Annotated in this window: 55 protein-coding genes and 1 pseudogene; 17 read left to right on the plus strand and 39 right to left on the minus strand. The window is 61.4% G+C overall.

The window, feature by feature from the left end:
• Window positions 1-951: 951 nt before the first annotated feature.
• Window positions 952-1,623 (minus strand): SOS response-associated peptidase, encoded by a 672-nt coding sequence (locus tag M2281_RS21430; protein ID WP_342394292.1) that lies wholly within the window; start codon window positions 1,621-1,623, stop codon window positions 952-954.
• Window positions 1,624-1,838: 215 nt separating this feature from the next.
• Here M2281_RS21430 and dsbD point away from each other — a divergent pair, with 215 nt between their 5' ends.
• Both dsbD and M2281_RS21440 read left to right on the plus strand, forming a co-directional pair.
• Window positions 1,839-3,644, plus strand: a complete 1,806-nt coding sequence (gene dsbD / locus M2281_RS21435) for a protein-disulfide reductase DsbD (protein ID WP_280823230.1) — start codon at window positions 1,839-1,841, stop codon at window positions 3,642-3,644.
• 9 nt (window positions 3,645-3,653) lie between these two features.
• On the plus strand, window positions 3,654-4,454 hold the full coding sequence (locus tag M2281_RS21440; protein WP_280823231.1) for a TlpA disulfide reductase family protein: 801 nt from the start codon (window positions 3,654-3,656) through the stop codon (window positions 4,452-4,454).
• Between the two features lie 11 nt (window positions 4,455-4,465).
• Here M2281_RS21440 and M2281_RS21445 read toward each other — a convergent pair whose 3' ends face one another.
• Window positions 4,466-5,827, minus strand: coding sequence for an ATP-binding protein (locus M2281_RS21445; RefSeq protein WP_342394274.1), 1,362 nt, complete (start codon window positions 5,825-5,827; stop codon window positions 4,466-4,468).
• A 275-nt stretch (window positions 5,828-6,102) separates the two neighbouring features.
• Here M2281_RS21445 and M2281_RS21450 point away from each other — a divergent pair, with 275 nt between their 5' ends.
• Both M2281_RS21450 and M2281_RS21455 read left to right on the plus strand, forming a co-directional pair.
• Window positions 6,103-6,768: a DsbA family protein gene (locus M2281_RS21450; protein WP_342394275.1), complete on the plus strand. Its 666-nt coding sequence runs from the start codon at window positions 6,103-6,105 to the stop codon at window positions 6,766-6,768.
• A gap of 16 nt (window positions 6,769-6,784) precedes the next feature.
• Window positions 6,785-7,498: a L,D-transpeptidase gene (locus M2281_RS21455; protein WP_280823233.1), complete on the plus strand. Its 714-nt coding sequence runs from the start codon at window positions 6,785-6,787 to the stop codon at window positions 7,496-7,498.
• Window positions 7,499-7,622: 124 nt separating this feature from the next.
• Here the strand turns inward: M2281_RS21455 and M2281_RS21460 are convergent, their stop codons facing one another.
• From M2281_RS21460 to M2281_RS21500, 9 genes are all read right to left on the minus strand, one after another.
• Window positions 7,623-9,791, minus strand: coding sequence for a hypothetical protein (locus M2281_RS21460; protein ID WP_342394276.1), 2,169 nt, complete (start codon window positions 9,789-9,791; stop codon window positions 7,623-7,625).
• Between the two features lie 195 nt (window positions 9,792-9,986).
• Entirely contained in the window at window positions 9,987-11,063 is a 1,077-nt protein-coding gene (locus M2281_RS21465) for a tartrate dehydrogenase (RefSeq protein WP_280823235.1), read from the minus strand.
• A 12-nt stretch (window positions 11,064-11,075) separates the two neighbouring features.
• Window positions 11,076-11,825 carry an amino acid ABC transporter ATP-binding protein gene (locus M2281_RS21470; RefSeq protein WP_425537696.1) on the minus strand — a complete coding sequence of 250 codons (750 nt, stop codon included), beginning with the start codon at window positions 11,823-11,825 and terminating at the stop codon, window positions 11,076-11,078.
• 137 nt (window positions 11,826-11,962) lie between these two features.
• Complete coding sequence (locus M2281_RS21475; RefSeq protein WP_280823237.1) at window positions 11,963-13,345, minus strand: aspartate aminotransferase family protein; 1,383 nt, start codon at window positions 13,343-13,345, stop codon at window positions 11,963-11,965.
• A 140-nt stretch (window positions 13,346-13,485) separates the two neighbouring features.
• Window positions 13,486-14,160, minus strand: coding sequence for a GntR family transcriptional regulator (locus M2281_RS21480; RefSeq protein WP_280823238.1), 675 nt, complete (start codon window positions 14,158-14,160; stop codon window positions 13,486-13,488).
• Between the two features lie 29 nt (window positions 14,161-14,189).
• Window positions 14,190-15,269, minus strand: coding sequence for an amino acid ABC transporter permease (locus M2281_RS21485; protein ID WP_280823239.1), 1,080 nt, complete (start codon window positions 15,267-15,269; stop codon window positions 14,190-14,192).
• Complete coding sequence (locus M2281_RS21490) at window positions 15,266-16,354, minus strand: amino acid ABC transporter permease (RefSeq protein ID WP_280823240.1); 1,089 nt, start codon at window positions 16,352-16,354, stop codon at window positions 15,266-15,268. Before M2281_RS21490 ends, M2281_RS21485 begins: the two co-directional genes overlap by 4 nt.
• Before the next feature lie 32 nt (window positions 16,355-16,386).
• Window positions 16,387-17,436, minus strand: a complete 1,050-nt coding sequence (locus tag M2281_RS21495) for a transporter substrate-binding domain-containing protein (RefSeq protein WP_280823241.1) — start codon at window positions 17,434-17,436, stop codon at window positions 16,387-16,389.
• An 83-nt stretch (window positions 17,437-17,519) separates the two neighbouring features.
• Window positions 17,520-19,013, minus strand: a complete 1,494-nt coding sequence (locus tag M2281_RS21500; RefSeq protein WP_280823242.1) for an NAD-dependent succinate-semialdehyde dehydrogenase — start codon at window positions 19,011-19,013, stop codon at window positions 17,520-17,522.
• Window positions 19,014-19,471: 458 nt separating this feature from the next.
• Between M2281_RS21500 and M2281_RS21505 the strand changes: the two genes are divergently transcribed.
• Window positions 19,472-19,669, plus strand: a complete 198-nt coding sequence (locus tag M2281_RS21505) for a hypothetical protein (RefSeq protein WP_280823243.1) — start codon at window positions 19,472-19,474, stop codon at window positions 19,667-19,669.
• Between the two features lie 84 nt (window positions 19,670-19,753).
• On the opposite strand, the gene M2281_RS21510 is transcribed toward M2281_RS21505, so the two are convergent.
• Window positions 19,754-19,945, minus strand: a complete 192-nt coding sequence (locus tag M2281_RS21510) for a hypothetical protein (RefSeq protein WP_280823244.1) — start codon at window positions 19,943-19,945, stop codon at window positions 19,754-19,756.
• Between the two features lie 287 nt (window positions 19,946-20,232).
• Here M2281_RS21510 and M2281_RS21515 point away from each other — a divergent pair, with 287 nt between their 5' ends.
• Both M2281_RS21515 and M2281_RS21520 read left to right on the plus strand, forming a co-directional pair.
• Window positions 20,233-20,793, plus strand: coding sequence for a threonine transporter (locus tag M2281_RS21515; protein ID WP_280823245.1), 561 nt, complete (start codon window positions 20,233-20,235; stop codon window positions 20,791-20,793).
• Window positions 20,794-21,011: 218 nt separating this feature from the next.
• A complete protein-coding gene (locus M2281_RS21520; protein ID WP_280823246.1) occupies window positions 21,012-21,395 on the plus strand; it encodes a hypothetical protein in 384 nt (127 codons plus the stop codon).
• A 2-nt stretch (window positions 21,396-21,397) separates the two neighbouring features.
• Here the strand turns inward: M2281_RS21520 and M2281_RS21525 are convergent, their stop codons facing one another.
• Entirely contained in the window at window positions 21,398-21,970 is a 573-nt protein-coding gene (locus M2281_RS21525) for a UbiX family flavin prenyltransferase (protein ID WP_280823247.1), read from the minus strand.
• A complete protein-coding gene (locus M2281_RS21530; protein ID WP_280823248.1) occupies window positions 21,967-23,472 on the minus strand; it encodes a UbiD family decarboxylase in 1,506 nt (501 codons plus the stop codon). Before M2281_RS21530 ends, M2281_RS21525 begins: the two co-directional genes overlap by 4 nt.
• A gap of 155 nt (window positions 23,473-23,627) precedes the next feature.
• Between M2281_RS21530 and M2281_RS21535 the strand changes: the two genes are divergently transcribed.
• The 4 genes from M2281_RS21535 (at window position 23,628) to ubiV (ending at window position 26,419) form a co-directional block, all read left to right on the plus strand.
• Window positions 23,628-23,867, plus strand: a complete 240-nt coding sequence (locus tag M2281_RS21535; protein ID WP_280823249.1) for a hypothetical protein — start codon at window positions 23,628-23,630, stop codon at window positions 23,865-23,867.
• Between the two features lie 113 nt (window positions 23,868-23,980).
• Entirely contained in the window at window positions 23,981-24,520 is a 540-nt protein-coding gene (gene ubiT / locus M2281_RS21540) for a ubiquinone anaerobic biosynthesis accessory factor UbiT (RefSeq protein WP_280823250.1), read from the plus strand.
• 14 nt (window positions 24,521-24,534) lie between these two features.
• The gene (gene ubiU / locus M2281_RS21545) at window positions 24,535-25,515 is read left to right on the plus strand and encodes a ubiquinone anaerobic biosynthesis protein UbiU (RefSeq protein ID WP_425537786.1); all 981 of its coding nucleotides are present in this window, start codon (window positions 24,535-24,537) and stop codon (window positions 25,513-25,515) included.
• 4 nt (window positions 25,516-25,519) lie between these two features.
• The gene (ubiV, locus tag M2281_RS21550; RefSeq protein ID WP_280823252.1) at window positions 25,520-26,419 is read left to right on the plus strand and encodes a ubiquinone anaerobic biosynthesis protein UbiV; all 900 of its coding nucleotides are present in this window, start codon (window positions 25,520-25,522) and stop codon (window positions 26,417-26,419) included.
• A gap of 20 nt (window positions 26,420-26,439) precedes the next feature.
• Here the strand turns inward: ubiV and M2281_RS21555 are convergent, their stop codons facing one another.
• Window positions 26,440-26,724: a DUF2249 domain-containing protein gene (locus tag M2281_RS21555; RefSeq protein ID WP_280823253.1), complete on the minus strand. Its 285-nt coding sequence runs from the start codon at window positions 26,722-26,724 to the stop codon at window positions 26,440-26,442.
• A 211-nt stretch (window positions 26,725-26,935) separates the two neighbouring features.
• Between M2281_RS21555 and hemN the strand changes: the two genes are divergently transcribed.
• A complete protein-coding gene (gene hemN, locus M2281_RS21560) occupies window positions 26,936-28,285 on the plus strand; it encodes an oxygen-independent coproporphyrinogen III oxidase (RefSeq protein ID WP_280823254.1) in 1,350 nt (449 codons plus the stop codon).
• 73 nt (window positions 28,286-28,358) lie between these two features.
• Here hemN and M2281_RS21565 read toward each other — a convergent pair whose 3' ends face one another.
• The 6 genes from M2281_RS21565 to M2281_RS21590 form a co-directional block, all read right to left on the minus strand.
• Window positions 28,359-30,257: a nitric oxide reductase activation protein NorD gene (locus tag M2281_RS21565; RefSeq protein ID WP_280823255.1), complete on the minus strand. Its 1,899-nt coding sequence runs from the start codon at window positions 30,255-30,257 to the stop codon at window positions 28,359-28,361.
• Between the two features lie 9 nt (window positions 30,258-30,266).
• The gene (locus M2281_RS21570) at window positions 30,267-31,079 is read right to left on the minus strand and encodes a CbbQ/NirQ/NorQ/GpvN family protein (protein WP_280823256.1); all 813 of its coding nucleotides are present in this window, start codon (window positions 31,077-31,079) and stop codon (window positions 30,267-30,269) included.
• A 69-nt stretch (window positions 31,080-31,148) separates the two neighbouring features.
• Window positions 31,149-32,495 carry a nitric-oxide reductase large subunit gene (locus tag M2281_RS21575; RefSeq protein ID WP_280823257.1) on the minus strand — a complete coding sequence of 449 codons (1,347 nt, stop codon included), beginning with the start codon at window positions 32,493-32,495 and terminating at the stop codon, window positions 31,149-31,151.
• Window positions 32,496-32,513: 18 nt separating this feature from the next.
• A complete protein-coding gene (locus M2281_RS21580) occupies window positions 32,514-32,966 on the minus strand; it encodes a c-type cytochrome (protein ID WP_280823258.1) in 453 nt (150 codons plus the stop codon).
• Window positions 32,967-33,121: 155 nt separating this feature from the next.
• On the minus strand, window positions 33,122-33,394 hold the full coding sequence (locus M2281_RS21585) for a cytochrome C oxidase subunit IV family protein (RefSeq protein WP_280823259.1): 273 nt from the start codon (window positions 33,392-33,394) through the stop codon (window positions 33,122-33,124).
• 4 nt (window positions 33,395-33,398) lie between these two features.
• Entirely contained in the window at window positions 33,399-33,956 is a 558-nt protein-coding gene (locus M2281_RS21590) for a cytochrome c oxidase subunit 3 (RefSeq protein WP_425537778.1), read from the minus strand.
• A gap of 110 nt (window positions 33,957-34,066) precedes the next feature.
• Between M2281_RS21590 and M2281_RS21595 the strand changes: the two genes are divergently transcribed.
• On the plus strand, window positions 34,067-34,222 hold the full coding sequence (locus M2281_RS21595; RefSeq protein WP_280823260.1) for a hypothetical protein: 156 nt from the start codon (window positions 34,067-34,069) through the stop codon (window positions 34,220-34,222).
• A gap of 140 nt (window positions 34,223-34,362) precedes the next feature.
• A complete protein-coding gene (locus M2281_RS29150) occupies window positions 34,363-34,605 on the plus strand; it encodes a WGR domain-containing protein (protein ID WP_425537779.1) in 243 nt (80 codons plus the stop codon).
• Window positions 34,606-35,053: 448 nt separating this feature from the next.
• Here the strand turns inward: M2281_RS29150 and cofH are convergent, their stop codons facing one another.
• The 11 genes from cofH to M2281_RS21660 all read right to left on the minus strand — a co-directional run bounded on the left by cofH (window position 35,054) and on the right by M2281_RS21660 (window position 46,449).
• Window positions 35,054-37,456 (minus strand): 5-amino-6-(D-ribitylamino)uracil--L-tyrosine 4-hydroxyphenyl transferase CofH, encoded by a 2,403-nt coding sequence (gene cofH, locus M2281_RS21610; RefSeq protein WP_280823261.1) that lies wholly within the window; start codon window positions 37,454-37,456, stop codon window positions 35,054-35,056.
• Window positions 37,453-38,157 carry a 2-phospho-L-lactate guanylyltransferase gene (gene cofC / locus M2281_RS21615; protein ID WP_280823262.1) on the minus strand — a complete coding sequence of 235 codons (705 nt, stop codon included), beginning with the start codon at window positions 38,155-38,157 and terminating at the stop codon, window positions 37,453-37,455. Before cofC ends, cofH begins: the two co-directional genes overlap by 4 nt.
• Window positions 38,154-39,146 (minus strand): 2-phospho-L-lactate transferase, encoded by a 993-nt coding sequence (gene cofD / locus M2281_RS21620; protein WP_280823263.1) that lies wholly within the window; start codon window positions 39,144-39,146, stop codon window positions 38,154-38,156. The genes cofC and cofD overlap by 4 nt, the downstream gene beginning before the upstream one ends.
• Complete coding sequence (gene cofE, locus M2281_RS21625) at window positions 39,143-39,910, minus strand: coenzyme F420-0:L-glutamate ligase (protein ID WP_280823264.1); 768 nt, start codon at window positions 39,908-39,910, stop codon at window positions 39,143-39,145. Before cofE ends, cofD begins: the two co-directional genes overlap by 4 nt.
• A gap of 6 nt (window positions 39,911-39,916) precedes the next feature.
• Complete coding sequence (npdG, locus tag M2281_RS21630) at window positions 39,917-40,582, minus strand: NADPH-dependent F420 reductase (RefSeq protein ID WP_280823265.1); 666 nt, start codon at window positions 40,580-40,582, stop codon at window positions 39,917-39,919.
• A gap of 146 nt (window positions 40,583-40,728) precedes the next feature.
• Window positions 40,729-41,868, minus strand: a complete 1,140-nt coding sequence (gene argE, locus M2281_RS21635; RefSeq protein ID WP_280823266.1) for an acetylornithine deacetylase — start codon at window positions 41,866-41,868, stop codon at window positions 40,729-40,731.
• Between the two features lie 13 nt (window positions 41,869-41,881).
• A complete protein-coding gene (locus M2281_RS21640) occupies window positions 41,882-42,616 on the minus strand; it encodes a DUF1028 domain-containing protein (protein WP_280823267.1) in 735 nt (244 codons plus the stop codon).
• A 30-nt stretch (window positions 42,617-42,646) separates the two neighbouring features.
• Window positions 42,647-43,648: an LLM class flavin-dependent oxidoreductase gene (locus M2281_RS21645; protein WP_280823268.1), complete on the minus strand. Its 1,002-nt coding sequence runs from the start codon at window positions 43,646-43,648 to the stop codon at window positions 42,647-42,649.
• A 1-nt stretch (window position 43,649) separates the two neighbouring features.
• Window positions 43,650-44,210, minus strand: coding sequence for a nuclear transport factor 2 family protein (locus M2281_RS21650; RefSeq protein WP_280823269.1), 561 nt, complete (start codon window positions 44,208-44,210; stop codon window positions 43,650-43,652).
• Window positions 44,207-45,004, minus strand: a complete 798-nt coding sequence (locus tag M2281_RS21655; RefSeq protein ID WP_280823270.1) for an alpha/beta fold hydrolase — start codon at window positions 45,002-45,004, stop codon at window positions 44,207-44,209. The genes M2281_RS21650 and M2281_RS21655 overlap by 4 nt, the downstream gene beginning before the upstream one ends.
• On the minus strand, window positions 45,001-46,449 hold the full coding sequence (locus tag M2281_RS21660; RefSeq protein ID WP_280823271.1) for a purine-cytosine permease family protein: 1,449 nt from the start codon (window positions 46,447-46,449) through the stop codon (window positions 45,001-45,003). Before M2281_RS21660 ends, M2281_RS21655 begins: the two co-directional genes overlap by 4 nt.
• 158 nt (window positions 46,450-46,607) lie before the next feature.
• On the opposite strand from M2281_RS21660, the gene M2281_RS21665 reads away from it, so the two are divergent.
• The gene (locus M2281_RS21665; protein WP_280823272.1) at window positions 46,608-47,432 is read left to right on the plus strand and encodes a MerR family transcriptional regulator; all 825 of its coding nucleotides are present in this window, start codon (window positions 46,608-46,610) and stop codon (window positions 47,430-47,432) included.
• Window positions 47,433-47,540: 108 nt separating this feature from the next.
• Window positions 47,541-47,633: pseudogene (locus M2281_RS21670) on the plus strand (IS6 family transposase); the annotation flags it as partial.
• 897 nt (window positions 47,634-48,530) lie between these two features.
• On the opposite strand, the gene M2281_RS21675 reads toward M2281_RS21670, so the two are convergent.
• The 7 genes from M2281_RS21675 to M2281_RS21705 form a co-directional block, all read right to left on the minus strand.
• Complete coding sequence (locus M2281_RS21675; protein ID WP_280823273.1) at window positions 48,531-49,439, minus strand: NAD-dependent epimerase/dehydratase family protein; 909 nt, start codon at window positions 49,437-49,439, stop codon at window positions 48,531-48,533.
• Window positions 49,440-49,602: 163 nt separating this feature from the next.
• Window positions 49,603-50,730 carry an ABC transporter ATP-binding protein gene (locus tag M2281_RS21680; RefSeq protein WP_280823274.1) on the minus strand — a complete coding sequence of 376 codons (1,128 nt, stop codon included), beginning with the start codon at window positions 50,728-50,730 and terminating at the stop codon, window positions 49,603-49,605.
• A 23-nt stretch (window positions 50,731-50,753) separates the two neighbouring features.
• Window positions 50,754-51,536: a creatininase gene (locus M2281_RS21685; RefSeq protein WP_280823275.1), complete on the minus strand. Its 783-nt coding sequence runs from the start codon at window positions 51,534-51,536 to the stop codon at window positions 50,754-50,756.
• Window positions 51,537-51,552: 16 nt separating this feature from the next.
• Window positions 51,553-52,347, minus strand: coding sequence for an SDR family NAD(P)-dependent oxidoreductase (locus M2281_RS21690; RefSeq protein WP_342394293.1), 795 nt, complete (start codon window positions 52,345-52,347; stop codon window positions 51,553-51,555).
• A 2-nt stretch (window positions 52,348-52,349) separates the two neighbouring features.
• Complete coding sequence (locus tag M2281_RS21695) at window positions 52,350-53,117, minus strand: ABC transporter permease (RefSeq protein WP_280823276.1); 768 nt, start codon at window positions 53,115-53,117, stop codon at window positions 52,350-52,352.
• Window positions 53,114-53,971, minus strand: a complete 858-nt coding sequence (locus tag M2281_RS21700; RefSeq protein ID WP_280823277.1) for an ABC transporter permease — start codon at window positions 53,969-53,971, stop codon at window positions 53,114-53,116. Before M2281_RS21700 ends, M2281_RS21695 begins: the two co-directional genes overlap by 4 nt.
• Window positions 53,972-54,023: 52 nt before the next feature.
• A complete protein-coding gene (locus M2281_RS21705) occupies window positions 54,024-55,208 on the minus strand; it encodes an ABC transporter substrate-binding protein (protein WP_280823278.1) in 1,185 nt (394 codons plus the stop codon).
• A 185-nt stretch (window positions 55,209-55,393) separates the two neighbouring features.
• Here M2281_RS21705 and M2281_RS21710 point away from each other — a divergent pair, with 185 nt between their 5' ends.
• On the plus strand, window positions 55,394-56,014 hold the full coding sequence (locus tag M2281_RS21710; protein ID WP_280823279.1) for a TetR/AcrR family transcriptional regulator: 621 nt from the start codon (window positions 55,394-55,396) through the stop codon (window positions 56,012-56,014).
• Window positions 56,015-56,425 lie beyond the last annotated feature (411 nt).

The raw sequence follows: 56,425 nt of genomic DNA on the forward strand, positions 1-56,425 counted from the left end.
GAATAGATCCATGGGCAGGGCTCCTTGACCAATTAAGCTTGAGGAGCCTGCCCGCAGATTGAAATCCTGTCACCCCCGCAGCGGGAGCGCCACGGCAGCCCCAATCATCCGATCTTCTTTTCGCTTCAGGTCTGCGAGGAGGATGGCCGGCGCTACAAGTGCCCCATGCGCGCCGGCCAGGGCGGCAAACTGCCAGCCCAGAATAGCGTGTACATACGTGTCTATATTCGCGCCTGCAAGTTTATCTCGACGATTAGGTCTTCGGCTTTTTCCCCTTTGGCGGCGCGATGCTTTCCGCCTCCAACTTCGCAACTTGCTCTCACGTCCCTGAGTGATCTTCCTCCCCGTGTCCCGCGTGAGGGGCCGACATGATGAACAATTGATGGCTGGCCGCAGTTTGTCCCCTAGCTGCCAGCGCGTTCAAGTAGCGGTATCTGCTATGTCCTTCGATGAGGAGAAAGCGCTTCTCGGGCAGGGCCGCGCGATGTGCTCGAATGCCCTGGGGGGTCTCCAAGATAAGGATGGGGTAGCCCCATGTCCCCGTCTGGTTCATGACGGATACCGGAGGAGACTTTGCGGCAAACTTATTCAACACCTTGAAGTCGTGGTGGGGGTCTAGGTGCGAGTAGTCTCGCATAAAAACCTGAGACAGGATGCGATTGGTATCCCACCGCTCTTGCCTCCAACTAAGCGAGTCTAGTGACAGCCAGGCGTAAGGCGAATGCGTCCAGTGACGGTACACCCATTGCTCTGCGATTTGGGGATGGAGGTGTGCCAGCCGAGTTTGATTCCGGGCCCACCATTGCGGAAATCTCTCCCGATCACATGTGCCAAACCCCAGCGGAGCAAGGTCTTCGGGCCATACCGTGAAGTCCTGCGCAATGTCGAGCAACGTTGTTCCTTCCAACCAATCGACGAACTCCTATCAGGAGTTGTTGGCGCCGTTGGGCCCTAGAACAGCGCCGCCTGCACGAGTTGTTGTTTGGCTGTGTCGCCGACGATGATCAGCGTGTCGTCCGGCAGCGGCCGTTGCAACGCCTTGGCCTCATCCCACGGCGCCCGCATCCAGACATCGCGCTCCTCATCCGTCGTCAGGATGACCGGCATTGCCTTGTCATGAATTGGCGTCACGATGTTGTTCGGCTCGGTTGTCAGGAAGGCGTAGAGTTCGTGCACGCCGGGCCGCGGGTTTTTTCCAGAACCGCGCTCGCCCTCCCATACGGTCCAGACCCCAGCAAAGAAGGTCAACGGCGCGTCTTCGTTGAGCGCAAACCACCGCTTTGTCTTCCGCGGCTTGGTGTCCTCCCACTCGCAGAACGTCGTCCACGGCACGAGGCAGCGGTTTTCCGGCTTCAGCCAGCGCCGCCAGTGCGGCGAACCCGCCTTGCGGACGTTCTGCACGCCGGTGTCCGGTTTGCCATTGGTGACGAACGTCGGCGACGGCATACCCCATGTGAGCATGGCCAGCTCGCGTTCGCCATCAGGGGCATTGCGAACCACTGGCCCCGGCCGGTCCGGAAAGATATCGATCGACGGTTCCAGGTTGCCGATCAGGTCGCGCTGGGCGCGTGTCGCCTCAATAATTGCGCGCTGATTGGTGTCGAGATTCCACCCAAGGCGTATCGCTACGTTACCATCGACCCGGCGATAGTGATTCCAGAATATTCCGATCCTTCTTCACAGCTTGTCGCCCGCCCAGATCTAGCCTGGGCGGGTCTAACTGCTCTCGGTAACGCTCCTCAATCACTTATCGTTAAGCCTGACTTAAGCTTGGGAAACGAGGTCGGCAGGGCCGCGCCCGGCCACGGTCGGCGCCGTTCTTCCAACAGGCTCGACAGATGACCAGATTCCTTACCGCGTTTTTCATTCTCCTCGGAGGCATCGTCTCGGCCACTGCCCAGCAGCCCAGCCTGCTGCAACCGGACGAAGCATTCAAGCTGACAGCCGTTCGTGCGCCCGATGGCGGTGTGACCTTTGAGTGGGCGATTGCCGATGGCTACTACCTCTATCGCGATCACATCGAGGCGAAGGATGCAGTCGGCAAGTCGGCGCTGGATCTGGAGACCGGCGAGGGAACCAAGGAAGACGATCCGAACTTCGGCGTCTCGGAAGTCTATTACCGGTCAACGTCAGCGCATCTGCCGAAAGGCACCCCCGCCGAAATCCTGCTGACCTATCAGGGTTGCAAGAAAGACTCGATCTGCTATCCGCCCGAGACGCGCTCGGTGAAGATTGCGACCATGGAGATCAAGCCGTTTGCCGCCGGTTTCGGCGCTGCGGCGCCGGAAACGGCCGCCAGTGAAGATGCGAACGCATCCGGTTTCCGCCTGTCCCAGGACGCGGCGTCCGGCGGAATGGTGGCCTCGCTGCTGGCCGATGGCGGATCGCTTTGGGTGGTGGCAAGCTTCCTGGTCTTCGGGCTTTTGCTTGCCTTAACGCCTTGCGTTCTGCCCATGTTTCCGATCCTCGGCGCCACACTGGCAAGCTCGGGCGAGACGCTGACCCCGCGCCGGGGATTTGTCCTGTCGCTCGCCTATGTCCTGGCCATGGCCACCGCCTTCGGGTTGCTGGGCATTGCCGCCGCATGGTCCGGCCAGAACCTGCAGATCGCCCTGCAGTCTCCTTACGCAGTCGGCGCTGTGGCAGTGATCTTCTTTATCCTCGCCCTCTCCATGTTTAGTCTCTTCGAAATCCAGCTTCCATCCTCCTGGGTCAACCGCATCGCCGGCGGTCAGGGCGGACGGCGCGGAACGGTGGCCGGCGCGGCCGCCATCGGCTTCACCTCGGCGCTGATCGTGGGTCCGTGCGTAACCGCTCCGCTGGCAGCTGCCTTGCTCTACATCGCCCAGACCGGCGACGCCTGGCTGGGCGCAGCGGCCTTGTTCGCTCTCGGGTTCGGCCAGGGCATACCGCTCATCGCGTTCGGCGCGCTCGGTAGCCGTGCTCTGCCGAAAACCGGCGGCTGGATGGAATACGTCAAATACGTCTTCGGTTTCGTCCTGCTCGGCATGGCGGTGTGGATGGCGGCGCGCCTGCTGCTGCCGCCGGCGACGCTTGCGCTCTGGGCAGCATTGGCCATGACCGCCTCCGTGTTCGTCGGCGCCTTTGATACCCTGGGCAGCGACGCCACCACCGGGCGCAGGCTGCGCAAGGGAGCCGGCATGGCGTTGGCTCTCTATGCGCTGATCCTCGGTATCGGCGCGGCCTCCGGCGGCGGCGATCCGTTGCGTCCGCTGACCCAACTCACCCTGTTCCAGGCGCCCGCGGCCGGCAGCCCCGCGCTCGACTTTGCCGGCGTTTCGTCCTCCGCCGAATTGCACGGCGCAATTGCCGCCGCCTCTGCCGAGGGCAGGCCGGCGCTGGTCTATTTCACCGCCGACTGGTGCGTGACCTGCGCCGCCATCGAGCGCGACGTGTTGCCCGCGCCGCAGGTGGCCGACAGCCTTTCCGGCTTCCGGCGTTTCAAAGTCAACCTGTCGCGGCTCGACGACGCGAACCGGAGCCTCATGCAGGAACTTGCCGTGGTCGGGCCGCCAACAATGATCTTCTTTGCCCCCAACGCAACCGAGGTCGAGCATACCCGCCTTGTAGGCGAGGTGAGCATCGATTCCATCGTCGCTTCCGCAGCACAGGCAAACCGCTAGGCGAGGATCATGAATGCCCTTTCCATCGGCCCTTTGATGTTCGCTCCCGACCGTTTCGCGGCCGTGCTTGCCATCGGCATCTTCCTTGCCGGCGCCGAACTTCTGGCCCGCAACGTCGATGCTCGTTTTTCCGGCTGGTCGTGGCGGGCTGGGCTGGCCTTCCTGATCGGCGCCAGGCTCGGCCATGTCCTGAGGCATCTCGACAGTTTCACTGCCGAACCTCTGCGCACGCTGGCGGTGTGGCAGGGCGGCTTCCTGATCTCCGTCGGCCTCGTCGCCGCTGTGGCGATCACGCTGATTTACCTGCGCCGGCAGCCGCGCCTGTTGATCTGGACCTCGGTGCCCGTGGCAGCTTCTGCCTTCGCCGCAATGTTCGTCGTTCAGCTTACGGCGGGCGTGCCGCCCACACCGCTGCCTTCCGGAACCTACAATGCCCTTGACGGAAGCGCCGTCGCGCCGGCATCGCTGACCGGCAAGCCGATGGTGATCAATCTCTGGGCATCCTGGTGTCCGCCCTGCCGGCGCGAAATGCCGATGGTGGCCGAGGTCTCTGCGGCCAATGACCGGGTCGCCTTCCTGTTCGTAAATCAGGGCGAGGATGAAGCGGCGGTCAAGTCCTACCTCGAAACCGAAAGCCTTGCCCTCGGCACCGTTCTGCTCGATGGGCTGGGCCGCTTCTCACGCCACTACATGACGCCCGGTCTGCCGGCCACGCTGTTCGTCGGGGCGGATGGCAGGCTTCGCTCGGTCCATATGGGCGAGATTTCCCGCGAGGCCCTGTTGGCCGGCATCGCAGAGCTACAAGAGTAACCGGCCACGCGTCAGGCGGCCGCAGCCTGCCGTCTCACTTTGTCCTGGGCGATGACAATGCCAGCAGCGAACCCGCCTTGCGGCCGGTTGCGCATCTCGAGACTCGCACCACCATGGTCGACCGCCATCTCGACAATGCTTAGCCCAAGGCCGCTCCCGACTGCCGACCTGAAGCGTCCCCGGAAGAACCGCTCTGTCACCCGCGCCAGTTCCTCGTCGGGGATGCCGGGGCCTTCATCCTCGATCCAGATCGTCACCCCGACACCGTTTTCGACGAGCCGGCAGGATACGCGCCCGCCCTGGGGTGAATGGTGTAATGCATTCTCGATCAGGTTGCGCGCGGCGAGGCTGAACAATTCCGGCGACATACACAATTCGAGCGCCAAGAGCTGGGTATCGACGGCAATTTCAGCCACCTCGCCCGCATGCGGAGTGAGTTCGCCGACGATGGTCTCCAGCAGCCTGCCGGCATTGAACTGCTCGTCGGCTGCGGGCTCGACGCCGGAATCGAGCGACGCGATATCCAGCAATTGCCGCACCAGGCGTCCAGTCCGGTCAACGCCGACCACGATCTGGGCAAGCGCCTTTTCCCGCGTCGCGGGATCGTTGCTGGCCAGCGCGATCTGCGCCTGGGTTTTCAGGCCGGACATCGGCGTTCGGAGTTCGTGCGCGGCAAAAGCGGTGAAATCGCGCTCGCGGTCGCGCGCCTGCGAGACACGCTGAAACAGCACGTTGATCGCCTTCAGTACCGGCCGCAACTCGCTTGCCGTGCCTGCTTCCTCGATGGGACTCAGATCGGAAGCCTGCCGCATCGGCAGTTCCTTTGCGATGCGGCTGAGCGGTATCAGCCCGCGCCCGACGCTCAGCCAGATCAACCCCGCCAGTACCGGCAGGATGAGAAGTGCGGGAAGCAGAACACCGGCGATGACATTGTTCACAAGATGGTCGCGGAAATAGACGCGGTCGCCGACCATCACCAGCACCCCTGCTTCCGGGTTGTCGACCGTATAGACGCGCCATGTCTCGCCATTGATAACCGTGTTGGAAAAACCTTGCTGCCGTTCCGAAAGTCTCGTCTTCGGCGCGTCCGCCGACTGGCTAAGCAGTGACCCTTCCAGCGACCAGATCTGGCATGAAAGCTGGCGGTTATAGGCTGGATGCGGTTCGGTCTGGATTGTCGGCACGGTGGCGCCCTCACCGTTGCCCAGCGCCCGCCGCGTCACCATCGAATTGACCATGCGGGCTGCTTCCATCAGCCTGGCATCCAGCACGCGCTCCAGCTGCGACCCAGTGCTGAAGAATATCCACACGACGGCGGACAGCCACACCAGCCCCGTGGTGAGGATTAAAATCACGAACAGTCTGGTTCGCATGGAATGCATCGGCTCACCTTCGCTCGCGGCGCCCTCCGGTCGGCGCGATGGCACCGGTTCCCTCCTCATGCCGGCACCTTAAGGCAAACTTAAGAAAGCCGACGGAAGGCGTCCGTAACGGCATCTGTGCGGCTTGTGCAACACATTGTTTCTTTTGGCACATGCGGCTTTCCTTTCGCCCTTAAGCCTGCCTTAAGGTGCGCCAAACCTTGTCGGCCCAGATTCCAGAAATCGAGGCCGCTCTTATGTCCACCACCACTCCCCGGATCACGCCCGTGCCTACAAAAACCGGTCCTGTCGAAGCCCATGGCGCCGTGCGGATTCACCGCCGCTCCGCACTTGCCATGTTGGCCTCGCTTGTCGCGGCGGGCTTCGTTTCGCAAGCGCACGCCAAGGACGACGGCCTTTCGACGGAGATGATCCTCAACGATCCTGCGGACCCCAAGGCTGGCAATGCCAAGGGCGACGTCACCATCGTCTATTTCTTCGACTACAATTGCCCCTACTGCAAACGGACGATGGCGCCGCTCGAAAAAGTCGTGCGCGCCGACGGCAAGGTCCGCGTCGTCTACAAGGACTGGCCGATCCTCAGCACAGCCTCGATCTACGGCGCGCGGTTGGCGCTGGCCGCCAACTACCAGGGCAAATACCAGGAAGCTCACCACGCGCTGATGTCCATTCCGGGCGGCAAGGTGTCCGAGGACAGGATGCGCAAGGCGGTCGCCAGCTCCGGCGTGGACATGGCGCGGCTGGAGCGCGACCTGAAGGCCAAGGAAGGTGACATCACCGAGCTGATGCGTCGCCATGGCGCGCAGGCCGACGCGCTCGGCCTTGCCGGCACGCCCGTCTTCCTCATCGGCCCCTTCCTCGTCGCCTCGGCGCTGGACGAAGCCGGCTTCAAACAAGTGATTTCCGACGCGCGGGCGCGCGGCAATAAGTAACTCGAAGGGCATACAAATGATCGACGAAACGGACAGCCAGACACGAAGTGTGTTCACGGCTCTGGCGCTGCTGGCATGCATGGGGCTTGGCGCCTGCACAACGAACGCTTCCAATGTGGCGCTCCTGTCGCCTCAGGCGGCCGCAGCACCCGAGCCGGCAGCCGCGGTGGTCGAGGAGCAGTCCGCTTCGGCGACGCCGCCACGCTACGGGCCGCGCAAGAACGAGCGCTTCCAGGTGCCCGTGGATGACTTGGCCGGCATCCCGCAGAAATTCCAGCGCCAACTCGTCGACTATCCCACCGAGCATGTCCCGGGCACCATCGTGGTCGATCCGAAGAACCGCTTCCTCTATCTGGTCCAGGCCGACGGCAAGGCGCTGCGCTACGGCGTCAGCGTGGGTGCTGCGGGTCGCGGCTTCAGCGGCACGGCCGATGTCGCCTACAAGCAGGAGTGGCCGCGCTGGCGGCCGACCGACAGCATGATCGCTCGCGCGCCCGAGCGCTACAAGCAGCATGAGAACGGAGTCGAGGGCGGTCCCGGCAACCCGCTCGGCGCCCGGGCCATCTACCTCTTCAAGGACGGCCAGGATACTTATTACCGCATCCACGGCACCAACCAGCCGAACAGCATCGGCAAGGCCGTCTCCGCCGGCTGCATCCGCATGCTGAACAACGACGTCATCGATCTCTACGAGCGGGTTCGCAAAGGCGCGAAGGTCGTCGTCCTGTAGCTACATCGCCGGCCTCCCGGCCGGCGTACATCCGCCAAACAGAGAAGCGTGTCTCAGCGGCGGACAATCTTGGCCGGCGCCAGCGTTTCGAAGCTGGCGCCACGCCTGGAACGATCCGAGGATCTTATTCGGCCTTCGCTTCGATATCGACCTTTTCAAGCAGGCTTAGCGGGTCCTGCGACGCCGTCGCAAATTCGAACACTCCGATGCCCGCTTCCGATTTCGCCTTCACCGACATCGTGAAAATGTTCGGCTTTGCCAGGAAGCTCGACAGCGCCGTCACCGCCTGCTGCAGCTTGGGCTGGTTGGCAGCCGCCTCCTGCAATACGGCTCCTGCGATCAGCGCCACAGAGGTGCGAACCTCATCGACTGTCGTGCCGTTTTCTGCGGCATAGAGCGCAAGGCCCTTCGCAATCAGGCCCTTTTCCTCGACCCTGAGATTGACCTCGCGCGCCTTGAGCCCCAGCGTCGCCACCTGCGTTCTCGTGGCATCCCCGGAGAAGAAGTCTTTCGTGACGCCTCCAATGACGCCCGAAATCGATATCGTCCCCATGTCCGGGCCGCCGATCGACACATCCTTGACGACGAAATTCTGGCTCGGCTCATCCCAGGCCCCCTCTATTCTCGAAGACAGGGTCAGCTTGTCATACCCAAGCTTGCGCAGCTGCTTATAGGCTTCGTCATTGGTTTCTTCGGGCACCGGCAAGCTGAGATCGTCGTAGACGATGCGAATGTCCGTCGGAATGCCGTTGTAGAGCTTGTTGAGCGCCATCTCGTAGTTTTTTAGAGAAAGCCTGATACGCTCCTGAACCGGCGCTGCGGCCTGCGCCTCATCTGATGAACTTGCCTCGCTTTCGGCATTTTCCTCAATGCCGGGCGAATCCGGCGAAGCCTGGTAGGATTGGTCGGTTGCCTCGTTCTCGACCTCCAATTCGGAGGAACTGTCGGCTTCGGTGGTCTGCTCCGACCCTAGCGGGTTCAAAGAATCGACAGCGGCCGTGTCCGAGTGCGGAAGATCGACATCGAGATTGGCGACGCGGATCGTACCGAATTCGGGCAGCAGGGTCGCATAGGGGAATCCGGCCATCTGGTCTTCACTCAGGGCCACGAATTTCTTCAGCCCCTCCAGGGTCGGGCTCCAGGAAAAGCCGGAAACGCTTGCCTCGCCGAGCTTGACGTAATCGTCGCCCTCTCCCATCGAAACGCCATTGATGCTGGCGTCGAGCTTGCTCTTGTCGAACTGAAGCGCCATGCGGTCGACGTCGAAATGGATCGTCTGGGATTTGTCCTTCGACGGCCCGCTGACCTTGAGGCCGATCATTTCGAGATCGCCCTTGTCGATCATCTCGACCAGCGAGATAAGTCTGGCGAACAGGGCACCGCGCTCGGCGGGCGTCAGGGTGTCCGGATCGGGAGAGGCCTTCAGCTTTTCGAGGGTTTCCAGGAGCGGCTCGGCCGGCATGCGCATACTGAAACCGCCGCTGCGGATTTCATCATATTTGAAGGTGCCTTCATCAATGGTCCAGACAAGGTCCTTGATCGAGAATGGGCCATAGACGCTTCTTGCCTGGTTGTCCGCTTCGCCGGCTTTCTCCGTGTAGAGCCGCGCGACATAGGCGGCATCGATGTCCTTGCCCGAAATCGCACCGATTGTACCGCTGACATTCTGCTTCTTGGACTGTCCGTCTGGCTCGGGACTGTTTACCTCAAGTTCCAGCGCCGCCCGGTCGGAGGAATAATGCGAGACGCGCCCCTGAACGATGTCGTCGAACGCCACATTCGTGTAGGCGATGTTCTGCTTGTTTCCGGCGATCGTCTGGGAAACGGTGATCTCCGGCGCAGAGATGCGCTTTGCCGAGAAGCGTTCGATGCGCTGCGCAAGAGTAAGTTCGCTACGGCCAAACATTTCGGCCAAGCTCTGCCGATCTAAGTTGGCTTCTTCAATTGCCGCACGCGGTATCGAGACCTTGCCCGTAGCGATCTCGGCGTTAAGGCCGCTTATGTCGAGATTTCCGTTCAGAAACAGGATCTTTGGGCGCCCGTCGATCGCTGCGATCTGGACGCTCGACCCGTTCCTGACTGGAAGGGTCACGTCGCGCAGATGGATGCGTCCCAGAAAATCAACCTGGACCGATCCAGCGCTTCCGCCGTGGTTGGCAATGTGTTGGCTGATGCTCCGCTCAAGACTGAACTTATTGATTGTAACGCCTGCCGCAGCGATCGCGATGACTGCCGCCGTAGCCCAAAGCGCTGCACGTCGACCTTTACCGGCCGCTTTCGTTGCTTGATCCAAAATTTCCGTCCTTTCGCTGCAAAGCATTGACCGGATGCGGTCATTGCGAGCGACTAATAGGCCGGCTCTGTCTGTGCAATCGCTGTAGTTAAATAAATCACTGGTTGTTACTGGGCCACCGTCGAGTACTCGTCATGGATGTCGGGGCGCTGGCGATCGGTGGCACGATCGCACAGCAACCCCTCCCTTTGATTGTCAGCCGGCCACGGCGTCGGCAATCGCCTTGCCGCAGGTCACGGTATCGGCCTTGCCGCCCAGGTCGCGCGTGCGCAGCGCCTCGTTCGCAAGAACTTCCTCGATGGCTCTGACGATAGCATCGGCGGCTTCGCGATGGCCGAGATGCTCAAGCATCATGGCGCCGGTCCAGATCTGGCCGACCGGATTGGCGATGCCCTTGCCGGAGATGTCGGGGGCCGAGCCATGCACTGGCTCGAACAGCGACGGGAATTTGCCCTCGGGATTGATGTTTGCGGAAGGGGCGATGCCGATCGTGCCCGTGCAGGCCGGACCGAGGTCGGAAAGGATGTCGCCGAAGAGATTTGAGGCAACGACTACGTCAAAGCGGTTCGGGTTGAGCACGAACTGTGCGGCGAGGATGTCGATGTGGTACTTGTCCCAGCGCACTTCGGGGTAGTCCTTGGCCATTTCTTCCACACGCTCGTCCCAATAGGGCATGGTGATGGAGATGCCGTTCGACTTGGTCGCCGAGGTCAGGTGCCTGGCGTCCCGGCGTTTGGCCAGTTCGAAGGCATAACGCAGGATGCGGTCGACGCCGACGCGGCTCATCACGGTTTCCTGGATCACCACTTCGCGCTCAGTGCCGGGGAACATACGGCCTCCGATGGAGGAGTATTCACCCTCGGTGTTCTCGCGCACGATGTAGAAGTCGATATCGCCGGGCTTGCGGCCCGCCAACGGCGCCGGCACGCCTGGCATCAGCCGCACCGGCCTCAGGTTCACATACTGGTCGAACTCGCGGCGGAACTGCAAAAGCGAGCCCCAGAGCGAGATATGGTCCGGCACCATATCCGGCCAGCCGACCGCCCCGAAGAAGATCGCATCGTGCCCACCAATCTGCGCCTTCCAGTCCTCCGGCAGCATCGCGCCGTTCTTCAGATAGTAGTCGCAGGAGGCGAAATCGAAGTTGTCGAAGCGCATGTCGATCTTGAACTTCGAGGCCGCCGCCTCGAGCACGCGCAGACCCTCGGGCACGACTTCCTTACCGATGCCGTCGCCTGGGATGACAGCTATTCTCTGGGTTTTGTTGCTCATTTTTCGTCTCGCCTAGTGCAGGATCTGGCTGAGGAACAGTTTGGTCCGCTCGTGCTGCGGATGGTCGAAGAACTCGGCCGGCGTGTTCTGCTCGACGATCTGGCCCTGGTCCATGAAGATCACCCGGTTGGCGACCTTGCGGGCAAAGCCCATCTCGTGGGTGACGCACAGCATGGTCATGCCCTCTTCGGCGAGCCCCACCATGGTCTCCAGCACCTCCTTGATCATCTCCGGATCAAGTGCGGAGGTCGGCTCGTCGAACAGCATGATGCGCGGGTTCATGCACAGCGAGCGGGCGATCGCCACGCGCTGCTGCTGGCCGCCCGACAGCTGGCCGGGATATTTGTTGGCCTGCTCGGGGATCTTGACCCGCTTGAGGAAATGCATCGCGATCTCCTCGGCCTGCTTCTTGGGCATCTTGCGCACCCAGATCGGCGCCAGCGTGCAGTTCTCCAGGATCGTCAGATGCGGGAACAGGTTGAAGTGCTGGAACACCATGCCGACCTCGCGGCGCACCTCGTCGATCTTCTTGAGATCATTGCTGAGCTCCTTGCCGTCGACGACGATCTTGCCCTTCTGGTGCTCCTCCAGCCGGTTGATGCAGCGGATCATGGTCGACTTGCCTGAGCCGGACGGACCGCAGATGACGATGCGCTCGCCGCGCATCACCCTGAGGTTGATATCCTTCAGCACATGGAACTCGCCATACCATTTGTGCATGCCGACGATGTCGACCGCCACGTCGGTGTCCGAGATGTGCATCTTTCCTGCGTCGACCGCCAGGTCATCCGCGCGAACCGTGTTTTCCGCCGCCATTCCAACCTCCTTGGAAACTCTCGCTGGCCTTGCGGCCCTGTGATCCGGCGCGGCGGCGGGCGCCGCGCCGGGTTCGTCTATCGTCAGTAGGCCGGCTGGCCTGCCGCGATCCATTCTGCGGCATCGTCCAGCGTACGCTCGAAGGCCTGCACCATTTCCTCGATCTGGCTCTCGGTGATGATGAGCGGCGGGCAGAAGGCCAGCGTGTCCATGATGTTACGGACAATCAGGCCATGGTGATGCGCCCTGGCGAACACATAGGCGCCCACCTTGCCATGTTCGACGAAGCGCGCCTTGGTGGCCTTGTCTGCGACGAGTTCGACACCGGCGATCAGGCCGACGCCGCGCACTTCGCCAACCAGCGGGTGGGAGGCGAGCTTGGCGAGCCGCGCCTGCAGCACCTTGCCCATCGCTGCGGCGTTCTCGACCAGCTTGCGCTCCTCGATGATCGCGAGGTTCTCAAGCGCAACGGCGGTCGCCACCGGATGGCCGGTTGCGGTGTAACCATGGCCGAAGGTGCCGATCTTACCGCTGTTGTCGGCGATGGCCTTGAAAACGTCGTCCGAGATCATGACGGCCGCGAGCGGCTGATAGGACGAAGTGATCTGCTTGGACAGCACCAAAAGGTCTGGCTTGATGCCGTAGTACTCCGAACCAAAGGTCGTGCCGAGACGGCCGAAACCGGTGATGACTTCGTCGGCCACGACCAGGATATCGTGACGGCGGCAGATTTCCTGCACCTTTTGCCAATAACCTTCCGGCGCCGGAATGACGCCGCCCGCCGACATCAGTGGCTCGCCGATGAAGGCCGCGATCGTGTCGGCGCCTTCTTCCTGGATGACGGCTTCCAGCTCGGCGGCCAGGCGCTCCACGAATTGGGCCTCGGTCTCACCCGGATTGCCGAAGCGATAGAAATGCGGGCAGGTCAGATGACGGACCGGAATTGCCGGCAGGTCGAAATCGCGATGGTTATTGGGCAGGCCGGTGAGGCTCGCGGCCGCCACCGTGACGCCGTGGTAGCCCTGCGTGCGGGCGAGAAACTTCTTCTTTTTCGGGCGGCCGAGCGCGTTGTTGTAGTACCAGACGAGCTTGACGACGGTGTCATTGGCTTCCGAACCCGAATTGGTGAAGAAGACGTGCGACAGTCCTTCCGGCGCCATCTCGGCCAGCTTCTCGGCCAGCTCGATCGACGGCAGGTGCGACTTGTGGGCGAAGGTGTGGTAGTAGGGCAGCTTGTCGAGCTGCTTGCGTGCCGCCTCGACCAGGCGCTTCTCGCCGAAGCCTACCGCGACGCTCCACAGGCCGGCCAGACCCTCGATGTAGCGATTGCCCTGATCGTCGAACACGTAGATGCCCTCGCCGCGATCCATGACGATCGGGCCGATCTCGGCGTGACGAACCGCGTTGGTGTAGGGGTGGAGCTGATGGGCGATGTCGCGGGCGGCGGTGGAATTGGGTCTGGACATGAAACTTCCTCGTTGTCAGTGGATGTTCGGATGCGAGCCGGCGCTTGCGCCGGTCGCGAGTTCGGACTGTCGCCCGGCTGGCGGCAGGGCGAACTTCAGGGAATTTGGGGACAGCTCTGGAGCGTCAGGCGCCCGGAAGACTATCCGGGAGCGTCGTCGGTATTGGCCAGGATGCCGAAGCAGCCGATGATGTCTTGCAGCACCGCAGCCCGCGCACCCGCACCGTCATGCGCAGCAATTGCATGCAGGGCGTTCTCGTGCGGCGGGATCGCCTCCTTTAGGCGGCCGGGTTCCGTCTTTGCCATTCTGACCGACGGCCCCATCCGCAGCCACAGCGGCTCGATCATGTCGTAGAGAATGGGCGAGTTGGCCATCCTTGCGATCTCGAGGTGAAACCGCGCGTTTGCACGCAAGAACATGCTGGCGTCGTTGTTATTGGCCGCCTTGGCAAGTGCATTGAAGTGCGCAGTCAGCGGCCCCATGCCTTCCGGCGTCGAATGCTGGGCGGCGCGTTCTGCCGAAAGCCCTTCCAGAGCCACACGAATGTCGCGGATTTCCGCCAGTTCCTCGGGCGTAAGATTGGGCACGTAGAAGGTTCGCTCCAGCCTGAGGGCGCCGATGCTTTCGAGCTTTTGCAGCGCGTCGCGCACCGGCACCGGGCTGGTTCCCAGGGTGGCCGACAGCTGGCGCAGCACGAGCCGGTCCCCCGGCCTGAACTCGCCGGTGATGAGTTTTTCCTTGAGCTGCCTGTAGATCTGCTCGTTCAGCGTGTCCTGAACGAGCGACTTATAGACTTGCTTGTGTTCATCAAGCATCGGGCATTCCTGCAGAAGACATGGACCGGTTACCTGCGCTCATTAGCGAATTCCTGCTCGAGCCGGCGGGAGTGCAGTGACAGGATATAGCAGAACGCGAAGAACGCGATACCGACAGCAAGATAAGCTTCGCGATAGAAGCCCATCCAGGTACCGTCCGCGATTGCCCCACGTGCCCCACCCAGCACGTCGATCAGGCCAATGATGCTGATGAGCGTCGTGTCCTTGATCGATTCGATGAAGGTATTGATGATAGCCGGCAATGCAATGCGGAAAGCCTGCGGCAGCACGACAAGACGCGACACCAGCCGATCGGGCAAGCCAAGGGCGTGGGCGGCCTCGGCTTGGCCCTTCGGCACCGCATCGAGGCCCGAGCGAATCGCTTCGGCCAGATAGGCCGCCTGGAACAGGACGAGGGCGATCTGAGCGCGCAGGATGGTGTCGATCATGTTGCCGCCGGGCAGGAGAAGCGGCAGCATGGTCGAGGCCACGAACAGCACCGCGAGCAGCGGCAGTCCGCGCACGATCTCGACATAAGCGTCGCAGAAACGCTTCATCACCATGATCTTCGAACGCCGTCCGAGCGCGAGCGCCACCGATAGCGGCAACGCGAGCACGATGCCGAAGGCGGAAAGACCGACGGTGAGCGGCAAGCCGCCCCAGCGACTGGTGGAAACCGCTTCGAGGCCGAGGACGCCACCGCCCATCAGGACAAGGCTGAGGACCATCACCGCCACCCAGGCAATTGCCAGGGCCGGTTTCCACAGCTGGCGAAAACCACTGGCGATCAGCACGCTCAGCACCATGACGATGGCGAGCGCCGGCCGCCAGTATTCTCCCGCGGGATAGCTGCCGAACAGGATGATGTTGTAGCGCTCGGTCAGCATCGCCCAGCATGCCCCGCCGGCCGCGCGGCATTCGTCGGGGGTCGCGTGGCCGAATGTAGCGTTGAGCACCATCCAGCCGAACAGGTTCACCAGAGCATAGCCGATGAGCAGAACGCCCAGAACCGTAATGATCGCATGCGGCCACGGCTTGAAATACGGGCTCATGCGGGTCTTGAGCGACGGATAGGTTCGTTGGACCGGGGTAATGGCGATATCACTCATAGCTTCACCAGTTGCGCGCGCTTTTCCAGCCGCCGGATGAGGACCGAGGTCACAAGGCTGAGCGAGAGATAGATCAGCAGGTAGATCGTGACCGTTTCGATAGCCCGACCCGTCTGGTTAAGCGCCGTGTTGCCGACCGATACGAGATCCGGGTAGCCGATGAGCACGGCGAGCGTCGTGTTCTTGATCAGGTTCAGGTACTGGTTGGCGAGCGGCGGCAGCATCAGCCGCAGCGCCTGCGGCGCCAGCACCAGCCAAAGCGTCAGGAAGGGGCCGAGCCCGAGCGACGAGGCAGCTTCCGACTGGCCCTTCGGCAAAGCGGCAAGGCTGCCACGCACGATCTCGGCGATGAATCCGGACGTGTAGAAGGCAAGGCCGAACAGCATCGCCAGATATTCGGGCGTCACGCTCCAACCACCGCGGAAATTGAAGCCGACAAGGGCGGGCCGGTCGAGCGTCATTGTGCTGAAGCCCCAGGCGCAGAGGCCGATGAGAACTGCCCCGAATCCGGCGAGTGCGAGTTTGCCAGAGCGTGGGAACGCGCCGGTTTCGTTCTTGCCGCGCAGCGACAGGCGCATGATCGCCCATGCGACAGCAATCAAGAGAATTGCCGCTGTCAGCAGCGCGATGCCGTCCTCGAACAGCGGCAGCGGCATATAGAGCCCACGGCTTGAGAGCATCACGCCATCCAGCGGCGCCCAGGCCTGGCGAGGTCCGGGCAAGGCACGGACGACGGTCGCGCAAACCACCAGGATCAGCAGCAGCGGCACGTTGCGCGTGAATTCGACATAGATTTTCGCAGCACGCGTCAGCAGCGGATGGCCGATGCGCGCGGTCAGACCGACGATCACGCCGAAGACGGTCGCCAGCGCAATGCCGGCGATTGCCAGCCGGATCGTGTTGAGCAGCCCGGCGGTCAAGGCGCGCAGATAGCTGTCGCCGGAGCTGTATGAAATCAGTGACTCACCAATGGGGAACGACGTCGCCTCCTTGAGGAAGCCGAAGTCGATGGTAATTCCCTTGGCAACCAGATTGGCGGAGAAGTTGTGTGACAGCCACGCCAATACGGCGATGGCTGCCACCACAAACGTCACACCTTGGAGACGTTCCCGGCTGATCATCTCAGGGGAGCCGCATACATGAGGCCGCCCTTGGTCCACAGGTCGTTCAGGCCGCGGTCAAGCTTGAGCGGGGAGCCCTTGCCGAGATTGCGCTCAAAGCTTTCGCCATAGTTGCCGACGGCCGAGACCATGTTGACAACCCAGTCTTCCGACAGGCCGAGGTCCTTGCCGTTGCCGGCTTTGGCGCCGAGCAGCTGCTGGACTTCCGGATCCGTCGAGGACGCGACCAGGTCCTTCACGTTGGCCTGCGTGACGTTCAGACGCTCGGCCTCGACCATCGCGAACATCACCCAGCGAGCGATGAGGAACAGTTCCTGGTCGTCGCCATAGACCGAAGGAGCATAAGGCTCGAGGGTCAGGAAGTTCGGGAAGATGATGTAGTCGTCGACATTGCCATGAGCCACGCGCGAGCCGGCGAGATTGCCGTAATTGCCGCCGAAGGCATCGCAGCGACCGCCGAAGAAGGCAGCGTCAAGCTGCTCCCAGGTGCCAAGTACCAGCGGGGTGTATTTGAGGCCGCGCGACTTGAAGAAGTTCTCGGTATTCACCTCGAAGGTCGAGCCCTGCAGGATGCAGACGGTCGCATCCGCAAGCTGGTCCGGGCTTTCGACGCCGAGCGACTTGGGCACCATGAAGGTGTAGCCGTCAAAATAGTTCGGCGAGGTGAAACGGGCCTTCTGGGCGCCTTCGCGGTTGAGCGTGGTCGTGGTGTCGTGCGCCAGCACGTCGATCTCGCCCGAGGCGAGCAGCACGAAACGCTCGGAATAAGAAGACTGGCGATAGGTCACCTTGTTCGGGTCACCGAGGATTGCGGAGGCCATGGCCTTGCAGAAATCGATGTCGATGCCGGCGAGTTCGCCGTTTGCCGCGGGGGCGGAAAAGCCCGGAACAGCTTGGCCGACGCCGCAGGTCAGGTTGCCCTTCTGCTTGATGGTATCAAGGACCTTGCCGGCCTGAGCCTCGATCGGCGCAAACAGCGCACCAACCATTGCCAGTGCGGTCAGGCAGCCCAAGGCGTGGCCCTGTATCCTCCTGGTGAGTTTCATTATATTCCCTCTCTTGTGTTGTTTGTACAAAACTTCCCCATGACGGCGCACGGATCCTTGCGCCGTCAAAAGCTCTGGTTCGCCTAGCGCGGGTTCTGCGTCAGGCAGACATATTTAAGGTTGAGGAACTCCTCGATGCCGTAGCGCGAGCCTTCGCGACCGACGCCGGATTCCTTGATGCCGCCGAAAGGCGCGACTTCATTGGAGATTAGGCCTTCGTTGACGCCGACCATGCCGGTTTCAAGCGCCTCGGAAACGCGCCACATGCGGTCGAGGTCGCGGGTGTAAACATAGGCCGCGAGGCCGGCCGACGTGTTGTTGGCCGCAGCGATCACAGCGTCTTCGTCATGGAAGCGGAAGACAGGGGCCACGGGACCAAAGGTCTCTTCCTGGGTGAACAGCATGGTATCGTTGACGTCGGTGAGAATCGTCGGCTCGTAGAAGGTACCACCCAGCTTGTGCGGCTTGCCGCCGGTGGCCAGCTTGGCGCCCTTGGCGAGCGCGTCGGCCACATGGCCCTCGACCTTGCCGAGCGCGGCCTGGTTGATCAGCGGTCCCTGCTCGACGCCGTCCTCGAAGCCGTTGCCGACCTTGAGCGACTCCACCGCCTTCTTGAAGCGTTCGATGAAAGCATCGTGGATCGAATCCTCGACATAGATGCGGTTGGCGCAGATGCAGGTCTGGCCGGTATTGCGGAACTTGGAGGCCATCACGCCCTGCACGGCGACATCGAGATCGGCGTCGGCAAAGACGATGAAGGGCGCATTGCCGCCGAGCTCCATCGAAACCTTCTTCACCGTGGCCCCTGACTGCTCCATCAGCAGCTTGCCCACGCGGGTCGAGCCGGTAAAGCTCAGCTTGCGCACGGTTGGGTTCGCCGTCATCTCGCCGCCGATCGCCCGAGCATCGCCAGTGACGATGTTGAGGACACCGGCCGGGATGCCCGCTCGGCTTGCCAACTCGGCCAGCGCCAGCGCCGAGAAGGGGGTGAATTCGGACGGCTTGACCACCACCGAGCAACCTGCTGCCAGCGCCGGCGCGCATTTGCGGGTGATCATGGCGCTCGGGAAGTTCCAAGGAGTGACGGCCGCTACCACGCCGACCGGCTGCTTCAGCACCATGATGCGCGACTGCGCCTTAGGCGCCGGGATCAGGTCGCCATAAACACGCTTGGCCTCTTCGGAATACCACTCGACGAAGGAAGCCGAATAGCGGATTTCACCGCGGCTTTCGGTGAGCGGCTTGCCCTGCTCTGCAGTCATGATCCGGGCGAGGTCCTCGACATTGTCGATGATGAGTTCGAACCACCGGCGCATGATCGCGGCGCGCTCGCGGGCGGCCAGCGCAGCCCACGGTTTGCGGGCCTTGTCCGCCACGCGGATCGCCGTCTGCGTTTCCTCCGCGCCCATGTCGGGAATGGTGCCCAGAAGCGCGCCGGTGGCCGGATCGGTCACCGCCATGGTCGCCCCGCTGTCCGCGTCGACCCACCTGCCATCGATGAAAGCCTGCTGGCGCAGCAGGGTCGGGTCGGCCAGCTGTCCGATCAGGGGATGGTTCGAGTTCTGGTGGATGGTCATGCGCGAGGTATTCCCGAATGTCTTTGAACTTTGAAATCTGACGTTTGATATATCAAATTCCAAATGACGCGGAGTCAAGGCAGCTTCGCGCTGGGCTAATGGAATCGACCCGCCTGGCAGCACTGCGTTGATTTCCGTTGGGAGTTGGCCCGGTGTCCCTTGGGAAAGGAGCCTCCCGCCGGTGCTACAGTGCTCCCTAGGCGAGATGCCCCCATCGACGCGTGCAGCTTTTTTCGAATGCCCTCGGGAACCTCAGCGGAGATAGACCGTTTACAATCGTCATCAATGGCAATGGCTTGGCCCGCCGCCAAACTGTCGGCGGGCCCTTTTTCCAGAAATCATCCCGCGTCTTGCGGTTCCGGCGAAAGTGCGTTGCCAGCGGGCGAAAAGAGCGTAACGCGGTTACGCTCGGGCTGGAGGAGACCAGTACGCTTTTGCCCGCGTGTGGAGGAAGCGCCATGGCCGGCCATCAGAAAGTTCTCACACCCGAACATTTAGATATCGTACGACGCGCCTTGGAACGTGTCCGCACCCAGCGAAGGCTGCCGCGGCGAGGAGCGCAGGCGGAACGCCTCGCCCTCAAGGCGCTCGACCTTTTCAAGGCCGGCTATATCAGGGAAGCTGCCCTGGCCAGGGCGCTCAGGCAAGAAGCCTGAACCTGGCAGGCGAGCGACGCGTATATTCGGTCAGGGCCCCCGGCACTCTCTGCTGCTACCCGTCCAGTCCGGTGTCGACCGTTCCTAGGCGTAGTAGTCGGCCGCCACCGTCTCGTCACTGCGCGTCGACCGTGCCTTCAGGGCGCCCAAGATCACCGTGAGCACGACGACAACGGTCAGGTTGAGGATCACCGTGTAGAAGGCCCTGTAGCCAGGGAACACGTGACCCCAAACGGTGAGCGGGAAGGTCGGCGTGAGGTTGGCCGCAATTGCCATGGCCGTTCCTGCTACGATCCCGACGGCCCAGCCGACCAGCAGGGCCCAGTCACCAAACCACCGCGTATAGGCGCCCAGCATCACCGCCGGCAGGGTCTGGATGATCCAGATGCCAGCGCCCAGGCAATGGGTCTTGGCAACCGTCTTTTGCAGAAATTGGACGGCAGCGCCGGATACTTCTCTCTGCCCGAATAGACCGATTAGCGCATTAGTAGATTAGGTTTGATCAAGATCAAGAGAACGCTCATGCGACCGTATAAGGTGCAGCAAACCTCTTGCGGCTTCCAATGCTCAGTACATTCGTCATCGCTTCACTCGCCATCCTGGCAACCCCAGGGCCAACAAACACTCTTCTTGCCGCGTCCGGGGCAGTGTTCGGTTTAAGGCGGGGCGCAGGCCTAACACTGGCTGAAGCTGCCGGGTACGCTGTTGCAATCGGCTTCTTCATCACTCTAACGACAGTGATGCCCGACAACACGTTGGCAATGTCTGCCCTGAAGGCTCTGGCCGCGGCTTGGCTGCTCATATCGGCAATCAATCTATGGCGCCAACCTGTGCAATTCAGCGGAGCCGCAGATGTTTCTGGTGCAGCATGGCGGGTGTTCCTGACCACGATCCTCAACCCAAAGGCGATGTTCGTCGGGTGTTTCCTGATTCCAGACCTCATGCCTGAAAATAGCGCGCCAGCCGTCGCGGTATTTGTCACGCTCTCTTGCCTTGCGGGGTTGGCATGGCTGACAATCGGAGAGCGGCTTCCTACGCGGGTGAGGCCATATGCTTACAAGGTTGCGGCAGTGGCCCTTGGAGCATTTTCAGTGGCCGCAGCGGCAGGCAGCATGAGCGGCTGAGACAGCCCCTCTGGTCGTACTCAACCATTTTGCACATGGCCGCTTATCATTTGTTGTATTCGTAGCACCACCATTGCCCCATGCGGCTTGCCCGGCCGGATGCAAGCAGATTTGCGCCCCGACAACGTTCCACCGTTCGATGCAGCTATGATTGCGAGGATGTTTTGGATGCTGCCAGTCCACAATTGGCAGCAAACGGATCGCAAAAGGGCGGATCAATGAGCCAGCAGCAGCCGAACAAGGAAAAGTCACTTCAGTTTGCCGGCGGAGCGGTGGTCCGGCGGCTCGCGAGTGTCCTGCAGGGCGTGGAGTTGGACTGTGAATGCCGTACCCGCCTCGACCAGGCACTCGCCCGTTTCGAGGCGCTAGAAAACAGACGCTCGGCCCGCGAACAACTCGCAACGGCCCGCCGCCAGCGCGAACGTATCGAGGCTGTCTTCTATTTCCTGCGCGACCTGGACACGCTGGCATCGACCGAACGGGACCATGGCCTATACGAGGAAATCGCCTTGCTGTTCGACGATATAGGAGAGGCAGCTGCGGAAGGCGCAAGCGCAATGAGGCGGCTTGCTGCGTCGCCGGTCCCGCCGGCCATGCCGTAGTATCAGCTATCCCCGCCCCAGCGGGTCAGGCTTTCCCCAGGGTCGACGCCGGCCCAGTTAACCAGCCTCGCGGCGATCTCACGCACCATCTGCTCGAGCGACACGGGCTTTGCATAGAATGGCGGAACCGGCGGCGCGATCACCGCGTCCATCCTGGCGAGCCTGAGCATCGCCTCGAGATGGCCTTCATGCAGCGGCGCTTCACGCGGAGCCACGACCAACCGGCGCTTTTCCTTGAGCGTGACATCGGCCGCGCGAGTAAGCAGATTGTCGCCAAGACCATGCGCCATCGCAGCAAGCGTGCGCATCGAGCACGGCACGACGATCATGGCGTCGGCCCTGAACGAACCGCTAGCGATCGGAGCTGCGAGGTCGCCTGCGTCGTGTACGTGGCTCGCAGAGGCGGCGAGCCGGGCAAGGCCTTGCTCGCCGAGTTCGTGGGCGATGCTGGCCGGCGCGCCTGGGGAGATGACGAGATGGGTCTCGACGCCTGCCTTGCCCAGCAGGCACAGGACTTCCAGCGCGAGGACTGAGCCCGACGCCCCAGTCACGCCAACGATCACACGTTTCGTCATGATTTTCGCGCCTCCATGGATGGAAACAGCTCGGCCCAACGCTGCGATACCTGCCGCTCGATATCGACCGACATGCGCAATTCGCGACCCCATTCGCGCGTCGTTTCCGAACCGACCTTTCGCGTGGCATCAAGGCCGAGCTTGCCGCCCAACCCTTCCAGCGGAGAGGCGAAATCGAGCTGGTCGACGGGCGTCCGCTCGGTCAGCATGAGGTCGCGCGAAGGGTCCAGCCGGGTCGCTATCGCCCACATCACATCGGACCAGGATCGGATGTCGATATCGTCATCGACCACGACGACCAGCTTGGTCATGGAGAATTGCGGCAGCAGCGACCAGAACCCCATCATCACGCGACGCGCCTGCCCGGGATATTTCTTGGCGATCGAGACCACCGCGATCCGGTAGGAACATGCCTCGGGCGGCAGCCAGACATCGATGATCTCGGGGATCTGCTGGCGCAGCAATGGCTTGAAGACCTCCAGCATGGCTTCGCCGAGCACCGCGGGCTCGTCCGGTGCGCGGCCTGTGAAGGTGGTGAGATAGCTCGCGCCTTCGCGGACGCGCATGCCCTTGAGGCGGAAAACCGGGTAATGATCCGGCGCATTGTAGTAGCCGGTGTGGTCGCCAAACGGACCTTCGAGCGCCGTCTCGGTCGGCGAGACCGTGCCTTCGAGGACGATTTCGGCACTTACCGGGACATGCAGCGGAATCGTCCGGCACTGCACCAGTCCGACGCGCCGGTTGTTGATGAGTCCCGACAGAGCAAGCTCAGACACGCCTTCGGGCGCCGGCATGACCGCCGCGAGAAGGGTCGCGGGATCGGCGCCGATGACCACGGCCACGGGCATGTCGGCGCCGATCGCCGCCCATTGCCGGTGATGCCCGGCTCCTCCCCGCATAGGCAGCCAGCGCATGATGGCGCGGTCGCGATCCAGCACCTGCATGCGGTAGATCCCGAGATTGTAGTCGGCGGGGTCGTCGCCACCCGGTGGACGTGTGACCACCACGGGCCAGGTGATAAGCGGGCCAGCGTCGCCGGGCCAGCATGTCTGCACCGGAAGCTGCGCAAGATCGGGCTCAACATCGCGCAAGGTGCGGCCGTCAGAGGACACACGCGGCCGCGACCAGAGCGCACCGCGCGCCGCAGGAAGAAGCGAACGCGCCTCGCCGAGAGTGCGCGGCGCCTTCGGCGCGCGCATCCAGGCCAACAGGTGGCCAAGGCTTACCAGCCCTTCGCGGTCGGTGCCCAGACCCGCCGCCACGCGTTCCACGGTGCCGAACAGATTGGCGACCACCGGCATAGGCGAAAGGCTGCTCGTGTTGGTCAGCGGAGCAGCGAACCGCAGCACCGGACCACCTTGTGCGATGACGCGGCGATGGATTTCGGTGGCTTCGAGATGCATCGACACCGGGCTGTCGACATGACGAACCGCGCCCTCCCGATCGAGGTGGGCGAGGAAGGATGAAAGATCGGAAAAGGGCGGAAGACTGCGCTGGTGCATGCTCGGATCGTCCACCCGCGGAACGGCGGGCCCAGCTGCTATGGCACGGCAAACGAGGGCCAACTTTGATCCAAAGCAAAGAAGCTGGGCTCCAAACCTCCTAACTTTCCCAGGTACCGGCATCAGGCCGAGCATTCGAAGCAGGAGAATACACCATGAGCATTCCGGCCGCAGAGAGTTGGGACGTGATGCGTGAAGCCGCTCTGACCTTCAGGCACTGGTGGCAACAGCACTTCACGCGGCACGCCAGGAGGCCTGGAGCGACCATTGAACGGCAAATGCGCCGCGAGAACGTCATTGCGGCAACACGATCCCCCTTTGATCGGCAGACCCCGTTTTCGGACACCGTTCAAACTCGCGGACTGGACGGTTCGGAAGATCCCAACGCGCGATGAGGTCCACCCTTCCAGCCTCTTTCGCCTGGCTGTTTGAGCTTGGTCAAACAGCCAGGCCTGGTTTCGGACCTATGGTGCGCGACAGATTCGGAAGAACAAAGGGAGCAACAACCTTGGTCGTCGATGGAGAATTGCCGGTACTCTTCCGGCGCCTGTTTCCGAGTTTCATCGGCCTGCCACTCGGGCCGATGCTGACCCTTTCGCTGCGTTCGCTGGCTCGGCGGAGGCCGCAGCTCTTCGACCGGCTTGGCGAGCACCGTCGCGCGAGCTACCGCATCGATCCCAGCGACCTCGCATTCTCTTTCATCGTTGTACCGGACGGGCAAATGTCGCTCGTCCGCGTCGTCAGCAGAGACGACTCCGCAGCAGCCGATGTCGCGATCAAGGGACCGATCTTGATGCTGCTTGGCCTCCTGGACGGGACGCTGGACGGCGATGCGTTGTTCTTCCATCGGGTGATCTCGGTTGGTGGCCGCACCGAAGCTGTGGTCGCCCTGCGCAACACCATCGAGGACGCCGAGCTGCGCCCGTCCGACCTGCTCGGCCTGCATGGCACCCTCGCCCGGCTCACCGATGCAGGCGTACTCCACGGCCTGAGCGCGGTGCGCCGTTTGACCGATCGAACTGCCACCCACGCGAGGGCCGAAGCATGAGCGACCTTGGACGAATGGAACTCGTCTGCCCTGCCGGCACGCCCGCAACACTGAGGGCGGCCGTACTAGCCGGTGCAGATTCCATCTATTGCGGCTTTCGCAATGAAACGAATGCACGAAACTTCCCCGGCCTGAACTTCACGGCGGAGGAACTGGCCGAGGGCGCGCGTTTCGCCCACGCCCATGGCAAGAAAGTGCTGGTTGCCATCAACACTTTTGCGCAGGTCGATCGCGTCGATATGTGGCGCAAGGCAGTGGACGATGCAGTTGCCAGCGGCGCTGACGCCATCATCGCCGCCGACATTGCTGTGCTCGACCATGTGGCCAGGAACCATGATGTGCGTCTGCACCTCTCCGTCCAGGCCGCGGCAGCGACTCCAGAGGCGATCGGCTTCTACGCCGAAGCATTTGGCGTCCGCCGCGTGGTGCTGCCACGTGTGCTTTCGGTGCAGGAGATCGCGGCGCTCAACAAGCAGATCCACGTGGAAACCGAAGCTTTCGTTTTCGGCGGGTTGTGCGTGATGGTGGAAGGCCGGTGCTATCTCTCATCCTATGCCACCGGTAAATCGCCCAACCTCAACGGCGTTTGCTCGCCGCCGGAATCGGTGAGCTACCTCGATGACGCACAGGGCACGACAGCCCGCCTTGCGGGTTTCGCCATTGACAGATACGCGCCCGGCGAACCTGCCGGTTACCCAACCCTGTGCAAAGGGCGTTTCAAAGCCGGCAACAAGACGTCCTACCTGTTTGAGGACCCGGTTAGCCTGAATGCCGGCAGCATGCTCGCAGGGTTTAGATCGGCGGGCGTGACGGCCTTGAAGATCGAAGGACGACAGCGCGGCAAGGGCTATGTCACCGACGTCGTGAGTGCCTTTCGACGCGCAGTCGATGCGGTGGAGGCAGGTGGTGACGCCATCGAAATCGACCGCATCCTGGCCCGCATGTCCGAAGGTGGCAGGCAGACGGCCGGCGCCTACCGGAAAACATGGAGATAGACCGATGTGTCCGACAAAGCTGACCCTGGGACCGGTTTTCTATCATTGGCCGGCCGAGCGGCTCACCGACTTCTACCGGCGCATCGCCGATGAAGCGCCGGTTGACCGGGTGCATGTGGGCGAGGTCGTGTGCGGCAAGCGACTGCCCTTCTCGGATCCGGTCTGGCCGGAGGTCATCGAGCGGCTGGAACGCGGTGGCAAGGAAGTGGTGTTGTCCACACTCGCCGCTCCCTCCAACGTCCGCGAATGCAAGGTCGTCAAGGAGCTTTGCCATGACACACGCATGGTTGAGATCAATGACCTGACCGCCTTGCCGAGCCGGCGCGGTCAATCCTTCGTCGCAGGCCCATTCATCAACGTCTACAACGGGGGGACGGCACGCTATCTGATCGGCCAGGGCGCCCTGACGGTCTGTCCGCCGGTTGAGCTGTCGCTCGCCAGCATAGGCGGCATGGCGCGCGCTTGCCCGGAGGCAGAGTTCGAGGTCTTCGCCTTCGGACGGCTGCCGCTGGCGCTGTCGGGGCGCTGCTATCACGCGCGGCTGCATGGTCTGCACAAGGATTCGTGCCGCTTCACCTGCGAACAGGACCCCGACGGACTGGCTGTCGACACAGCGGAGAACCAGGAATTCCTCGCAATCAACGGGGTGCAGACACTGTCCAACCAGGTACAGGCCGCGTGCCCGCCTCCCGAAAAGCTCGCAGCGCTCAACATCAGGCGGCTGAGGCTGTCGCCGCAGAGTTGCGACATGGTCGCGGTGGCGAAGGTCTATCGGGACCTGGTCGACGGCAAGGCGGACGCCGAGGGCGCGCGCTTCCTGCTGTCCTGCCTTGATCTGCCCGGTCGGATCGTGGACGGGTTCTTGCAGGGCAAACCCGGTTTCCAGCCGGCCGCCTTGCGTTGAGGCGACCGGCCGGCACTTGGTCAGTGGCCGCCGCCGCAGCAACAGTCGCAGCCCGATCCATCCTTGCGGCCGACTTCGACGCGCCAGACCGCTGGTCCTTGTTCCAGATACTCCCAGGTAAGCTGGGCGGGGAATGCCATTTCGAGCTGGTAGTGCAAAGGACGCGGATCGTGGTCGCTCGCAATAACGAAGGCCGCACCGGGAGCCAGCGCATCAACCATCGCGAATATCCTTGGATGACGCTCCATCCGGGGAATGATCCTGACATCGATGACGGGGATGGTATCAGCTTCGGCGTTTGCCATGTCTTTTAATCCTTCGGCCCTCAAACAGGAATGCCGGGAAAAGCGGCCGTCCTTCCCCGGAGGAGGTGACACTAGGGTCGGGCGCGGCCAGCGATATTGCCGAAACGCAAACAAATCCGGGAAACGGCGCTTGCTTGGCATTTCGCAAAGAGGCTGGGCAGCCCGAGGGCTAGAACCGTCGCAAGGCAATCGCAACAGAACTGGAAAAGCCATGTCCGCAACCATACTGGAGAAATATGGCGAGGCCCGTCTGCCCCGCTATACGAGCTATCCGACGGCGCCGCGCTTCTCGCCGACAATCGGTGCCGGATCCTATGGCGACTGGCTCGAACAGCTGCCCGCCAACGACCCGGTATCGCTCTACCTTCACATCCCGTTCTGCCGGTCGATGTGCTGGTATTGCGGCTGTCACACCTCGATCACCCTGCAGGATCGACCGATCCTCGACTACCTAACGGTGCTGCGCGATGAGATCCGAATGGTTGCCAAGCGCATCCCGCACTGCCTGGCGGTGGACGAAGTGCATTTCGGTGGCGGGACGCCGACCATCATAGACCCTGCGGAATTCCTTTCGCTCATGGCGCTGCTGCGTGAGCACTACCGTTTCTCCGAGAGGACGGGCATTGCCGTCGAGATCGACCCGCGCCGGCTGACCGCCGAGATGGCGCAGGCTCTTGGCGCGGCCGGCGTCACCCGCGCCAGCCTCGGCGTGCAGAGCTTCGACCCGGTGGTGCAAAAGGCAATCAACCGCATCCAGACCCAGAAGCAGACGGCGGAAGCCACCGACAATCTTCGCCGCGCCGGCGTGGGCGGCATCAATTTCGACCTGATCTATGGCCTGCCGCATCAGACGGTGCAGTCCTGCATCGACACCGCCAACGCGGCGATCACCATGTTGCCGGATCGCTTCGCCGTGTTCGGTTATGCGCACATCCCATCCTTCAAAAAACACCAGCGGATGATCGACGAAAGCGCCCTGCCCAACGGAGCGGCGCGCAGCGAGCAGGCCGAGGCGATTGCCGCGACGCTGGTTGCGGCCGGCTACCGGCAAATCGGCCTCGACCATTTCGCTCTGCCCGGCGATGACCTGGTCCGGGTGCAGGAGGCAGGTCGGCTCCGGCGTAATTTCCAAGGCTACACGACAGACAATTGCGCGACGCTGATCGGTTTCGGCGCGTCTGCCATCGGACGCATGAACGGCGGCTACGTGCAGAACGAGGTCGCGCCCGGCCTCTATGCCCAGCACATCGCCTCAGGCCAGTTGGCCACTGCCAAGGGCTATCGTCTGACCGGCGAGGATAACTTGCGCGCCGAGATCATCGAACGCCTGATGTGCGATTTCCGGGCCGAGGTCGGCACAATCTGCAAGGCCTACGGCTTCGACGCCTCGGCACTGCTAGCCAATGGCAGGCTGGGAGAACTGGTAAGTGACGGCGTAGTCACGATTGCCGACGGCGTTGTCCACGTCAGCCCAAAGCATCGCTTTGTCGTTCGTGCGGTCGCGGCAGCCTTCGACGCTTATATCGACCAGTCCAACCGCACCCACAGCAAGGCGGCGTAATTCCCTTGCCTCAGAAAAGCAAAAAGGCCCGGTGCTTCGGCACCGGGCCTTTCGCTATCGCCGCCATGTTCCCCTAACCTGCAAGGCTGCGATAGATTGCGGGAAGCGCTGCCGGCAGCTTCGATATGTTGCCGACCACGGCGTAGCCGTTCTGGCCGAACAGCGCAGGCACGTAGGATTTTGCCTCCCGATCGACCGTCACGCCAAAGACGCCGAGGCCGGTACGCCGCGCCTCGACGACCGCGCGACGGCTGTCTTCCAGCGCGAAGCGTCCCTCATAGTGGTCGATATCGTTTGGCTTGCCGTCGGTCAGCACCAGAAGCAGCTTTTTGCGGTTCGGCTGCTTGGCAAGCTCGTCGCTGGCGTGGCGGATGGCTGCCCCGATACGCGTATAATAGCCGGGCTTCAGCGCCGCGATGCGCGCCTCGACCAATGGCCCCATCGGTTCGTCGAAGGCTTTGACCGTCTCGATGCGAACCCAGTCGCGGCGACGCGACGTGAAGGTCAGGATCGAGTGATTGTCGCCGCAAGCGGCCAAGCCATTTGCCAGGATCAATAAGGCTTCCTTCTCGACATCGAGCACGCGTCGGTTGTCCAACCAGGCGTCTGTCGAGAGCGAGACGTCGACGAGGATGGTCACCGCCAGGTCGTGCGCCTGCGGACGGCTTGTCAGGTGGATACGGTCGCTCCCCTCCCCTCCGGCCGCGAGGTTGCAACGGGCGCGCACCACCGCGTCCAGATCGAGATCAGCACCGTCAAGCTGCGCGCGCAACATCTCCCGGCGAGGCCGAAGAACTTCGAACTGGCGGCGCACACGGCGAATGAGACGTCTGGTCTCGATGTCGGGCTCGCCTACAGTCCCGAGGGCCGCAGCCGGCGCGGCCACAACCCGACAATGATTGGGAAGGTACGTGCCGCTGCGGAAATCCCATTCCGGATAGGTGAGTTCCGCCGTCAGCGGTGTGCGGTCCAGCGCCTCGGGCGGCAGGTCGAGGTCGAAGCGAAAACGCGAGGCCGGTCTGCCCTTTCGCTCGCCCAGCGTCATGTCGTCGAGGTCCTCGGCAGCCTTGGCATCGTCGGGACTGTCATCCGAGGGTCGGTCGACATTGACCATCTCTGCCATCGCGAGAATCTTCTCGAAGCGGTTGAGGATGAAGGGGCTGCGTTCCTCCTTGCGGGCCTCCGGATTTTCGCGGACGGCGACTTTGCGCTCGATTTCGACGCCGCCGGCGTCCCGGCCGCCCAAAGCCTGCTCATCCTCACTGCGGCGTGGCGCAGTCTCGGCGCGCAAGAGCGCGTCTGGCCAGAGCGGTACGGGCAACATCGGCAGGTAGCCGGCTGGGGCGCGGTGCGGAAAGATTACCGGCAACGCATCGTCGGGCAATTCCGCGGCCTGCCTGAGCAGGCTCATGACGCGGCATTCGACCTGCGCCTCGACCGAGGGTAGAGGGCCGCGTTGACGTGCCGCGAGCATTGCGAGGGCAAGGCGCCGGTAGCGGCCTCGCAGGCCCGGGAAGCTCGAAAGTACAGTGGCCACCGTCGCTTCTGCCCGTCTGAGCGCCGCAAGGTCGCGCAACAGGGGATCAGCGTCGACAATGGGCTCAAGCGACATGACTGCCATGTAGGCGGCCAGCCAGACATAGAGGTCACGGTTGAGCTCCCGGTCGGGAAAGAGCTCGATCACGGCAGGGAGCATGAGCGACGAGCCGTCGCGCGCGGGCTGGGCAAGCTTTTCCTCGCCGAGCCCTATCCGCTGCCTCCATCCAAGCCGGTGACTAGAGGTCTTGCCGCGTACTGTTGCGATCTGAACTGCGCCTTCGCCGCCGAAGCCGCGGAAACAGACGGCGAGCACCTGCTGCACCTCGGCAAGCTGAACCGCATGCTCTGGATGGCGGGGCCAGGTCTGCACTTGGCCGATGAGGCGGTGCCAGGCGCGGCCGACCGTCTCCTCGAGTTCGAGGAAATCCAGCATGGCTTCGCCTCAGTGGATCAAGGAAGATGCGAGCTCGAGCAGCGCCGTCTTCACGTCGGGCTCGTCAGTCAGCGGCTCGAGCAGCGCTGCAAGTACCGCTTCGCGCACCGGCAGGCCGGCGTCGATGAGGCTGGCGCAATAGACGAGCAGGCGGGTGGACGCACCCTCTTCCAGGTCGTGGCCTTTGAGGGTACGGATGCGCCGCGCCAGCTCGACAAGCGGTGCCACCTGGCTCTCGGCCAGTCCGCTCTCGGCGGACACGACGGCGATCTCCTCGGCCTTGGGCAGGAAGTCGAACTCGATGGCGACGAAGCGCTGCCGGGTGCTTGGTTTCAAGCTCTTCAGCATGTTCTGGTAGCCCGGATTGTAGGATACGACGAGCATAAAGCTTGCCGGCGCGATCAGTAGCTCGCCCGTGCGCTCAAGTGGCAGGATGCGGCGGTCATCGGTCAAGGGATGCAGCACCACTGCAACGTCCTTTCGCGCCTCGACTATTTCGTCGAGGTAGCAGATGCCGCCTTCGCGCACGGCGCGCGTGAGCGGCCCATCAACCCAGACGGTGTCGCCACCCTTGAGCAAATAGCGTCCGGTCAGATCCGCGGCGGCGAGGTCGTCATGGCACGAGACGGTCGACAGCGGCAGGCCGAGCTTCGCAGCCATATGACTGACAAAGCGGGTCTTGCCGCATCCGGTCGGGCCCTTGAGCAGCAGCGGCAGCCGCCGCGCCCAGGCGCGCTCGAACAAGCTGCATTCGTTGCCCGAGGGGCTGTAGTAGGCGGGACTATCTGCGAGGAGGCGGACATTGGGCGATGCTACGGTCATAGGGGAAACTCCGCAGGAAGCAGGCGTTGGGCATGGCTCCGGAAAAATTCCGGAGCCATGTGCGGGATGTCATTCGGCGGGCTGCAGGATGCGGGCCGTTTTTTCGCTGCGCTCGCGTCCAGGCATCAGGACGGCCCAGATGAACATGAGCGCTGAGATGCCCACGACGACGCCGGAGCCGAGGCGGACCCAATAGAACAGGGCCAGTTGATCCTGAACGTCCATGTAGCTCTCACCAAGCACGCGCTGGAGCTGCACCTGAACGACACCGGCAAAGGTCAGGGCGAAGGTCATGACCGACATGGCCGACACCATCACCCAGAAGCTGACGATGGAGAGCCACTGGTTGTAAGGCGCACGACCCTTAATCTCGGGGATGGCGTAGGCCATCATCGCGAGGTTGAGCATCACATAGGCGCCGAAGAAGGCGAGATGCCCGTGGGCGGCCGTCAGCTGCGTGCCGTGGGTATAGTAGTTCACCGAGGACAACGTGTGCAGGAAGCCCCAGACGCCGGCACCGAAGAAGGCCATGACGGAGCAGCCGATGGACCACAGGAGGGCTGCCTTGTTGGGGTGGTTGCGGCCAGCCTTCCAGGTCATGTGGAAGGTGAAGACAACCATGGAGAAGAAAGGTGCCACTTCGAGCGTCGAGAACAGCGAGCCGATCCATTGCCAGTAACCGGGCGCACCGATCCAGTAATAATGGTGGCCGGTGCCCAGGATGCCGGAGAACAGGGCAAGGCCGACGATGACGTAGAGCCACTTCTCCACGACCTCGCGATCGACGCCGTTGAGCTTGATCATCAGGAAGGCGAGCACCGACGCCATGATCAGTTCCCAAACACCTTCGACCCAGAGATGGATGACGTACCACCAGTACATCTTGTCCAGCGCGAGGTTGGAGGGGTTGTAGAAGGAGAAGAGGAAGAAGATTGCGAGCGCCCACAGGCCAAAGAGCAGGATGTTGGTGACCGTGGTTTTGCGGCCCTTGAGCGCGGTCATGGTGATGTTGAACAGGAACATCAGCACGACCACGACGATGCCCACCTTGATGGGAAAAGGCTGCTCCAGAAACTCGCGTCCCTCGTGAATCCTGAACAGGTAGCCGACCACGGCAATGCCCGCCGCCACAAAGAACATCCAGAACTGGATGATCGCCAGTTTCGGGCTGAACAACTCGGTTTCGGTCTCCTCGGGCAGCAGATAGTAGGTCGCGCCCATGAAGCCCATCAGCAGCCATACGATCAGCGCGTTGGTATGGATCATCCTGACGATGTTGAACGGCAGAAGCTCGGAAAGCGTGTTCGGCAGCACGTAGATCGTACCCGCCAGCACGCCGAAGGCGACCTGCGCCAGGAACAGGACAAGCGCGCCGTAGAAATAGGTCATAGCGACCTTTTGCGTTTGGTATTTCATGTCTCTCTCCTAGGCGCCTCAGCCGGCCTCGTTGGGCGGCCAGTTCTGCGTCTTGATGCGGCTCGTCCATTCGAGGAAGTCGGCCAGGTCGTTGAGTTCCTGGTCGGTCAGGTTGAACTGCGGCATCTGTCGCCGCCCTTCGATCTTGGACGGCTGTGCTGCCATCCAAGCCTTGAGCGTTTCACGGGCGCCCTCAGGGTCGGTATCGCCGCCATAGCGCTTCCACACATTGCCGAGTTCGGGCGCGAAATAGGCTCCCTCGCCCAGGATCGTGTGGCAGTTGATGCAGGAGTTCCTCTCCCAGACGTGCTTGCCGCGCGCCACAGAGTCCGACAGCGTCTTTTCGTCGGTCGAGGTCGTGCGCATGTAGTAGTGACTATGGGCGGTAAGCCCCGCGAAAATCGCGAAAAAGAAGATCGAGCCGCCATAGAAGACGTTTCGAGCCCCTGTCTTTGTGAGGCGTTCTGCCATCACGCGTTCCTTTCCAGTCAGAGTTCCGCGGCTGCGGAATGGTCCGAACGATTCATCTCGGCGGGCCGGCCATCGCTTTTTCGAAAGCCGTTCCGGATCGGAACCTTCTATGAATTCGCGGAAAGCGTTCTTTGCGATTTGGCAAACAAAGCGGTTCAACCGCTGGCGAAGGCGATAATGACGTCCTTGAGCGCTGCTGAAACGGCCAGGACAACGCCCCAGCCGACAAGGGCGCGCGCCATCGTCCTGTTGTGACGCAAGCCCATGAAATCCAGAACCACGAATCGGGTCTTGAGCGTCGCAAGGCACAGCACCAGAGCAAGCCCCGCCATGCCGCCCGCAAAGCGCACGGCGGCCACACTCGTGCCGGTGATCGCGATAAGCGTGATCCAGCGACGCAATAGCTGCCTTTCCGTGCGATCGATCATGCGGTCACGCCAGGTAGACGATCGGGAACATGACGATCCAGATCAGATCGAACACATGCCAGAGCGTGGTGATGAGAAGCACGTTCGAGCGCTCCGTCCTCCAGCTGACCAGGAGCAGCACCAGCGCGCCGAAGAGGACGTGCAGCAGGTGGAAACCTGTCAGCAGGAAATAGAGTTCGAAGAAGGCACCATAGGCCGCATCGGCGGCGTAGCCGATTTCGCCGCTATATTCGTAGAGCTTGATGGCGACGAAGACGAAACCGAACAATGCGGCCACCACCAGTGCTGCGCGCATCCGGCCTCTTGGCGCGCCACTACGAGCCGCCCGCGCTGCCTGCCAGCCGCTGGTCAGCAGCACCGCAGTGTTCAGCGCCGCAAGCGGCGCATTGAGATGTCCACGCGCCGCCGCGAATTCGCCCGCCTGAAAGACGCCGGTGACCATGAAGGCAACGAGCAGAATGCCGAAAGCGGTAAGCTCGCTCCACACCAGTATCCAAAGCAGAAAATCACCGGCGTCAGGAGCTTCGTCTTCCGCCTGCGCCACCGAAACCGTCATGTCCATGCCGCTTCTTAGGCAGGTGGCTGGGGCGCTTCTTTGCGATTGCGCAAGGTAGCGTCACTGAAAATCCGCATGATCGTAGCGCTATCGTCTTGAGCCCCGGAGCCCCTACAATGAGCGAGGCACAACTCGGCCTTTTTGTCACCACGCCGATCATCGTCGGCTTCGCGCTTTTGCTTTACCGTATGGGCGTATTGCAGCGCACGGGAGCGGCTTCCGCCGTGCTCGCCTCGATCGCGATCGCGGCCATACTCTTCCTCAATCAGTAGATGAACCACCCAGATGCATCGGGCGGCATTGCCGCGCTAGAACGCCTCTACGACGAGACGCTTCGGATTTGCGACGACCTTCGAGGCAATCGCCGACACACTGCCCAACCCCGACTTGGCGGCGCGTCGGTCATCCGCAGTTGGGCCGGATCGGCACGAATGGTCCGTCGGTGATGGAAACTTTTGACAACAACGACGACGCGGTTTCAGCGTTGAGACGGCTCGAACGCATGAAGCGCTGGCGCGGATATCGCGATTGCGGTCCCTCCCAAGGTGGCGCGGGCAAAGCGGTCACGTTCCATAATGTAAGTTACGCCGCATCCGACTATTGGCGGGGTGGGTTCTACCTTGAACTGCGACTTTGCAGCGATACCAATGGCTAATCGCACGCAGGGAACCGCAGATGAAACGCACCTACTCGCAGATCAGTCTACATCGGCACCAGTAGACGGTGGCAAACGTAATAGCCGCAGGAAAAGTGCTAGTGCCGCGAACTGAAACTGCCTCTGGTCCTGGGACCCAGTGATGCGAAATGCCACAAGCTTCCTTGCCGACGAGGCAGGGGAAGCTTGGCAAAGAACGGCAGAACCTGCGCTCGCCGTAACGCTTTGCGGACAAAAAGTGTCAACGGCGGGAGCCATCCACCCATCTGCTTTCAGACAGAACGAGACCCCCAGCTTTTCCATGCTCCCATGCGCTGTCGATGCTGTCTAATTGCGCAAAATGCGCCCCCGTATCCAAACCGTCCCGAGTTTTTCACCAGCGACTATTGAACGTATAGTGCATGCGGACGGACCCGATCCGACATATCGGTGAGGCGCGGATTTGCCTTTAGCTTTGCGATGTTGGATCAAGTTCTGATCGGTCCAATTCAGCGATTGCGAGTTTGGGTCCGGACGCAAGCGCGTTGCCATAGACAGTGTTGCGCTTCCGAGGCTGGCGACCGGCGGCGCGGATAATGCTCTCCATCCGCTGGGGCGTCATCTCCTGGCCGTGGGTGGCGCCCGCAGCCCGGGAGATGCTCTCATCAATGAGGGTTCCTCCGAGATCGTTGGCGCCGGCGTCGAGGCAATGTCGAACGCCGTCCGGTCCGAGCTTGACCCACGAAGCCTGGATGTTGGTGATGTGGGGGTGAAGAGTAAGCCGGGAGACCGCGTGCATGAGGACCGTTTCCCTGAAGGTCGGCCCGGGCCGTGACCGGCTCTTGAGGTAGATCGGCGCCTCCATATGGACGAACGGCAGAGGAACGAACTCGGTGAACCCGCCCGTCTGGACCTGGAGATCGCGGATCCTGATCAGGTGCCGCGCCCAATGTTCATACCGTTCGATGTGTCCGAACATGATCGTGGCCGTGGAACGAAAGCCGAGACCATGAGCCGCTCGCATCACGTCCAGCCACTCCTGAGTGTTGATCTTGTCGGGGCACAGCGTCGCCCTTACTTCATCGTCGAGTATCTCGGCTGCAGTACCTGGAAGCGTATCGAGGCCGGCCAACCTCAGCTTAGCCAGGAATTCAGGCACCGGCATCCCCAACGTCTTCGCGCCCTGCCAGACCTCCAGCGGTGAAAAGGCGTGCATATGAATCCCAGGTGCCACCTCTTTCACTGCCCGGCAAATCTCAAGGTATTTTTCTCCGGTGTAGGATGGGTGGATTCCGCCTTGCATGCACACTTCGGATGCGCCACGCTCCCAGGCTACCCGAACGCGGTCGACTATTTCGCTCATGTCTAAATCGTAGGGCCGCCCACGCAGGTTCTCGCTGAGCTTGCCCTTGGAGAAGGCACAGAACTGGCATTTGAAATAGCAGATGTTGGTGTAGTTGATGTTGCGGGTCACGACGTAGCTGACAGTGTCGCCGTTCACCTGTCTTCGTAGGCCGTCCGCGGTCCTGCAAACCGCGGCGAAGTCGTTGCCGCGCGCCCGGAATAGCGCGACGATGTCATGCTCGTCGAGCTTCGTTCTGGCTTCTACCTTGTCGAGGACAGTGCCGACATGGTCACTAACCCGGCGTTGACCCGCATGGAGCAAAAGCACTTCGGCTGAAGGGATGGGATCGGCCCGACCAGGACACCAGGCGTCGGTTCGCGGCCAGCCGTCGGCATCCACTTGATTGTACAGCGGGAAGTGAAGGTCGGCATCGACCCACCGGATCGGTTGCCTTGCAAAGGCCGGATAGATTGCCAGCCGTTCGACCAAGTCCTTGCCGGCTGATCTGGTCACGTCGGTTAGTTCAGTGAGATGCGGCCAAGGTGCCTCGGGATTGACGTGATCCGGCGTGACTGGCGACACGCCTCCCCAATCGTTGATACCTGCCCGGATGATTCGCTCCAACGCACCCGGGCTGAGATTGGGCGGTGCCTGAATGTTCATCTCAGGCTCAAACAGAAGTCGCGCTACCGCGATCGTCCAGAGATGATCCTCCAGGTCCGGAGCTGCTACATTGGCCATTTTCGTCCCCGCCTTGGGGCGGAAGTTTTGGACGATGATCTCCTGCAAATGCCCGTGGGCATCATTGAGATCGCGCAGCGCGAGCAAGGAGTCGATGCGTTCGGCGCGGGTTTCTCCGATGCCTATCAATATCCCGGTCGTAAATGGCACATTCTGTTCGCCCGCGCGCCGGATGGTACCCAGTCGTGCGGCCGGTAGCTTGTCGAGCGAGCCGTAATGTACGCCGCCTTTCGCACACAGCCGCTCTGACGCACTTTCGAGCATGATCCCTTGCGAGATTGAGACGCGGCGCAACGCGACGATATCATCATCATCCAGGAGGCCCGGATTGACATGCGGCAGCAGCCCGGTTTCCTTGAGTACCAGCGCCGCCATCTCCGCCAGATAGGAGATTGTTGTGACGTGTCCAAGCGCCGCCAGCTCCTCGCGCGCAACCCGATAGCGCAGCTCCGGCTTGTCACCTAGTGTGAACAGAGCCTCCTTGCAGCCGGCCTTCCTGCCGGCCTCGGCAATCGCCAATACGTCCTCACGCGTCAAAAAAGCACGCTGCCCTTTGCGGGGCGGATGCGCGAAGGTGCAGTAGTGGCAAACGTCGCGGCAGAGTTGGGTGAGCGGAATGAACACCTTACGGGAATAGGAGATCTGGTCGCCATGAGCCCCATCGCGTCGGCGGCCAGCAGCGGCCAGCAGCGGCCGCAGGTCGCCAATCTCTATCAACGACAGCGCCTCGTCGCGCGTCAACCTCCTCTCTGGTGCGAAGTCGGTCAGCAGCGCGGCGTGGTTCATGACGACAAGGCCCCCTGAATGATGCCGGAGTTCATCGGCATGTCGATTAATCCGAGCTGTGAAAGCAGTCGGCGCGTTAGCACCGCAGATCCCGTTGAAACGGCCGGCCACAGATCCGCAGGGACGTCGATGTCATGTCCCGCCCCTTCCAGCGCCAGCGTCACCGGCTCGAAGCCTGCCATTCGTGCAATAGCGAGGTGGCGGGCGAAGCTGTCGTCGCCGAAGGCGGGCTCCATGGCATATGGCGGGGCAAGGCCGAGCAGATTGGTGCCTCCGTCTCGGCTTGCCGGCACTACCACCACGCCGCACCGGGACAATGCCGACAGCGCCGCCTCGACTTCGTGGACGCAGAGAAAAGGTATGTCGCTAGGGACAACCAGCGCTCCGTCATATCCAGCCGCCGCAAGCGTATGCAGACCGCGTCGGACGGCACCATTGACAGTCTTTTCATCATGATCGTCGATCACGCTCGCGCCGTGGACGCGCGCTATGGTTGCGGCGGTCGCATCACTGGTCACCACGGCGATGCCGGCCAGTTGCCTGGTCTGCAAAAGCACATCGAGCACATCGCGCAGCATCGCTTTTGCGAGACAAGCGCGTTCTTTCCCGGACAGCCGCGGCGCCAGGCGCGATTTTGCTGCCCCTAGCCGGTTCATCGGGACCAGCGCACAAATGTTCGAAGGTGAATCCGCGCCCATCATTGGCCCCGCCGCAGGGTTATCGCCTCAGCGTTTGGGGCTAGGCGATATGCAAAATCGAGCACCTCGCCTGCGAGCCGGATGCGATCCTCGTCCGACGTCATCAGCGATGTGGTTACATGCACCGGGCAGTTGACCGTTTCCCGATCATCAGCGTCGGCGTGGTCGATGACCAGTCCGTCGATCACCCCGCCGTAATGCTCGGCGATCGCCTTTGAAGTTGCCGGCACGGCGAGCTCGGCCATGATTTTGGCGGTCGGGCCTTTCACGGCCTTGCCGCCGATGATTGGTGATACCGCGATCACGGGAACATCGGCCCTCTCGATGCCCGACCGAATGCCTGGTACCGCAAGGATCGGGTCGATGCTGAGATACGGGTTAGAAGGGCATATGATTATCGTTCTCAACGCCGGATCGTTCAGAGCCGAAATAACTTGCGGCGGCGCATCCGCCTCGACCGCTCCCTGGAACGTGATGCCGGCGACGCGAGGGGCGCAACGTCGTTCGACGAAGTAACGCTGAAACGGCAAAGGTCCCTCCGGCGTCGCGACCACCGTACTGACTTTCTGATCGCTCATCGGGAACACTCGCGCTTCGATCCCGAAATGGTCGACCATACTGCTGGTGATGGTTGACAAGGTTTCACCCGCCCGAAGGCGGCGCGTTCGCTCGACATGGATGGCGAGGTCGCGATCGCCGAGCCGAAACCAGGTTTCGCCGCCGAGCGTCGAGAGCGCCTCCATGAAATTCCAGCTTTCGCCCTGCCTCCCCCAGCCCAACTCACGATTGGCCAGGCCCGACAACGTATAGAGGACGGTATCGATATCAGGTGAGACCGTCAGGCCGAGATGCTCGAAATCATCGCCCGTGTTGACGAGCAGGGTGAGGTCGTTGCCGAGAATGTGCGCCAGACCGAATGCCAGCTTCGCGCCACCAACACCGCCACACAGGGCGACCACCCGGCCAGCCCTTTCTGGATAGCTCTTGTTCATCTGAACATGTCCCTCTCGCGACTGCGGATCAACGACGCAGCCGGACCTACGGGTGAAGCCGCGCGATAGCCGCGAACCAGGACCACCGGCAGCCCCTCGTTCGCCTGCCCCATAAGCAGCGACGCTGCTGAAGCAATCTCGTCGGCGACGGCGATTTCAGTCACTTTCAGCCTGCGCCCGAAAAGGTCCTTGGCCCCGACCCGGTCGACCAGCGCCGGCACCCCGGCCGCCCCGATGGCGACGCCGACCACGCCGTTGCGCCAGGGGCGGCCAAAACTGTCGTTGACGATTACGCCACAGGACACGCCAAAGGCCTGATCGAGACACTGCTTCAGCGCACTTGCCGAGCCGTCGGGATCTCGTGGAAGCAACAGCACGCGGCCGCCATGACCGTGCTCGATGTTCGATTCGTCGATGCCGGCATTCGCCATGACAAAGCCGAGCCTGTGGGCCGCCACGATGACATGCGGCCCGATTTTCACGATCTCGTCGGCCTCACGCAACACGACCTCCACGTGACGGGGATCCTTGCCGACCCTCGCCGCGATGTCCCGGGCACGCTGCGAGGGCACGACATCATCGAGGTCGACATACAGACCCGCCGCCTTGGACACGATCTTTTGGGCCACGACGAGGATATCGCCGTCGACCAGCCCCAGCCCCGCCTCCCTCAGTGCCGCGATTATCAGGGCGGGCAGGTCGTCGCCGGGGGCGATCAGCGGTATGCCGGGGAGCGCAGTTAACGAAAGTGATGCGGATGCCATGTCAGGTCACACCGCGTCGGCATCCGCGAGGCCGGTAATGGCAATGCCCGCGCCGGGTACCTTGTACTGGCGGTTGATCCAGATCAGGACAGAGGTAAGCGCTTCCGCGGCAGCCGAATTGGCAAGAGCGCCACCGCCAACTCCGCGGTTCGCCACCGCGCCGGCGAGCTCGATGACCTGGTTTCGGGCATCCTTGTCGTCACTGAACACCAGGACGTCGCAGTCGACCCGCCCGCCCTTGTGAAGCTTCGAAGCACCCACGTTGTGGAAGGCCGAGACGACGCGAACCCCTTCACCCAACAGGCGCTGGGCGATCTGCGCGGCTGAGCCCGCGCTCGGGAGCTGGACCGTAGACACTTTAGGCGGCACCAGCGGCACCGCCGCGTCGACCACGATCTTGCCCTGCACGGCATCCTTGATCTCGCCGACCGTGGCATCGTGGCTTGCGAATGGAACGGCGAGCACCACGACGTCGGCCAGACGCGCCGCGGCGACGTTGTCCTCACCAACAACACCCGCGCCGAGTTGCGGCGCGAGTGCGGCTGCCTTCTCGCGGCTGCGTGATCCGATCACCACTGTGTAACCGGCCACTGCCCAGGCTTTGGCCAGACCGGAGCCGAGATCCCCAGTGCCACCGATGATCCCGATAACAGGTTTGGAGGAGTCCGACATAGTTCCTTACCTCAGAATATGTTTGAGACGGTGGGCGGCCAAGCTGACGCTCTTCGAAATCAAAGCGCTTCTCGCAACAGCCCTGGCGCGTTGGCTTCCGGGAAACCGACGACAAGCAAGGGCAATCCCCCGGTCCTTGGTTTTCTTCACACGCACATTGCTCGGATGAAGGCGTCACAAGCGCCGAGGTCGGCAATTGTCACATACTCGTCCGGCCTGTGGGCGAGCGCGATGCTGCCCGGCCCGCAGACGATCGTCGGCAACGCGAGGTCACGTTGGAAAAGGCCGGCCTCAGTGCCAAAGGCTACTTTCTGGCGAGAATTGCAGCCCGTCAGATCTCTGGCCTGCTTGACCAAAGGATGCCCATCTTGGATTTCGAAGGCAGGGTATTCATAGATCTGCTCGAAGCGAATGCTTGCGCCTGGATGCTTTCTTCGCATCAACGGCAGCAGTACCTCGTCGGCATGCTGTTGAATTCTGTCAAATAGCACGTCCGGATCGATGTCAGCGGTGTTCCGGAATTCGAACTCGAAACTGCATGCTCTCGGAACGATGTTGATGGCCGAGCCGCCTTCGATCATGTTGGTGGAGATGGTGGAGTGCCCCACATCGAAGTCGGGGTCATGGGGACCAAGCGCTAGCGTTTCCCCCAGTTCGTCAATAATGGCGACCAGACGCGCTGCGAACTGAATGGCATTGACGCCACGCGGCGACAGGCTGGAGTGAGCTTCCAACCCCTCGAAGCTACAACGATAGGCGCGGCCCCCCTTATGGGCGGTGACCACGCCCATCGACGTCGGTTCCCCCACGATGCAGGCACTTGGCCGGCACCCAAGTCGAGCAATCTCAGTGATCAAAGGACGAACCCCGATACATCCTGTTTCTTCATCGTAGGACATGGCGATATGCACTGGGCGGGACAACTTTCGTCGGCTGATCTCGGGGACAGCTGCCAGGACGCTTGCAAGAAAACCTTTCATATCGCAGGCGCCGCGCCCATAGAGACGGCCATCCTTCTCCGTAAGCGCGTATGGCTCAGTGGACCATGCCTGGCCATCGACTGGCACACAGTCCGTGTGGCCGCTCAAGATGATCCCGCCGTCGCCATACTCTCCGATCGTAGCCCAAAGATTGGCCTTATGGCCGGCAAGGTCGGGTATCCGCCGGGAAGCAACTCCAAATCGCGCAAGATAGGTTTCGACATACGAGACAAGCTCCAAGTTGGAGTTGCGGCTCGTCGTGTCGAAACTGACGAGGTCGGCAAGAATCTGTTTGGTGTCGGACATTGTCATTGCCCGCTCATGACCGGCTGCTTCCGGGTCTGTGCTCCGGCGGCAGCATCAGCATTGCGGTGACGCTTTCGGCCAGGGCGCCTCGCGGGTCGGCCCTTGAGGGCATTCCGCGCGTGAACGGCAGCAACTGTCGGCTTGCAATTTCGAATACCCGCCGCAGTTCCGCCACCGGGTCGGGATGCTCATCCACGCGGATATCGAGCCAGGGGAAGGCTTCGCGATGATATACCTTCAGGGCCGCCGATTGTTTCCCCCGCTTGTCTCCGCCCGCGGATTGCCCGGCTTCCAGTACCCGCATGAGCCTTTCGGGAAGTTCAATCGAACGAAGTTCGTCGGCTGCGGCAGCCATCTTCTCAATCGTGGCGGCCCCAACCAGCATGTTTCCCTGGACTGTGTAGCCATCGCCCACAATGTGGCCAGCCCACCCCACGCAGTCCTTCCCAGTGAATGCGCTGGAACGCCCTTGGGCATCGACGATACCCAGTTGCCGGACTTCACGCTCTGGATCAGCATCTATCAGTCGATGCAACGTCTCTTCGGCGGAACATCCGCTTTCCAGAAGCTTCACCCCATCGATACCAAGATAGGGATTGACCCACGCTTGGGTGGCGATTGTCCCCACATCCGCCTTGATGAAGGGGCAAAGTCCACCGACCGCGGGAACCGCGGTCGAGACCGCGACGCCAAGCATACCCGTAACATTGCATCGCGCCGAAATAGAAAATGTATTCAATTCAATCATCACACCCTCCAAATTTGGAACGGTCCGTTCTCACGACGCGTAGGATGTATTTTTGATACCCAAGACCTCATGCCCCACGCGATCGATCATCGTCTGGATTTGCTGGTCGGGAGGAAAGCCGAGAACAATCGCATCCGCTCCGGCCTCGGCAAGGGCGGCGATCTTGTCCCGGCATTGCTGCGGCGTGCCGACGATCGTCAAGGCATCAATCCAGGCGTCGGGGATGCGGGAGGTACCTTCGTCGAGGCCATGGGCGGCCAGCGCTTCGGCCTCGACCGCGATCCCCTGTACCTCCGTCATCGGATTGCGAGGTCCCGTCAGCATATAAAGGCCGACAAGCGGGCGCAGCATCTCGCGCGCCTTTTGCGGGTCGTCGTCTACCGCGCAGAAGGCATAGACGACCAGCCGGTGATCCGGCCGAGCTCCACCTTCAGTTATCCGTTCGCGCGCCCAGCGGACATAGTCGACGCCGGCGAGGACCGAGAGGATGGAACCATCCGCATGCGCGCCCGACATATTCAGCGCTTTCGGGCCGCTCGCACCGACATAGAGCGGAGGTACCCAAGCAGGCGCATGTTCGAGGGCGATGTCGTGGGCAGCGAAAGTCTCGCACTCGACGCTGACCCGCTCCCCCTTCAACAGGTCACGGACACAGCCAAGCGTATCGCGCACGGAACCGAGCGGCGAGCGAGGCCGCAGCGACATCCCGTCCAGCCATTCCGGCACGCCGGCGCCGATGCCAGCGTGTAGCCGCCCCGGGAAGATGCCCGCGAGCGTCGCCAGTTCCATGGCCAAAAGCGCGGGATGCCGCGACACGGCCGGGACGATGCCTATTCCGACCGGCAGTTGTGTCGACGCCAGAAGACTGCCGGCAACCGCAATCGCGCCCGTGAAGAAATAGTCTTCCCCGATCCATATTTCGTCGAAACCGGCCCGTTCGGCGGCAATAGCCGCCGGCAATATTTCGGCCGGCGTCTGCGTGCTGCCCAGCAATACGCCGATGCTTGGCCGGGATTTTTGTGCCTCGCTCATCTTACGCCTCCTGCTTCGGAAACGGGTTCCACGGCGCCCAGCCCAATCCCCGGCTCACGGTGCTGTCTTCAAAACCGCCGGGACGCTTCTCGCTCAGCTCCGGGAGAGGGCTGATATGGGTATGCCACATCCGCCAGACGGGCTTACCCGCACCATCGTCGCGATGATAGATTTCGGTCGCTCGGGCATAGGCAGCATCGCCGATACTGTCGGCGGTCCATTCCCCGTCCGTGAGCAGCTTCGCCTCGATCCATGCCTCGCAGGCGAGCCAGGCCATATCGCCGCGAACCTCCAGCCGCATGATGCGAAGATCGTGCAGCTTCGTCTGGGCGATGAGATCACTGTACCATTCCCACAGACGGACCTTCTCCCCCATGCCGAAATAGGGGTGGCCATTGAAGTTGAACATGAGATAGTCGTTGCCCGGCGAAGGGAACACTTTCACCATCCGGGGAATGTCCCAGCCGATATTGGATTCCCACCACTCACGGTTGAGGCGAAGGATCTCTTCGACGTCTTCCCTGGATGCTTGGCGGTCAATGGATACGCGCTGATCCGTCACTGTTGCGAACTCCTTTTGGTGTTTCGTTCAATGTGTTCCCGAAGCAGCCCCGCGACGGCGGATGGCGCTTCGTACATCGGCAGGTGGCCCACATCGGGCAGGACGGTCAGGCCGCAGCCGGCGGCCCCGGCGAACCAGACCGACTCGTCGGGCGGGCAGGTCCGGTCCTCAGCACCCACGATTGCGAGGCACGGCGCCGCGAGAGCCGCGAGCAAGGGCCTGACATCGGTCGCCAGCGCCGCGCGCCATATGGCGGCGACGGTCGGTCCATCGTTTACGCTCAGATCGCGAAAAACCAGATCGGCTAGGTGCTGCTGCGCCCCCGCGGCAAAGGCATCGCGGCTTGCCTGGCGCAGGGCGAAGTCGGGTCCGGACTCGTCGATCGATTTGAGAAATTCGCTGCCGGTTTCCTCTCCAGGCAGAAATGCCCCACCAAGCGTGGTGACCGTTGCAACCAGGGCGGGGTGGCGGGCGGCGAGCTCCACGACCACCGCGGCTCCCATGGAGGCGCCGACGAGATGAACTCGAGCGGCGTCCTGCTCGAGCATCACTCGCTCCGCATCGTCGGTGAATTTCTCCATGGCGTAGGGAGCGCGGCGGTCCGAACCGCCATGGCCACGCAGATCTACAGCCACACAGTCGAAACCATCCGACAGCAGCCCGGCAACGCCGGACCAGCAGCCCCCGCTCAAATTCGCGGGATGAACGAACAGTATCAGTTCCCCGGCGCCGTCCTTCGCGAGCCACGATAAGCTATTGATGGCCGGTGCCGGCAGTTCCTGCAGGGAGGTCATGATGCCGCCCCGTCGAGCAGCTTGGCGCTACGTTCGATCGCCGCATCCTCGGCGTGTCTGTCGTAGCCCCGCATCAGGAAAAGGTAGACGACCCCTCCGACAATCAGCCCGATCAGGAACGCGAGATCAGCGCCGCCGATCTGCCGCGCGACCGGCCCCACATAGAACGCCGTCGACATGAACGGCACCATGGCGACGAAACCGGCGGCATAGGCTGCGATCCCCTGCCATCCCCACCGTCCATAGATGCCATCGGGATTGAAAATATCCGCAATGGCGTAATGTCCGCGCCGCACGACATAGAAATCGGCGAGATTGATGGCCGTCCAGGGGATGAGGACGTAGAGCATGATCGTGAAGAAGTTGGTGAAATTGTTCAGGAAATCTCCCGATATGGAGAAGGCTATGAACAGCACCGCCAGCGCATATATCCCGATCCCGACAACGCGCGTAGCGGCCGTGGGGCGCAGGTCGCGAAAGCCTTCGGCGATCGTGATGCCGGCAAGCATCGATCCGTAGGCATTGACCCCGATGATCGCGATTGACGAGGGAACTACGGACGTGACAACCACGAACGTACCGAACCCCTTGAAAAGCGTGTCGCCCACTTCGCGCATACTTACGACGGCATCGGACACCACGACCGCGCTCGCGATCAGCGAGCCGAGCGACATCAGCCAGATCGACGACAGCGCAGCGCCCAAGAAGGTCCAGCCGATGAGAGCACGGCTCGACGTCTCGGCGGGAAGGTAACGGGTATAATCGGAGACGTAGACGGCATAGCTGATCTGGTATCCGGCCGCCGCGGCGAACTGCATGAGGAACAGGCTCATTGTGAACGAGCCGACGCCCTGTTCGGTGTTTGCGTGCAATGTCGCGACGGCGATCGCCGTGACAATCAGGAAGATCGGAACGACCAGATAGATCAGCCGGCGCATGACCGCGTGCAGCAGGTCATGTCCCGCGATTGCGAGAAACGACGACGACGCGATGATGGCGGGATACCAGACGGCATGACTGCCGGGCAGCGCCAGATTGATGACCTGCGTGACCAGCATCAGACCGAATACGCTGAAACCGATGTAAACGAACAGAACCGCGAACAGCGGTATGATAGCGCCGCGCATACCGAACTGGGCTCGCGACTGGATCATCTGGGGCAGGCCCATGGCGGGGCCCTGATTGGCGTGAAAAGCCATGAAGAAGGTGCCCAAGACCGCCCCCAGCGACGAGGCCAGGATGGACCATCCAAGCGAAAGCCCCTGGGCGGGACCTGCAAAGCCAACGATCATCGTGCTGATTACGAAATTGCCAGTGAACCAGAACGGCCCCTGGTGCCAGGCCTTGCCGTGGCGCGCGGAGCGCGGAATGTAGTCTATCGAATACGCCTCGATCACGCCTCCACGAGGCGCCGTATCCGCGTCATGCGCGGCGGCCGCGTTCATCGTTGTCCCCTCCCCTTTGGTGCTGCCCGTTCAGGCTACGTCCACCCTCAAACCTACAATAGACTTGTCAGTTTACAAAACCTATTGTTGGCTTGTAGGTCTTGTCAATCTGTTTTTTGCGGCTACCGATAGGACGTATCGAATGTTGAGGGCGCGGAATGCGTGAAGAAGGCGGATCGCGGTTTCGAACGGTCGGTGAAGTCGCAACGGAATGCGGGATCAGTGCGCAGACGCTGCGCGTCTGGGAAGCGCAGGGCCTTGTCGTGCCCGAGCGGAGCGCGGGTGGACATCGGCTCTATAGTGAGGAGCATGTCCAGCGGGTCCACCAGATCGTCGAACTTCGTCGCCGCCACGGATGGAATCCCGCTTCGATCCGTACGTCCCTGGCCGATACACGGGACCCGGGGCACGGCACCCGCCAATGGGACGGGTCGACAATAAGGCGGGCCCGTGGCGACCGCGGTTTGACAGTGCGCCAGGCTGCCGAGCGGATCGGAATCTCGCCGGCATTCTTGTCATCGATAGAGCGAGGAGAAACGGGCGTCTCGACCGCTATCATATCGCGGATTGCCGATGCATTCCTCATTCCGATGAGCGCAATGGCGAACTTTCGGGCCACGCATCCCAATGTCGTTCGCAAGGATGAACGCGCGCGCGGCATCATGAGCGGTCAAGTTATTTGGGAAGAACTTGCTCTGCCTGGGCACAATCTGGAGCCGGCACTGCTCACGGTCCCACCCGGAGAAAGCAGCGGCGGCCGCTACACCCGCCCTGGCGAGACATTTGCATTCCTGCTCGCCGGGTGTCTGGACTTTGTCGTCGACGAGCAGGCGATCAAGCTCGAGCAGGGTGACTCCATCATCCTGCCAAAGAACACGCCACATTCTTGGGAGAACTCTGGCGATGTCCCGGCGCAAGCCATTTGGGTCGAGCAGATTGCCGATGGCGCGTGGGCACAGCTAAACGTGAAACGGTCTCGGTAAGGGTCGACCGGTGATGCCAGGTTTACCAACGATGAAGCTGTTGGCTGGTGGTCGGCAGTCATGATCCAGCGCACTGTCAGTTAAAAACGCCATCCCTTCCCGCCTTCTGTGATCGCCCACACGGTTTGGCTCTACTTCCGATTTCCGCTGAGCTTACGTCTGGCGGAAGAGATGCTGATGGAACGTTGCATTGCAGTGGCGCTGGCGGGAGGGGTGATCAGCACGGAACCGCCGCAACACCAAGGCCGCCAAGTGGCCGCTGATCCGGTTGAAGACAAAGCAGAGGTGTCCGCCGAAGTGCATCGTCACCGACAAGCTTCACTCCCACGGCGCGGCATCGGATCGGTCGCCGGCCATACCGGCGGTACCTTCCGGGCGTTGCCCCCGCACTACGGCGTGACCAAGGGCGCGCGATCCATACGCTGACCCGATATCTGACAGCGCGGTTCACCTCGCAGGGGGCGCTGGTTGGTGTCGCCCCGGCACCGTCGACACCACTATGCTGAGCGAGATAGACGTACCGGCGGCGGTGGCGCGGCGGCCGCTCCTCGGGCGGCGCTGCCCGTCGCATTTCTCTGCTCGGATGCTGCAAGCTTCATTTCCCGCGCCGTACTCGACATCAACGGTGGAAACTATCTGCGCACATAAATCGCTTGGGACCGAAGAATGACTGCACTTCAGGCGCCGTGAAGTTAGCTGGTCTCTGATCCAGATCCGCAAGCGCCGGCACAACCCCATCGGTCGGCTCTGACCGTTGGCGCTGATGGAAGTCGTCGGATCGACCTCGCGGACCTCCGGATTGAGGCGCAGGTTGATCTTGTCTAGTCCGGCACGATGGAGATCAAGCGCAGCTTGACGCGGAATTCCTTGAAGCCGATCGACCGGTATGTCAAAGTTGGGAAGGCCGTCACGGCCGTACAGCTCAAGTGGTTCCATGTGGCGAGGGGCGGACTTGCTTCGGCACCAATAGCCCGCCACTTTCAAGTCTCTCCCAGACTATCGATAAACACGCAAAGCGTCGCGATGCCGCGTCGGTCCCGCACGTTTTCGTTCCCTCGAAACTTAGCAAACCGCCAAATGATCCAGGCTCGCAACAGGTCAGTATTCGTTCGTCTCCAACCAACGAACATAGCTCACCAACCCCTCGTCGAGAGTGTGAGTCGGTTTATAATTGAGTTCTCGGATCGCGGCTGACTGGTCCCATGGACCATGCCGGTCGAGGTCAAAATAGCCTGGACCGATAGAGATCGCTGCATCCGGGAGAAGCGTTCGCAGGAGGCCCGCGGCCTTGCCAAGCGTCCATGCACCGTCACCAAAAATGTTGAAAACCGAACTCCGCACATTATCGGCTGTCGCGGCCAGAATGGTCGCGCGCGCCGCATCCTCCACATGGATGAAGTGGTAAAGGTGATCAGCGCCCCGCTCCACAACGAACGGCTCGCCGCGAAGCACCGTTTTGATGATGTCGCGCAAGATTTGCGGCATGCGGTTGCCAGGACCATAAACCTCAGTAAAACGGAGCGAAATCGTCTGCAATCCATAGAGATCGTTGTAGACCCGTCCGAAATGCTCGACTGCCAGCTTGGTGACGCCATACGGCGTCGTCGGTAGCGTAGACGAGCTTTCGTTAACCGGACCGAGATGGTTGCCGTAGACGGCTTCAGAGGAGAAGTTCACCAATCGCTTGATGCCAGCAAGCCGCATCGCCTCCATTACATTAACCGTGCCATCTATATTGGCAACCACGGTGGTCAGCGGCAGCTCGACGGAGAGGTCTGGATGTGACAGCGCAGCCGTATGGATGACGCGGTCGACTCCGTATTTCTCGATCGTCCGGACGAGGCGCGGGATGTCATAGAGTTCGCCTTGCACAGAAGTGATGATGTCGGTTTTTTGCTCGGAATAGTCACGATTGTAGCTGATTACCTGGATGTTTTGCGCAGCAAGTTGCCGGACAATGGCGCGGCCGGTGTAGCCGAGGCCACCCGTGACGAGAATCGGGGACATGTCGATTGCGATCCTTTGAGGTACGAATTCTGCTCGGGCAGCTCGCCGAGACCACTCGATCCCGGGCAACTGAGGATGGTGAGTTGTTATGCGCCTTGGTTCAGGCAGGCACACGCTGGAGCACGACGCCCGCGCTGCAAATCGGCGAGCGCTGCACTCCGGCCTATTCGTCGAAGACGATCATGCTGTTGGCTGGCCAAAACAGGGTGACAACTTCCCCAATCTGGATCCGCGCAAGATCTGCATCGTTACCGAGGTTGACATCGATTTCGCGCCCACCATCATCAATGAAAGACAATTTCGTGAATGATCCTTGGAACGATTTGTCAGCGACTTTCGCTTTCAGCGAGATCTCACTGGCACGCGGTGAACCGTCTTTCAAAAGCTTGATGTTTTCGGGACGCACCATCACAGTGACATCGCCACTGGGCCCGGAGTGTTGAAAGACCGCGTCTTCGGTTAGCGCGATGACACCATTGTCCCTGCGACATTTGAAAACATTGGCTTCGCCGACAAAAGTCGCCACGAAGGATGTTGCTGGTCTGTGGTAAATCTCGGAGGGCGAGGCGAATTGTTCGATCCGGCCCTTATTCATCACTGCCACTTTGTTGGCCAGAGAGAAGGCCTCCCCCTGATCATGCGTGACAAAAACAAAGGTACCGCCGATTTCCTGATGGATGGCACGAAGCTCGCTCTGCATTTGCTGGCGAAGTTTTAGGTCGAGGGCCGCAAGGCTTTCATCCAGCAGTAGGACTTTAGGACGCATGGCCAAGGCCCGCGCCAAGGCCACACGCTGCTGCTGTCCACCTGAAAGCTCGCGAATGTTGCGCCCGGCGAATTCAGTCATTCTGACCAACCCCAGGTTCAAGTCCACGATCTGATCGATTTCAGATTTCGGCCTGCCGGCGATTTTGAGACCGTAGCCGATATTCTGGCGGACCGACATATGCGGGAACAATCCATATCCCTGGAAAACGGTGTTTGTCGGCCTTTGTGCTGGTCCCTGTTTCGTCACATCGACGCCGTCGATCTCGATCGCCCCCTCGTCAGGCTGCAGAAAACCGCCGATCATGCGCAGCAGCGTGGTTTTCCCGCATCCTGACGGGCCCAGGATAGCAACGAAATCTCCCGGAAAAATCTCCAGGTTGATGTTGTCGACAGCCCGGTAGCCACCGAATGCCTTGCGAACACCTCGCATCGACACGATTGGCCGCTCTCCAGTCCCTTTGCCGCACCGCCGGTCAGGGGCTGGGAAGCTTTGGATTTTCAAAGGGGTAATAGACATGTTCATGCGATGGACCACTCTTGGATGTATCATCGGCTGTCGCCGAAGGCTTCGCTAAGAGCGCCAGCCAGAGATTGAACATACTCGTCGTAGAAGATTTTGCCATTTGCCGCGTCTGCGCCTTTGGCGGTATTGAGCACGCCAGATGCGGGTACCAAGCTCTCGTCGTAGGGCCATAGATCGAACTTGGGCAACGCAGCTGGCGCGTGGTCCTCGAGGCGGTCCATCTTCACCAGTTCTGGGTGGCAGTGCAGCATGATGGATGTCTCCATGATGCCGGCATGCTCGAGCGACCAATCCGGAAAACTGTCGCCGAAAACCTTGTCGATCGTGTGCTTCGAGAGAAACTCCCAGTAGCCTACATTCATGAGCTTGGGCTGCCGCATTCCAAGCATCTTCAACTCGCGCAATGCAAGGTCGCAAGCCTCGGTCACAAACCACTGGTTTTCCATATGACCGACGACGAACGCCACCTTGCTTACGTTGTGTCTGGCCAGTTCGCGGACGATATCCTTGATCTGAGCTATCAGCGTCGACGCATCGAGGCTGGTGGTGCCGCAGAAATGCTGCCCGCCACCACAGCGCGGAACCGATTTGGATCCGTATGTCAGGGTCGGCGCGACCAGGGCGCCGGCGCGGTGGGCTGCCGCACGGGCGATCGCCTCCGGAATGAGGCAGTCTGTCGCTAGCGGCAGGTGGGGTCCGTGTTGCTCGATTGATCCCACCGGTATCAAGATGGCCGGGTCACGGCTATCGATGGCGTGAGCATATTCTGTCCAACTCATACGGCTCATTTCGACTTCGGCAGTCATGTTCGCTCCTTTTTGGTCAGTGGGCGGTTGCGCCGCCGTCGACCGGCAGGATCACGCCAGTCACGAAAGATGCGGCGTTGGACGTCAGAAATTGAACTGCAGCGGCGATTTCCTCGGCCCTGCCGACGCGTCCAAGCAGCGTGGTTGCAGCTTCCTTTTTCAGCTGTCCCGCCCTGTCGCCGGTACCGTCCAGGAATTCCTCCAGCATGGGGGTAAGGATCGGCCCCGGGCATACGCAATTGACGCGAATACCGTCTCGCGCGTGATCGACCGCCAACGCACGGGTCAGTTGCACGACACCGCCCTTGCTTGCGGAATAAGCAGCCATCGCCGGCACGCCGACCATCCCTTGTTCCGAAGCAATCGTGACAATCGAACCGCCGCCGGTCCTCGTCATCACGGGAATGGCTGCGCGGCAGCTCAGAAAAGTGCCCTTGAGATTAACTGAGATGACATCGTCCAGATTGCGCAGCGACGTTTCGGGGGCGGTTCCGGCCCTGGCGATTCCGGCTGCGGTGACCAGCGCGTCAATTCCGCCGAGCCGCTCCGCCGCGGACTTCATGGCCTCGGTGATTCCACCGTCGTCCGAAACATCTGCCTGCAGGAAGGTGGTTTCCCGGCTAAATCCTAGATCGGCCAACCCACCCTGTTGGGGCACTTTCCGATCGATGAGCACTAGCGAGGCGCCGGCAGCGGCGAAGAATCGCGCCGCTGCTAGGCCTATTCCTGAAAGACCACCGGTTATGACAGCACGTCGCCCTGCCATGGATGCGAAAGTATGCGGCATACTCAAATTGCTCCCGGATATCATGATCAATCGGGATTTCTGGTGAGGCGCAGGGCGATCACGCCAAGCAGCAATGTGAAGGCAACCACGATGAGCGCGCACGCGTTCATTCGCGGGTCTATGCCTTTGCGCATCATTCCCCAAAGCAATGTCGGCAGTGTGTTTTCGCCACCGATGGTGAAGAAGGTTATGATGAAGTCATCCAGCGAAAGCGCCATGACGATAAGCGCCGCGCCCAGAATTGTCGGCCGGATTATTGGAAACGTGACGTCGATGAATGTGCGCCAAGATGAAGCACCCAGGTCTCGTGCACTGTCGACCGCCGCCCAATCAAATCCGGACAGCCGGCTGACGACGATCAGAACGACAATTGGCTGCAATGTGACGACCTGGGCGATGACCGTAGCGTGAAGGCCAAGTCGAAGCCCTAGGCTTGAGAAATACGAAAGGAAGGCGATCCCAAGCACCAATGGAGGCACCATCAGGGGAAGCGCGAGTATCGAAACATAGGTGCCGGAGAAGCGCGACTTGCCGGTCGACAGGCCAAAGGCAGCCAGAGTACCGATCATTGTCGATACAATACCAACGCTTGCTGATATCAGCAGGCTGTTGGTCAGCGATCCTAGGAATCCTTGGGTTTCAGCCAGCCGCAGAAACCAATTGAACGTAAGGCCCTCAAGCGGCAGGCGAAGCAAAGGGGAACTGCTGAACGCAAAGAAGACGAGTACCAGCAAGGGAAGTATCATGAACGTGCCGACAACCAACGCGGCAGCCCACAGGAGGCGATGGTTCATGGCTGGTCCCCCTGGCGAACGAGACGGCCGCCACCGAGCCCGATTATGAGAAGAATGATCGCCGAACCAGCAATGACCGTGAAAGCCAGCGCCGAGCCCATCGGCGCGTTGACGCGAAAGCCGAACTGGTCCTGGATGAAGACACCGACCATGCTCGATGAGGTGCCGCCCAGCAGTCTCGGCGCGATTGCATCCCCTGCTACGAACAAGAGTGTCATTGCGAACGCCGAGAAGAGCCCCGTCGCACATTGCGGCACGATAATATCCTTGAGGATCCTGAAATCGGTTGCGCCGAGGTCGCGGGCCGCGGCGATCGGTAAATCTTCGATCGCGCGAAGCGATCCATAGATGGGCAGGATCGCGAGCGGCAGCGTGTAGTGCGTCAGGGCAAGAACGACGGCGAAGTTGTTGTAGAGAAGCGCCGTGATCGGCGCCTGGATCAACCCCAGTTCGATCAGGCCGGTGTTGAGAATGCCGTTTTCGCCGAGGATTGTGCGCCACGCATAAAGCTTGGCGAGATAGCCGCCAAACAGCGTTATCATGGCTATTGCCAGAAGCCAGCCGCCCTTGGAACCTCCGATGAAACGGCATGCCGAGGCATAGATGAAACCAATGACCGTCACGATCGCCGCCACTGTGACGGCGAGCGAAAGAGTTGATACCAGGGGGCCGGAATATTGCTGGAGAACCCTGACATAATTGCTTGTCGTCGGATCAAATACGACCTGAAACGACCGTACTTGAAGGAAACTCAGGACAAAAAAATACACAAGCGGAACAACGAAGCAGATCGCATTTGCGCCAAGCGACGGCGACAGAAGGCCCACTGACCTCGGCAATCGAAATCCAGCCATGAGATTTCCCTATGAAGAACGTAAAGAAGCGCGCAACCGTGTTGGCTAGGATCTAGGCCCGCAGAAATTCTTCCCAACCGGACAAGACGTCATCGAGCGTCACGAAGTCGCCGTCCTTTTCCACCGGCCAAAGTGGCGGCATGCCGTCGCCTCTCGCCGCCCAGAAACCGGCGACATCCTCGTAGGGATAAAGCGAGCGCGGCTTGGCATCGAGCAGAGGCAGCGCCTTCTCGACAGTCACGGCCGTCATGTTCTTGTTAGCCGCGTTGGCCTGGGCTTCCGGCGACAGCGATTGATTAAGCAGCTTGTAAGCTGTCGCCTTGTGCGGCGCGTCCTTGATCAAGGCCATGTTGTCGATGAAGGAGAAGGAGCCCTCTACCGGAAATGACCATTTCAGCGTCGGCGCCTTTTCCCCTGCCCAAACCGAGACGGGCTCCCAGGCAGGTGCAATGACGATTTCTCCGGAAGCAAATTGAGCGGCAAGGTCACCAAAGCTCGGAGCGATCGAGCGAGCCTGTTCCTTCTTGATCTTGGTCAGCGTGGCGTAGACTTCGGCAAGTGCTTCCTTGGTGATGCGTGTCGCTGCCCGGGTTTTAGCGACCGCCATGGTGAACGGTATAACAAGATGGGACATCTCGGCTGTCAGGCCGACTTTCCCCTTGAACTCCGGCTTCAGCATGTCGAGCCAGGAGGTTGGCGCTTCCTTCACGACGTCAGCATTATACATCAGCACCACGTTGCCCCAGGCGAAGGGCAGGCAAAACTGCTGTCCGTCCATCTTCGCGGCCGCCATCGCCTGGAAGGGAGCGAACAGGCTTGAGAAGTTTGGGATTTGCGCCAGGTCCAACGGCTCGAACAAACCAATCTGGGCCATGAAGGGCCCGTACAACAAATCCGGGGTGACCAGGTCCATGTTGCCTATGCCCCCGTTTTTGGCATTGGCGATGATCTCGTTGTTGTCGGTCATGTAGGTCGATTTGACCGCGATATCGTTGGCGGCGAAGAAGCCGTTGGCATCCAGCGCCGTGTCATAATCCTGCCAGCCGAAGAAGTTCACCGTCTCGGCGGCCATTGCAGGCCCTTGCCCAAGACCGGTTCCAAACATCAAGGCGCCGGCACCGGCGAGACGCAGGAAGTCGCGGCGTGTTGTCATGCCGAAGGATCTGAATTGTGCAAGCCCCGACGGACTCGACATCGCCAGACCGGCTTTCCTCAGCTTTTCGAATTCCTGCGACATTACCATCTCCCCTTGGCTGTTGCGTCTTGACGAAGCCGCTTTGAAGTTTCAAAGCTATCAATTATGAATGCATTCATTTTATTTCTGAAGCCATTCATTTTTTGAGTCAAGGGGAATTGTGTGCGCTATTTCGAAGACTGAGACGGGTGCGCCGGTGAACCAGACCGACAACGAGGCGATAGGGAATGGTTGGAATTCGTGAAACGAAGAAGGCGGACAACAATCGCCGCATCCTGGAGGCGGCTACCAAGTTCTTTCTCTGCGTGGGCTATGACAATGCGCGGATCGAAGACATTGCGGATAGCGCCAACATCGCTGTCGGGACATTTTACAACTACTACAAAAACAAGGGCGACATTCTGCTCGCCATGGTCTCAATGCAAGTCGAGGAAGTTCTAGCGGCAGGTCAGCAGGTGGTCGAACACCCGCCCCTTTCTGTTGAACTGGCGTTGAGCACTCTGATTGATCGCTACTTCAGTCTGTCGCTTGTATACTTCAACAAGGAAATGTGGCGTACCGCCGTAGCCACTTCGATTCAACGCCCCGAGACGCCTTTCAGTCAACGCTATACTGAACTTGACAAGCGCATATCCCAGCAGGTTTCCGCCCTCGTCCGGCGTCTGCAATTAAAAGGGTTTGTACGGCCAGAAATTGATGTCGAGGCCGTTGGTGAAATGATCTTCAACAACCTCAACATGATGTTCACCGAATTCGCACGCGATGACTCCATGAGCGTCGACGAACTGAAGCGGCGGGTGGTTTGGCAACACACACCGCTCGCGACCCTGATCAGTGTCCCCAGCTAGACACCTTGGATTGTTTGACCGGATAAGCAGAAGCACATGTTCTACCGCTCATCGGGAGTCTGCGATGTCAATCGGCGCACAAAATTGACCCTCTATCGGCGTGCAATATTGACCCCCTTGTAGGCGATCGGTGGTGAGCCTACCCATCGCCCGTAAGATGCTGTAGCTGGCAACTACCACATCACGCCGGGCGCTAGCGACCACGTTCCGGTCCCGCCGCAGCGTGGCTGGAACGATTGATATCGCAACAACGGCGTGCAAGCTGAGATAGTCAGAATGATCCGGGACGGATCGCCCGATGAGATCGCCGCGAAGCTTGATGTCGTCAGATCCGTCGGAGACAGGGGGTGTGATTTGAGCGCTACCGAGCCCGGACCTGCGAAAACCTCACAGCGAGACGATCTCGATCTG

This window comes from Pseudaminobacter soli (ex Li et al. 2025) (genome assembly GCF_029892515.1).
In the GTDB taxonomy this organism is placed as follows: domain Bacteria; phylum Pseudomonadota; class Alphaproteobacteria; order Rhizobiales; family Rhizobiaceae; genus Pseudaminobacter; species Pseudaminobacter soli_A.

Bases quoted from the DNA above. Each gene is read 5' to 3' on its own strand.
- npdG (WP_280823265.1), bottom strand. From the start codon at position 40,582: ATGTCGGACTCCTCCAAACCTGTTATCGGGATCATCGGTGGCACTGGG.
- M2281_RS21495 (WP_280823241.1), bottom strand. From the start codon at position 17,436: ATGAAACTCACCAGGAGGATACAGGGCCACGCCTTGGGCTGCCTGACC.
- M2281_RS21680 (WP_280823274.1), bottom strand. From the start codon at position 50,730: ATGAACATGTCTATTACCCCTTTGAAAATCCAAAGCTTCCCAGCCCCT.
- M2281_RS21685 (WP_280823275.1), bottom strand. From the start codon at position 51,536: ATGACTGCCGAAGTCGAAATGAGCCGTATGAGTTGGACAGAATATGCT.
- M2281_RS21585 (WP_280823259.1), bottom strand. From the start codon at position 33,394: ATGATCGATCGCACGGAAAGGCAGCTATTGCGTCGCTGGATCACGCTT.
- M2281_RS21445 (WP_342394274.1), bottom strand. From the start codon at position 5,827: ATGCGAACCAGACTGTTCGTGATTTTAATCCTCACCACGGGGCTGGTG.
- dsbD (WP_280823230.1), top strand. From the start codon at position 1,839: ATGACCAGATTCCTTACCGCGTTTTTCATTCTCCTCGGAGGCATCGTC.
- M2281_RS21530 (WP_280823248.1), bottom strand. From the start codon at position 23,472: ATGCACCAGCGCAGTCTTCCGCCCTTTTCCGATCTTTCATCCTTCCTC.
- hemN (WP_280823254.1), top strand. From the start codon at position 26,936: ATGTCCGCAACCATACTGGAGAAATATGGCGAGGCCCGTCTGCCCCGC.
- ubiV (WP_280823252.1), top strand. From the start codon at position 25,520: ATGTGTCCGACAAAGCTGACCCTGGGACCGGTTTTCTATCATTGGCCG.
- M2281_RS21695 (WP_280823276.1), bottom strand. From the start codon at position 53,117: ATGAACCATCGCCTCCTGTGGGCTGCCGCGTTGGTTGTCGGCACGTTC.
- M2281_RS21475 (WP_280823237.1), bottom strand. From the start codon at position 13,345: ATGTCCAGACCCAATTCCACCGCCGCCCGCGACATCGCCCATCAGCTC.
- M2281_RS21520 (WP_280823246.1), top strand. From the start codon at position 21,012: ATGAGCCAGCAGCAGCCGAACAAGGAAAAGTCACTTCAGTTTGCCGGC.
- M2281_RS21710 (WP_280823279.1), top strand. From the start codon at position 55,394: ATGGTTGGAATTCGTGAAACGAAGAAGGCGGACAACAATCGCCGCATC.
- M2281_RS21535 (WP_280823249.1), top strand. From the start codon at position 23,628: ATGAGCATTCCGGCCGCAGAGAGTTGGGACGTGATGCGTGAAGCCGCT.
- M2281_RS21660 (WP_280823271.1), bottom strand. From the start codon at position 46,449: ATGAACGCGGCCGCCGCGCATGACGCGGATACGGCGCCTCGTGGAGGC.
- M2281_RS21465 (WP_280823235.1), bottom strand. From the start codon at position 11,063: ATGAGCAACAAAACCCAGAGAATAGCTGTCATCCCAGGCGACGGCATC.
- M2281_RS21595 (WP_280823260.1), top strand. From the start codon at position 34,067: ATGAGCGAGGCACAACTCGGCCTTTTTGTCACCACGCCGATCATCGTC.
- M2281_RS21705 (WP_280823278.1), bottom strand. From the start codon at position 55,208: ATGTCGCAGGAATTCGAAAAGCTGAGGAAAGCCGGTCTGGCGATGTCG.
- M2281_RS21570 (WP_280823256.1), bottom strand. From the start codon at position 31,079: ATGACCGTAGCATCGCCCAATGTCCGCCTCCTCGCAGATAGTCCCGCC.
- M2281_RS21665 (WP_280823272.1), top strand. From the start codon at position 46,608: ATGCGTGAAGAAGGCGGATCGCGGTTTCGAACGGTCGGTGAAGTCGCA.
- M2281_RS21455 (WP_280823233.1), top strand. From the start codon at position 6,785: ATGATCGACGAAACGGACAGCCAGACACGAAGTGTGTTCACGGCTCTG.
- M2281_RS21645 (WP_280823268.1), bottom strand. From the start codon at position 43,648: ATGAGCGAGGCACAAAAATCCCGGCCAAGCATCGGCGTATTGCTGGGC.
- cofD (WP_280823263.1), bottom strand. From the start codon at position 39,146: ATGAACAAGAGCTATCCAGAAAGGGCTGGCCGGGTGGTCGCCCTGTGT.
- M2281_RS21470 (WP_425537696.1), bottom strand. From the start codon at position 11,825: ATGCACATCTCGGACACCGACGTGGCGGTCGACATCGTCGGCATGCAC.
- M2281_RS21655 (WP_280823270.1), bottom strand. From the start codon at position 45,004: ATGACCTCCCTGCAGGAACTGCCGGCACCGGCCATCAATAGCTTATCG.
- M2281_RS21690 (WP_342394293.1), bottom strand. From the start codon at position 52,347: ATGATATCCGGGAGCAATTTGAGTATGCCGCATACTTTCGCATCCATG.
- M2281_RS21565 (WP_280823255.1), bottom strand. From the start codon at position 30,257: ATGCTGGATTTCCTCGAACTCGAGGAGACGGTCGGCCGCGCCTGGCAC.
- M2281_RS21515 (WP_280823245.1), top strand. From the start codon at position 20,233: ATGCTCAGTACATTCGTCATCGCTTCACTCGCCATCCTGGCAACCCCA.
- M2281_RS21675 (WP_280823273.1), bottom strand. From the start codon at position 49,439: ATGTCCCCGATTCTCGTCACGGGTGGCCTCGGCTACACCGGCCGCGCC.
- M2281_RS21440 (WP_280823231.1), top strand. From the start codon at position 3,654: ATGAATGCCCTTTCCATCGGCCCTTTGATGTTCGCTCCCGACCGTTTC.
- M2281_RS21640 (WP_280823267.1), bottom strand. From the start codon at position 42,616: ATGATTGAATTGAATACATTTTCTATTTCGGCGCGATGCAATGTTACG.
- argE (WP_280823266.1), bottom strand. From the start codon at position 41,868: ATGTCCGACACCAAACAGATTCTTGCCGACCTCGTCAGTTTCGACACG.
- cofH (WP_280823261.1), bottom strand. From the start codon at position 37,456: ATGAACCACGCCGCGCTGCTGACCGACTTCGCACCAGAGAGGAGGTTG.
- M2281_RS21485 (WP_280823239.1), bottom strand. From the start codon at position 15,269: ATGAGTGATATCGCCATTACCCCGGTCCAACGAACCTATCCGTCGCTC.
- M2281_RS21510 (WP_280823244.1), bottom strand. From the start codon at position 19,945: ATGGCAATTGCGGCCAACCTCACGCCGACCTTCCCGCTCACCGTTTGG.
- M2281_RS21480 (WP_280823238.1), bottom strand. From the start codon at position 14,160: ATGCTTGATGAACACAAGCAAGTCTATAAGTCGCTCGTTCAGGACACG.
- M2281_RS21700 (WP_280823277.1), bottom strand. From the start codon at position 53,971: ATGGCTGGATTTCGATTGCCGAGGTCAGTGGGCCTTCTGTCGCCGTCG.
- M2281_RS21500 (WP_280823242.1), bottom strand. From the start codon at position 19,013: ATGACCATCCACCAGAACTCGAACCATCCCCTGATCGGACAGCTGGCC.
- M2281_RS21575 (WP_280823257.1), bottom strand. From the start codon at position 32,495: ATGAAATACCAAACGCAAAAGGTCGCTATGACCTATTTCTACGGCGCG.
- M2281_RS21525 (WP_280823247.1), bottom strand. From the start codon at position 21,970: ATGACGAAACGTGTGATCGTTGGCGTGACTGGGGCGTCGGGCTCAGTC.
- M2281_RS21580 (WP_280823258.1), bottom strand. From the start codon at position 32,966: ATGGCAGAACGCCTCACAAAGACAGGGGCTCGAAACGTCTTCTATGGC.
- M2281_RS21590 (WP_425537778.1), bottom strand. From the start codon at position 33,956: ATGGACATGACGGTTTCGGTGGCGCAGGCGGAAGACGAAGCTCCTGAC.
- cofC (WP_280823262.1), bottom strand. From the start codon at position 38,157: ATGATGGGCGCGGATTCACCTTCGAACATTTGTGCGCTGGTCCCGATG.
- cofE (WP_280823264.1), bottom strand. From the start codon at position 39,910: ATGGCATCCGCATCACTTTCGTTAACTGCGCTCCCCGGCATACCGCTG.
- M2281_RS21505 (WP_280823243.1), top strand. From the start codon at position 19,472: ATGGCCGGCCATCAGAAAGTTCTCACACCCGAACATTTAGATATCGTA.
- ubiU (WP_425537786.1), top strand. From the start codon at position 24,535: ATGGAACTCGTCTGCCCTGCCGGCACGCCCGCAACACTGAGGGCGGCC.
- M2281_RS21555 (WP_280823253.1), bottom strand. From the start codon at position 26,724: ATGGCAAACGCCGAAGCTGATACCATCCCCGTCATCGATGTCAGGATC.